At 71.3% G+C, this 55,671-nt stretch carries 51 protein-coding genes and 1 pseudogene (1 of these 52 only partly in view); 20 read left to right on the top strand and 32 right to left on the bottom strand.

Annotation, left to right across the window (positions count from 1 at the left end; all coding sequences use genetic code 11):
* From MB828_RS44065 to MB828_RS44050, 4 genes are all read right to left on the bottom strand, one after another.
* Nucleotides 1–1,730: the 5' portion of a caspase family protein gene (locus MB828_RS44065; protein ID WP_301653070.1), read on the bottom strand. It extends 577 nt beyond the left edge of the window; only the first 1,730 of its 2,307 coding nucleotides appear in the window; it begins with the start codon at nt 1,728–1,730; its stop codon lies beyond the left edge, outside the window.
* A gap of 15 nt (nt 1,731–1,745) precedes the next feature.
* On the bottom strand, nt 1,746–2,117 hold the full coding sequence (locus tag MB828_RS44060; RefSeq protein ID WP_301653069.1) for an effector-associated constant component EACC1: 372 nt from the start codon (nt 2,115–2,117) through the stop codon (nt 1,746–1,748).
* Nucleotides 2,118–2,288: 171 nt separating this feature from the next.
* The gene (locus MB828_RS44055) at nt 2,289–3,041 is read right to left on the bottom strand and encodes an MBL fold metallo-hydrolase (protein WP_301653068.1); all 753 of its coding nucleotides are present in this window, start codon (nt 3,039–3,041) and stop codon (nt 2,289–2,291) included.
* A gap of 51 nt (nt 3,042–3,092) precedes the next feature.
* The gene (locus MB828_RS44050) at nt 3,093–3,674 is read right to left on the bottom strand and encodes a TIGR03086 family metal-binding protein (protein WP_301653067.1); all 582 of its coding nucleotides are present in this window, start codon (nt 3,672–3,674) and stop codon (nt 3,093–3,095) included.
* A gap of 210 nt (nt 3,675–3,884) precedes the next feature.
* Between MB828_RS44050 and MB828_RS44045 the strand changes: the two genes are divergently transcribed.
* Nucleotides 3,885–5,117, top strand: a complete 1,233-nt coding sequence (locus MB828_RS44045; RefSeq protein ID WP_301653066.1) for an MFS transporter — start codon at nt 3,885–3,887, stop codon at nt 5,115–5,117.
* On the opposite strand, the gene MB828_RS44040 is transcribed toward MB828_RS44045, so the two are convergent.
* Both MB828_RS44040 and MB828_RS44035 read right to left on the bottom strand, forming a co-directional pair.
* Nucleotides 5,060–6,268, bottom strand: a complete 1,209-nt coding sequence (locus MB828_RS44040) for a hypothetical protein (protein ID WP_430381520.1) — start codon at nt 6,266–6,268, stop codon at nt 5,060–5,062. The genes MB828_RS44045 and MB828_RS44040 overlap by 58 nt on opposite strands.
* Nucleotides 6,265–7,206: a 5-dehydro-4-deoxyglucarate dehydratase gene (locus tag MB828_RS44035; protein WP_133026976.1), complete on the bottom strand. Its 942-nt coding sequence runs from the start codon at nt 7,204–7,206 to the stop codon at nt 6,265–6,267. Before MB828_RS44035 ends, MB828_RS44040 begins: the two co-directional genes overlap by 4 nt.
* A gap of 224 nt (nt 7,207–7,430) precedes the next feature.
* Here MB828_RS44035 and MB828_RS44030 point away from each other — a divergent pair, with 224 nt between their 5' ends.
* From MB828_RS44030 to MB828_RS44000, 7 genes are all read left to right on the top strand, one after another.
* On the top strand, nt 7,431–8,240 hold the full coding sequence (locus tag MB828_RS44030) for an NAD-dependent epimerase/dehydratase family protein (RefSeq protein ID WP_301653065.1): 810 nt from the start codon (nt 7,431–7,433) through the stop codon (nt 8,238–8,240).
* A gap of 369 nt (nt 8,241–8,609) precedes the next feature.
* A complete protein-coding gene (locus MB828_RS44025) occupies nt 8,610–9,380 on the top strand; it encodes a DeoR/GlpR family DNA-binding transcription regulator (RefSeq protein WP_301653064.1) in 771 nt (256 codons plus the stop codon).
* A gap of 78 nt (nt 9,381–9,458) precedes the next feature.
* Nucleotides 9,459–10,826, top strand: coding sequence for an ABC transporter substrate-binding protein (locus MB828_RS44020; protein ID WP_301653063.1), 1,368 nt, complete (start codon nt 9,459–9,461; stop codon nt 10,824–10,826).
* Nucleotides 10,823–11,758, top strand: coding sequence for a carbohydrate ABC transporter permease (locus MB828_RS44015; RefSeq protein WP_301653062.1), 936 nt, complete (start codon nt 10,823–10,825; stop codon nt 11,756–11,758). The genes MB828_RS44020 and MB828_RS44015 overlap by 4 nt, the downstream gene beginning before the upstream one ends.
* A complete protein-coding gene (locus tag MB828_RS44010) occupies nt 11,755–12,600 on the top strand; it encodes a carbohydrate ABC transporter permease (protein ID WP_133026981.1) in 846 nt (281 codons plus the stop codon). Before MB828_RS44015 ends, MB828_RS44010 begins: the two co-directional genes overlap by 4 nt.
* On the top strand, nt 12,597–13,586 hold the full coding sequence (locus MB828_RS44005; RefSeq protein WP_301653061.1) for a zinc-dependent alcohol dehydrogenase family protein: 990 nt from the start codon (nt 12,597–12,599) through the stop codon (nt 13,584–13,586). The genes MB828_RS44010 and MB828_RS44005 overlap by 4 nt, the downstream gene beginning before the upstream one ends.
* A 105-nt stretch (nt 13,587–13,691) precedes the next feature.
* Nucleotides 13,692–14,861, top strand: a complete 1,170-nt coding sequence (locus MB828_RS44000; RefSeq protein ID WP_301653060.1) for a TerD family protein — start codon at nt 13,692–13,694, stop codon at nt 14,859–14,861.
* A 153-nt stretch (nt 14,862–15,014) separates the two neighbouring features.
* Here MB828_RS44000 and MB828_RS43995 read toward each other — a convergent pair whose 3' ends face one another.
* The 5 genes from MB828_RS43995 to MB828_RS43975 all read right to left on the bottom strand — a co-directional run bounded on the left by MB828_RS43995 (nt 15,015) and on the right by MB828_RS43975 (nt 22,152).
* Entirely contained in the window at nt 15,015–16,031 is a 1,017-nt protein-coding gene (locus tag MB828_RS43995; RefSeq protein WP_301653059.1) for a 1-aminocyclopropane-1-carboxylate deaminase, read from the bottom strand.
* Between the two features lie 22 nt (nt 16,032–16,053).
* Entirely contained in the window at nt 16,054–16,710 is a 657-nt protein-coding gene (locus MB828_RS43990; RefSeq protein ID WP_301653058.1) for a GntR family transcriptional regulator, read from the bottom strand.
* Nucleotides 16,711–16,819: 109 nt separating this feature from the next.
* Entirely contained in the window at nt 16,820–18,412 is a 1,593-nt protein-coding gene (locus MB828_RS43985; protein ID WP_301653057.1) for a TROVE domain-containing protein, read from the bottom strand.
* A 490-nt stretch (nt 18,413–18,902) separates the two neighbouring features.
* Nucleotides 18,903–20,345, bottom strand: a complete 1,443-nt coding sequence (locus MB828_RS43980; protein WP_301653056.1) for an alkaline phosphatase PhoX — start codon at nt 20,343–20,345, stop codon at nt 18,903–18,905.
* 376 nt (nt 20,346–20,721) lie between these two features.
* The gene (locus MB828_RS43975) at nt 20,722–22,152 is read right to left on the bottom strand and encodes a hypothetical protein (protein WP_301653055.1); all 1,431 of its coding nucleotides are present in this window, start codon (nt 22,150–22,152) and stop codon (nt 20,722–20,724) included.
* A 338-nt stretch (nt 22,153–22,490) separates the two neighbouring features.
* Between MB828_RS43975 and MB828_RS43970 the strand changes: the two genes are divergently transcribed.
* The gene (locus tag MB828_RS43970; RefSeq protein WP_301653054.1) at nt 22,491–24,317 is read left to right on the top strand and encodes an endonuclease/exonuclease/phosphatase family protein; all 1,827 of its coding nucleotides are present in this window, start codon (nt 22,491–22,493) and stop codon (nt 24,315–24,317) included.
* A gap of 14 nt (nt 24,318–24,331) precedes the next feature.
* Here MB828_RS43970 and MB828_RS43965 read toward each other — a convergent pair whose 3' ends face one another.
* From MB828_RS43965 to MB828_RS43955, 3 genes are all read right to left on the bottom strand, one after another.
* On the bottom strand, nt 24,332–25,069 hold the full coding sequence (locus tag MB828_RS43965; RefSeq protein WP_301653053.1) for an SRPBCC family protein: 738 nt from the start codon (nt 25,067–25,069) through the stop codon (nt 24,332–24,334).
* A 17-nt stretch (nt 25,070–25,086) separates the two neighbouring features.
* Nucleotides 25,087–25,905 (bottom strand): helix-turn-helix domain-containing protein, encoded by an 819-nt coding sequence (locus MB828_RS43960; RefSeq protein WP_301653052.1) that lies wholly within the window; start codon nt 25,903–25,905, stop codon nt 25,087–25,089.
* Between the two features lie 89 nt (nt 25,906–25,994).
* Nucleotides 25,995–26,477 carry a hypothetical protein gene (locus MB828_RS43955; RefSeq protein ID WP_301653051.1) on the bottom strand — a complete coding sequence of 161 codons (483 nt, stop codon included), beginning with the start codon at nt 26,475–26,477 and terminating at the stop codon, nt 25,995–25,997.
* 186 nt (nt 26,478–26,663) lie between these two features.
* On the opposite strand from MB828_RS43955, the gene MB828_RS43950 reads away from it, so the two are divergent.
* A complete protein-coding gene (locus MB828_RS43950) occupies nt 26,664–27,638 on the top strand; it encodes a 4-hydroxy-tetrahydrodipicolinate synthase family protein (protein WP_301653050.1) in 975 nt (324 codons plus the stop codon).
* Here the strand turns inward: MB828_RS43950 and MB828_RS43945 are convergent, their stop codons facing one another.
* Both MB828_RS43945 and MB828_RS43940 read right to left on the bottom strand, forming a co-directional pair.
* On the bottom strand, nt 27,639–28,868 hold the full coding sequence (locus tag MB828_RS43945; protein WP_301653049.1) for a WD40 repeat domain-containing protein: 1,230 nt from the start codon (nt 28,866–28,868) through the stop codon (nt 27,639–27,641).
* A complete protein-coding gene (locus MB828_RS43940) occupies nt 28,865–29,425 on the bottom strand; it encodes a SigE family RNA polymerase sigma factor (RefSeq protein WP_301653107.1) in 561 nt (186 codons plus the stop codon). Before MB828_RS43940 ends, MB828_RS43945 begins: the two co-directional genes overlap by 4 nt.
* A gap of 139 nt (nt 29,426–29,564) precedes the next feature.
* Here MB828_RS43940 and MB828_RS43935 point away from each other — a divergent pair, with 139 nt between their 5' ends.
* A complete protein-coding gene (locus tag MB828_RS43935) occupies nt 29,565–30,074 on the top strand; it encodes a hypothetical protein (protein ID WP_301653048.1) in 510 nt (169 codons plus the stop codon).
* A gap of 365 nt (nt 30,075–30,439) precedes the next feature.
* Here the strand turns inward: MB828_RS43935 and MB828_RS43930 are convergent, their stop codons facing one another.
* Entirely contained in the window at nt 30,440–31,168 is a 729-nt protein-coding gene (locus MB828_RS43930; protein ID WP_301653047.1) for an SDR family oxidoreductase, read from the bottom strand.
* A 75-nt stretch (nt 31,169–31,243) separates the two neighbouring features.
* On the opposite strand from MB828_RS43930, the gene MB828_RS43925 reads away from it, so the two are divergent.
* Both MB828_RS43925 and MB828_RS43920 read left to right on the top strand, forming a co-directional pair.
* Nucleotides 31,244–31,621, top strand: a complete 378-nt coding sequence (locus tag MB828_RS43925; RefSeq protein WP_301653046.1) for a MerR family transcriptional regulator — start codon at nt 31,244–31,246, stop codon at nt 31,619–31,621.
* A gap of 234 nt (nt 31,622–31,855) precedes the next feature.
* Nucleotides 31,856–32,299, top strand: a complete 444-nt coding sequence (locus tag MB828_RS43920; RefSeq protein WP_301653045.1) for a hypothetical protein — start codon at nt 31,856–31,858, stop codon at nt 32,297–32,299.
* 93 nt (nt 32,300–32,392) lie between these two features.
* Here MB828_RS43920 and dapD read toward each other — a convergent pair whose 3' ends face one another.
* The 3 genes from dapD to MB828_RS43905 form a co-directional block, all read right to left on the bottom strand.
* Nucleotides 32,393–33,379, bottom strand: a complete 987-nt coding sequence (dapD, locus tag MB828_RS43915; protein WP_301653044.1) for a 2,3,4,5-tetrahydropyridine-2,6-dicarboxylate N-succinyltransferase — start codon at nt 33,377–33,379, stop codon at nt 32,393–32,395.
* A 356-nt stretch (nt 33,380–33,735) separates the two neighbouring features.
* Complete coding sequence (locus tag MB828_RS43910) at nt 33,736–34,278, bottom strand: TetR/AcrR family transcriptional regulator (RefSeq protein WP_301653043.1); 543 nt, start codon at nt 34,276–34,278, stop codon at nt 33,736–33,738.
* Nucleotides 34,278–34,598 (bottom strand): DMT family transporter, encoded by a 321-nt coding sequence (locus MB828_RS43905; protein WP_133027001.1) that lies wholly within the window; start codon nt 34,596–34,598, stop codon nt 34,278–34,280. Before MB828_RS43905 ends, MB828_RS43910 begins: the two co-directional genes overlap by 1 nt.
* 312 nt (nt 34,599–34,910) lie before the next feature.
* Here MB828_RS43905 and MB828_RS43900 point away from each other — a divergent pair, with 312 nt between their 5' ends.
* Nucleotides 34,911–35,807, top strand: coding sequence for an AbfB domain-containing protein (locus MB828_RS43900; protein WP_301653042.1), 897 nt, complete (start codon nt 34,911–34,913; stop codon nt 35,805–35,807).
* Nucleotides 35,808–35,867: 60 nt separating this feature from the next.
* On the opposite strand, the gene MB828_RS43895 is transcribed toward MB828_RS43900, so the two are convergent.
* Genes MB828_RS43895 through MB828_RS43860 form a run of 8 tightly spaced genes read right to left on the bottom strand, consistent with a single transcriptional unit; the run spans nt 35,868 to nt 42,434 of the window.
* Nucleotides 35,868–36,200 carry a metal-sulfur cluster assembly factor gene (locus MB828_RS43895; protein ID WP_046733484.1) on the bottom strand — a complete coding sequence of 111 codons (333 nt, stop codon included), beginning with the start codon at nt 36,198–36,200 and terminating at the stop codon, nt 35,868–35,870.
* Nucleotides 36,197–36,667, bottom strand: coding sequence for a Fe-S cluster assembly sulfur transfer protein SufU (gene sufU, locus MB828_RS43890; RefSeq protein WP_133027003.1), 471 nt, complete (start codon nt 36,665–36,667; stop codon nt 36,197–36,199). The genes MB828_RS43895 and sufU overlap by 4 nt, the downstream gene beginning before the upstream one ends.
* A gap of 18 nt (nt 36,668–36,685) precedes the next feature.
* On the bottom strand, nt 36,686–37,942 hold the full coding sequence (locus MB828_RS43885; protein ID WP_133027004.1) for a cysteine desulfurase: 1,257 nt from the start codon (nt 37,940–37,942) through the stop codon (nt 36,686–36,688).
* Entirely contained in the window at nt 37,939–38,703 is a 765-nt protein-coding gene (gene sufC / locus MB828_RS43880; RefSeq protein ID WP_301653041.1) for a Fe-S cluster assembly ATPase SufC, read from the bottom strand. Before sufC ends, MB828_RS43885 begins: the two co-directional genes overlap by 4 nt.
* Nucleotides 38,704–38,711: 8 nt before the next feature.
* Complete coding sequence (locus MB828_RS43875) at nt 38,712–39,041, bottom strand: non-heme iron oxygenase ferredoxin subunit (protein WP_133027006.1); 330 nt, start codon at nt 39,039–39,041, stop codon at nt 38,712–38,714.
* Nucleotides 39,038–40,222, bottom strand: a complete 1,185-nt coding sequence (gene sufD / locus MB828_RS43870; protein ID WP_301653040.1) for a Fe-S cluster assembly protein SufD — start codon at nt 40,220–40,222, stop codon at nt 39,038–39,040. Before sufD ends, MB828_RS43875 begins: the two co-directional genes overlap by 4 nt.
* Nucleotides 40,223–40,281: 59 nt before the next feature.
* Nucleotides 40,282–41,703 (bottom strand): Fe-S cluster assembly protein SufB, encoded by a 1,422-nt coding sequence (gene sufB, locus MB828_RS43865; protein ID WP_046733478.1) that lies wholly within the window; start codon nt 41,701–41,703, stop codon nt 40,282–40,284.
* Nucleotides 41,700–42,434, bottom strand: a complete 735-nt coding sequence (locus MB828_RS43860; protein ID WP_133027008.1) for a helix-turn-helix transcriptional regulator — start codon at nt 42,432–42,434, stop codon at nt 41,700–41,702. Before MB828_RS43860 ends, sufB begins: the two co-directional genes overlap by 4 nt.
* Before the next feature lie 477 nt (nt 42,435–42,911).
* Here MB828_RS43860 and MB828_RS43855 point away from each other — a divergent pair, with 477 nt between their 5' ends.
* From MB828_RS43855 to MB828_RS43845, 3 genes are all read left to right on the top strand, one after another.
* Nucleotides 42,912–43,835: an ABC transporter ATP-binding protein gene (locus MB828_RS43855; RefSeq protein WP_046733476.1), complete on the top strand. Its 924-nt coding sequence runs from the start codon at nt 42,912–42,914 to the stop codon at nt 43,833–43,835.
* Complete coding sequence (locus MB828_RS43850; RefSeq protein WP_133027009.1) at nt 43,832–44,602, top strand: ABC transporter permease; 771 nt, start codon at nt 43,832–43,834, stop codon at nt 44,600–44,602. The genes MB828_RS43855 and MB828_RS43850 overlap by 4 nt, the downstream gene beginning before the upstream one ends.
* A 132-nt stretch (nt 44,603–44,734) precedes the next feature.
* On the top strand, nt 44,735–46,837 hold the full coding sequence (locus MB828_RS43845) for a glycogen debranching N-terminal domain-containing protein (protein ID WP_301653039.1): 2,103 nt from the start codon (nt 44,735–44,737) through the stop codon (nt 46,835–46,837).
* A gap of 109 nt (nt 46,838–46,946) precedes the next feature.
* Here the strand turns inward: MB828_RS43845 and MB828_RS43840 are convergent, their stop codons facing one another.
* Nucleotides 46,947–48,092 carry a glycosyltransferase family 4 protein gene (locus tag MB828_RS43840; RefSeq protein WP_301653038.1) on the bottom strand — a complete coding sequence of 382 codons (1,146 nt, stop codon included), beginning with the start codon at nt 48,090–48,092 and terminating at the stop codon, nt 46,947–46,949.
* A 259-nt stretch (nt 48,093–48,351) separates the two neighbouring features.
* Between MB828_RS43840 and MB828_RS43835 the strand changes: the two genes are divergently transcribed.
* Nucleotides 48,352–51,105, top strand: coding sequence for an NB-ARC domain-containing protein (locus tag MB828_RS43835; protein ID WP_301653037.1), 2,754 nt, complete (start codon nt 48,352–48,354; stop codon nt 51,103–51,105).
* Nucleotides 51,106–51,159: 54 nt separating this feature from the next.
* On the top strand, nt 51,160–52,182 hold the full coding sequence (locus MB828_RS43830; protein WP_133027011.1) for a COX15/CtaA family protein: 1,023 nt from the start codon (nt 51,160–51,162) through the stop codon (nt 52,180–52,182).
* Between the two features lie 30 nt (nt 52,183–52,212).
* Here MB828_RS43830 and MB828_RS43825 read toward each other — a convergent pair whose 3' ends face one another.
* From MB828_RS43825 to MB828_RS43815, 3 genes are all read right to left on the bottom strand, one after another.
* Nucleotides 52,213–53,319, bottom strand: coding sequence for an amidohydrolase family protein (locus tag MB828_RS43825; RefSeq protein ID WP_301653036.1), 1,107 nt, complete (start codon nt 53,317–53,319; stop codon nt 52,213–52,215).
* Between the two features lie 165 nt (nt 53,320–53,484).
* Nucleotides 53,485–53,814, bottom strand: coding sequence for a hypothetical protein (locus MB828_RS43820; protein ID WP_301653035.1), 330 nt, complete (start codon nt 53,812–53,814; stop codon nt 53,485–53,487).
* A gap of 55 nt (nt 53,815–53,869) precedes the next feature.
* The gene (locus tag MB828_RS43815; RefSeq protein ID WP_343236252.1) at nt 53,870–54,823 is read right to left on the bottom strand and encodes a heme o synthase; all 954 of its coding nucleotides are present in this window, start codon (nt 54,821–54,823) and stop codon (nt 53,870–53,872) included.
* A 380-nt stretch (nt 54,824–55,203) separates the two neighbouring features.
* On the opposite strand from MB828_RS43815, the pseudogene MB828_RS43810 reads away from it, so the two are divergent.
* A pseudogene (locus MB828_RS43810) lies at nt 55,204–55,671 on the top strand (transketolase); the annotation flags it as partial.

The raw sequence follows: 55,671 nt of genomic DNA, 5'->3' as shown, positions 1-55,671 counted from the left end.
TCGCTGTGCAGCGGTTCGCCGTCGTTGAAGACCTTCGCCATCACCTTGGGCCACAGCCGCCCGCCCCAGGGGAGTCCCGCTCCGTGGGCGAAGGCCAGTCCGCTGAGGAGCGCCGACATGGTCCTGAACTCGGCGTCGTCACGGCACCGCGCTCGCAGTGCCGCGCGGAAGGCCGGCCCGATCGTCGGTGTGCCGGCGTCGCCCGCCGCGTGTTCTTCGGGCTGCTGGGCCAGCAGGCGGATCAGGAGGCGGTTCCCGCGGGCGCGGGCCACGACTTCGGCCGCCCGTGGGGAAACCCCGGCGGGTGAGCGGGTCGTGGCCGTTACCGGCCCGTCCGAGCCGAGCAGCATCCGGCAGGCGTAGGCGTGCAGTTCGGCTTCGCTGTCCCAGCGGGGGTCGTCCAGGTCGAGGCGCTCGGCCGGGCGCGGTACGCCGAGGAGTGTGGCGGGGACCGCCGTGATGACGCGCATGGCGGGTATCGCGGCCAGGTCCCGGAGGACCGCGGCGATTTCTCCAGGGCGTTCGGAACCCTCCCTCTCGGGCGCCTCCCCCACGGCATCGACCAGGAGCACGAAGGGGCGACGACGTTGGCGCAGGAACTTCCTGAGGACGCCGTAGGGCGTGTCGGGGGTGACGCCCTCGGCCACGGCGACCTCACGAACGAGGTCGTCCGCGGATCTGTCACGAGCGTCGACGAGGGCGACCGTCAGAGGTGGCAGCGCGCCAGGCGCACCGGTCTCCGCCGCCAGCAGCCTCCGGAATTCCGCCAGCAACGCGGATTTACCTGTTCCCGGCGCTCCGGACACGGCGAACGGGCGGCTCGTGTCCACGGTGTCGAACACCCAGGCCCCGAGCCGTGCGAGAGCCTCGGTGCGGCCGGTGAAACGACCCGCTGCCGCCGCCCGCTTCTCCTCCGGGGGCAGCGTGCTGCCGGCCCAGTTCCTCAGTTCCGCGACACTGGTTCCTTCGGGGGGAGCGTCCGGGTCGTAGCGAGGGTTGGGAAGGAACGGCGGATCATCACTGTCCGTCATCAAGGTGGCGAGAGTGGCGTCCTGCTGGTCGTGACCCAGTTCCCTGAGTTTCTCGCTCACGACTTCGACGACCGTCTCCAGGAGCAGCTTCCGTGAGCGTATGCCGCCGCACTCACCACTTCTGATCGCGGCTTCCAGCGCGGTACGGAAGGCGGAGTCCCCGGCAACCTGATATCGCCGGGCCGCCGAGATGACCGAGAAGGAGACCATCCGTGCGCTGAACGCGTCGTTCTGCCTGCCCATGCCGACGGCCACCTGGTGGGCGACCTGGCGTATGGCATCGGCTGCGCCGCCGGCCGCTTGGCATGTGTCGACGATGAGCAGCAGCCGCCGTGCGTTGCGCTCGGTGAAGATCCGCACCAGGTCCTCGGTGGGCAGGGCCGTCGAGGTGGGCTTCGCGCGATCGCTGTCCGGACACATGAGGTAATGGCGGTCACGGATGTGTTCTCCGTGGCCGGTGTAGTAGACCACGAGGGTGTCGTCCACCGTGAACGGTTCGTCCTCCTGGGCCACCAGGTCGGTGCGCACCTCCCTTGCGGTTCTGTCGAGGAACGGGGTCGCGGGACGGCGGACGTAGCCGAGTTCACCCGTGAACAGTTCGGTCATGCGGGCGAGATCGTCCTCCACTCCCCCGAGTGGCCCGAGCCTCCCGTCGGCGTGATAATTCCCCGCACCCAGCGCATAGAAGAGCCGACGCACAGATCAGCCTTTCGTTCAGGAGCCGGCGGCGATACGTTCCAGTACCGCTTGGACGATCCTTTCCTGCTGTTCAGGGGTCGACCTGGTGAGTTTCATCTCGACGCCGTTCACGGAGATCTCCACGGCCCGGTCCGTACGCGCCAGCCAGCTGAAAAGAGATCTCAGCAGACCCACTGGCCCTTCGCTTTCCCCGAGCCGCACCAGCAGCGCGCCCGCCATCGCCATCGGCCCTTTCCCAGGGGCCGTACCGGGCTGCGCCTCTTCGAAGAGCAGATCGATCTCACCCTCGCAGGAATGACCGAGTTCCGCTTTGAGGTCGTCGGCAAGCTCGATCACGTCGCGGGAATCTTCACCGGACTCCTTCTCGATGAAGAGCTTCACGTCCACGGAAACCATCCCCAGCGCGGGCGGGTGCGACAGAAGAAGAAATCATGGGGATCGTAGCGTGGAATCGGAGCCTTCGACGGAGAGTCGGCGGAAATGACGGACAGCTTGGCGCGGCAAAGCGTTATTACAGGGAAAGCCGAGAACGAAGTTCCGCAGTGGGCACCGGTCGCCTCAGAAACCCCTGGCCTCGCCCTCCCGGGCCACGCTTGTCGGGCTGCCGAATGTCACTCCCGCTCGGGTCGCCGCCATCTCGCGGGTCAGGGCCGGGCCCACGTGGGTGATCAGCAGTTCTCGTGCGCCCGCGTCCCGGGCGGCTCGCCCGGCGTCCTCCGGGGTCAGATGGACCTGTTCGCCTTCGCGATGTTCGTCGAGGTCGGCCTCGCACAGGAACACGTCCGCGCGGGCCGCGAGTTCGGGCAGGGCGTCGCACGGTCCGCTGTCCCCGGAGTACGCGAGGACACTGCCCTGGCACTCGGCGCGCAGACCGTACGCCTCGGTGCCGTGCGCGACCGCGCGGGCGGCCAGCCGGAGGTTCCAGTGCCGGACGGCGTGGCCGTCGTAGAGGGGCCGGAAGTCGAACACCCCGCTCAGGAAGCCCGGGTCCGGCCGGCCGAGGAAGTTCGCCAGGCGCCGTGCGCAGTCCTGCGGGGCGTACACCGGGATCGGCGCCGCCGGCGTCAGGCCGCCGAAGGCGAACGCGTAGGCGGCGGCGAGCAGATCCGCGCTGTGGTCCGCGTGCAGGTGCGAGACCCAGATCGCCGTGAGCCGGGCCGGATCCGTGTGCCGCTGCAACTCCGCGAAGGTCCCGGTGCCCGCGTCGACCCAGACCTCGGCGCCGCCGCCGCGCAGCAGGTACCCGGAGCACGGGCGGCCGGGCCGGGGGTGCGGGGAGGAGGTACCGAGGACGGTCAGGCTCAGTGGCATGGCGAGGAGAGTACGGATCCGGGTCCCCGCCCGCTCACCGTTTCGGCGCCTTCACGGCCTCCAGCCCGGGTCCCGGCCGGACAGCCCCACCGTCCGGTCCAGCAACGGCGCCTCCTCCGGCACCGGCACGAGCGGGCCGAAGGGGCCGCGGTCGCCCTGGGCCGCCATCGCCAGGAATCCGTGCGCCGCCGCCAGCGCCGCGGGATCGGGGGTGTACTCCAGGCCGGCGGCACGGGCCAGGTCCCAGCCGTGCACGACGAGTTCGTCGGCGACGACCGCCGCCGCCACCTCCCCCGGCAGGTCGACCCCGCCCGCCCGGGTCATACCGCTCCAGGCGGCCGGGTCCCGCCAGGCCTCGGCCAGTGCGTCGAGCGCCTTGGGCAGTTCCTGCCGCCAGTACGGGCCGAGTTCCGGCAGCGTGGCGCCGGGGCGGTGGTCGGTCGTGACGCCCAGGTTCTTGCGGGCCGCGTCCCGGAAGGCCACGGAGAGGCCCGCCACGTGGGCGAGCAGGTGGTGGACCGCGTAGTCCGGGCACGGGGTCGGTGCCGCGAGCTGCCCGTCCGTCACCCCTTCCGCGAGTTCCGCGACGATCCTCGTCTGCGGGCCGAGGTCGATCATGGTCGTGCCGGTCATTGCGCTGCCTCCCGGTTGTCCACCGACGCGGTCGTTCGGCTTCAGGAGGTAGACCGCACCGGCCGCGGAATCTCATCGCCCCGGGCACCGGTTTCGCCCCGGGCACCGGTTTCTTCGCCCCCTGTCACCGGGGCCCGCCCGCGGTCCACCCGCCTTCTAAGGCACCTTCCCGATCCCCGTACCCCCTCCTTAGACGCACGATGACCAGGCATGACGACCCCCAGCTCATGGGCCGTGACGCGGCTGCTCCGCGACCGCGACGCGGTCCTCTGCCTCACCGGCGTCGTGGTGTCCGGCTTCGGCACCTCCGCGCTCTGGCTGGTCGCCGGTGTCTGGGTCAAGGACCTCACCGGCTCCGACGGCCTCGCCGCCCTGTGCACCGCCGCCCTGTGGGCCCCCACCCTCCTCGGCCCCGCCCTTGGCGCCCTCGCCGACCGCGTCCGCCGCAAACCCCTGGTGATCTGTACGAACCTCGCCCTGGCCGCCCTCCTGCTGTCCCTCTGCACGGTCCACTCATCAGGCTCCGTCCCGCTGCTCTTCGCCGTCCTCCTCCTCTACGGCACGGCGGGCGTCGTCGAGGACGCGGCCGACTCCGCCCTGGTCGTCGCCGCCGTCGACCCCGCCCTGCTCGGCGACTTCAACGGGCTGCGGACGACCGCCCGCGAGGGCATGAAGCTGGTCGCCCCGCTGACCGGCGCCGCCCTGTACACGGCGTACGGCGGGCCGGGCGTCGCCCTGCTGGACGCCCTGACCTTCGTACTGGCGGCGGGGCTGTGCGCCCTGCTGCGGGTCACGGAGGAACGCCCTCGGCGGCCGGCCGCGAGCCTGCGCCGGCGGACCACCGAGGGGGTCCGGCTGCTGTGGGCGCACCCGGCGCTGCGGCCGCTGGTCCGCGCGGGCGGTGTCACGATGGGCCTGGTCTCGCTCGGCAGCAGCCTGAACTACGCGGTGGTGGACGCCCTCGGCCACACCCCCGCCTATGTGGGAGTGCTGTACGCCGCCCAGGGGGCCGGCTCGGTGGTGGTGGGGCTGGTCTCCGGGCCCGCGCTGCGACGGCTCGGCGAGCGGTGGTTCGCGGTGGCCGGGACCGCGCTGGCCGGGCTGGCGCTGGCCGGCCGGGCGGTGCCGTCCGACCCGGTGCTGCTGGTCTGCGGCCTCGCGGGCGGACTCGGCCTGCCCTGTGTCCTGATCGCCGCCCACACCGCCGTACAGCGCGAGATCCCGGCCGCCGCGCTGGGGCGGGCGACCGCGACCGCCGGCACGTTGATGTTCACACCGAACGTGCTGGGGCTGGCGGCCGGCTCCGCTCTCGTCGAACTCGTCAGCCACCGGCTGCTGTTGGTGGTCCTCGGCGGTGCGCTGCTCGGCACCGCCTGCGCGCTGGCTCAGCGCAGCGCCGACCGTACCGCCGCCAGGTCGTCGTCGGATGCCAATCCCGCGTGATACAGGCGCAGTTCGGTCGCGCCCAGGTCGCGGGCGCGGGCCGCGTCCGTGGCCAGGGTGCCGGGGCTGCCGCCCATCCCGGACACCACCGTGAAGTTGGCGGCGAGGACCGTGCCGGGCCGCGCGTGCTCGGCGAAGGGCGCCAGCAGGGCCGTACCGCCGGCGCAGGGGACCACGACACCGTCGGCGACCGACAGCACATGGGCCGGATCCACGCCTGGGTTGGCTCCGCAGTGGTACGCCACCGGGTCGGCGTGCAGCAGCACCTGGAAGCCCTCGGGGGCCGCCGCGCGCACCGCGGCGACGGCCGCCTCCTGGAGGGTGCGGGCCCTGCCGTCCCGCCAGGCGCGGGTGGCCGCGGCCACCGGTTCGCCGAGCAGCTTCTCGACCGTCGGCCAGCCAGCGTCGTCCCCGGCGCCCCGCCACAGCGGTTCCAGCGCGTCCCGTACGGCCGCCGCCAACTCGTCTGCGTCCAGGCCGTGTTCGCCGTATCCGGCCCGGCAGGTGGGGCAGAAGCACAGCGCCATCAGGTACTGGCCGGCGTCCCCGAGGCCGACCCCGGCGGTCTTGTCGTGGGCGTGCAGGTGCTGGAGACCGTACCAGCCTAGGGACTCCAGTTCGGTGCCGGCCGCACCGGGCCGTACGGCGGCCTCGGCGGCGAGGTCGGTGAGGTACGCGCGGGTGGCGGGCTGGGCGATGCACGGGGCCCAGGGGTAGCGATCGCCGTAGGCGTTGACGACCGAGGTGTCCGGATGCTCGGCGCCCAGCCGGGAGTTGTGGGCGAGGATCACCCAGGTGTGCACGTCGAGACCGGCGCCGCGCAGCGCCTCGGCCGCCTCCCCGAAGGCGTCGCCGGGGGCCCAGTCGCCCGCCGGGTAGGGCCGGAGCGCGCGGTCCGCCCAGTGGCCGCCGGCCGGGTAGTAGACGGCCGCGTGCTCGGCGGTGACGATACGGCGGCGCGGATGGCGCGGGGTCAGCGCGCGGGTGGAGTGGTAGGCGGAGGCGAGGGTGACCTGGTCCACGCCGAGCTCGGCGATGCGCCGCGGGGCCTCGGGGTCGCCGTTGACGTCCCAGGGGTAGACGAACGTGGACGTCCGCGACCGTGCCGCTCCGTGCGGCGACTTCACCCGTTCCGCTGTGGACGTCGTCACGCGTCCCCCTCCAGCAGTGCGTAGCCGCGCTCGACCAGCTGGGCGAGCTGCTTCACATGGTCCTCGCCCGGCTCGTGCAGCGGGGGCCGGACCTCGCCGACGTCCAGACCGCGCAGCCGTACCCCGGCCTTGACGAGCGAGACGGCGTATCCCCGGCCCTGCGCGCGGAGTTCGACGAAGGGACGGTAGAAGCCGTCCAGCAGGCGGTCCACCGTGGCCCGGTCGCCCTCGCGCAGCGCGGTGTGGAAGGCGAGGGCGATCTCGGGGACGAAGCAGAAGACGGCCGAGGAGTAGAGGTCGATGCCGATGGCCCGGTAGGAGAGCTGGGTCTGTTCGGCGGTGGGCAGGCCGTTGAAGTAGAGGAAGTCGCCGGGGACCTCGGTGCGGACGGCGCTCACGATCCGCTGCATCAGGTCCAGGTCGCCGAGACCGTCCTTGAAGCCGATGACGCCCTCGGTGCGGGCGAGTTCGACGGCGGTGGCCGGGGTGAACACCGCGTTGTCGCGCTGGTAGACGATCACCGGGAGGCCGGTCGCCGCGGCCACCTCACGGTAGTGCCGCAGCAGGCCCTCCTGGCCGGCGACCACCAGGTAGGGCGGCATGGCGAGCAGGCCGTCGGCGCCCGCGGCCTCGGCGAGACGCGCGTAGCGCACGGCGAGCGCGGTGCCGTAGCCGGCGCCCGCGACGACCGGCACCCGGCCGTCGGCCGCCGCCACGGCAGCGCCCACGCAGGCCTCGAACTCCTCCGGCAGCAGCGCGTGGAACTCCCCCGTGCCGCAGCAGGCGAACACCGCGGCGGCGCCGGCCTCGACGCCCCGCCGTACGTGCTCACGGTAGACGTCGAGGTCGAGGGAGCCGTCGGGGCCGTAGGCCGTGACGGGGAAGAAGAGCGGCCCGCGCGGGTCACGGAGCCGGGCGGCGAGAGGGGCTGGCGTCACGGGCGCTCCCTGGCGATGCATGTCTCTGATCGGCGTCTACATTCATGAACGTGACCACGTTACGAGCCTCCATCAGAGCCGGTCAAGCAGACAAACGACCAACATGCGAGCGGACTTCCGCACTCCACGGCACACTTGACGCAGCACACCCCGGCTCCCTAGCGTGTCCATGAATGTGAATAGGATGCACATACGCGACCGGTGCCGAGTCAAGGAGACCGTGGATGCCCACTCCCCGCACGCTACTGCTCACCGGCGCCGCAGGCGGGCTCGGCACCCTGATGCGCTCGCTGCTGCCGGAGTACGGCTACGAGCTGCGCCTGTTCGACGTGCGGCCGATCGAGGGCGAACCCGACGCGATCACGGCCGACCTCTCCGACCAGGACGCGCTGCGCGAGGCGGTACGGGGCGTGGACGCGGTGCTGCACCTCGCGGGGATCTCCCTGGAGGCGCCCTTCGAGAAGATCCTCCGGTCGAACATCGAGGGCACGTACCACCTCTACGAGGCCGCCCGCGAGGCGGGCGTACCGCGGATCGTCTTCGCCTCCTCCAACCACGCCGTCGGCTTCACCCCGGCCCCGCTCGCGGGCGAGCCGCCGATCCCGGTCGGCACCCCGCGCCGCCCGGACACCTTCTACGGCCTGTCCAAGTCGTTCGGCGAGGACCTCGCCCAGCTGTACTGGGACCGGCACGGCCTGGAGACCGTCTCGGTCCGTATCGGCTCCTGCTTCGCGGAACCCACCGACGTGCGGATGCTCTCGGTGTGGATGAGCCCGGCCGACGGCGCCCGCCTCTTCCACGCGGCCCTGACCGCCGAGGAGGTCGGCCACACCGTCGTCTACGGCTCCTCCGCCAACACCCGCCTGTGGTGGGACCTGACCTCCGCGCGGGCGCTCGGCTACGAGCCGCGGGACGACTCCGAGCCGTACGCCGAAAAGCTGATCGCCGAACTCGGCGAGCTGGATCCCGAGAACCCGGCCCACACCCACCTGGGCGGCCGGTTCGTCGTCGACCCGCCGATCTGGCCGCACTGAGGCACGCACGGCACGCGGCACGCGGCACGCGGCACGCACGGCAGGGAACGCACGCACGGCACGGCACGGCACGGCACGGCACGGCAGCAAACGATCGCACGCGACGGCGGGCGGGCACCGAACGGGCCCGCCCGCCGTCGCGTTCGGGCATCCGGGCCGCCCGCTTCCACCCCCTTCCGGACAGCGACCCAGGTCCGAGGCGGGCACTCCGTGCCGCAAACGGGCACACACGGGCAGTATCGGGCCCGCAACAGACCTGGTCAGCCCTCCGCACCCGCTGTAGAACTTGCTGCAAGGCCCGAACGGGCAGTTCCACAAGGCGGACGCACAGACAGTTCCAGGCGTTTCCACAAGGAAGTGGGTGACGGGATGAGCACGAGGACGGCGGAAGAACGCCAGCGCGAGATCGTGCGGGCCGCCCGCGCCACCGGCTCGGTCGACGTCACCGCACTCGCCGACGCGCTGGGCGTGGCCAGGGAGACCATCCGGCGCGATCTGCGCGCCCTGGAGGACCACGGCCTGGTGCGCCGCACCCACGGGGGCGCGTACCCCGTGGAGAGCGCCGGTTTCGAGACCACCCTCGCCTTCCGCTCCACCAGCCACGTCCCGGAGAAGCGGCGGATCGCGTCGGCCGCCGCCGAACTGCTGGGTGACGCCGAGACCGTCTTCGTCGACGAGGGCTTCACCCCCCAGCTCATCGCCGAGGCGCTGCCGACGGACCGGCCGCTGACCGTGGTCACCGCGTCGCTGCCGGTCGCGGGCGCGCTCGCCGAGGCCGAGAACACGTCGGTGCTGCTGCTCGGCGGCCGGGTCCGGGCGGGCACCCTCGCCACCGTCGACCACTGGACGACGAAGATGCTCGCCGGTTTCGTGCTGGACCTCGCCTACATCGGGGCCAACGGCATCTCCCGGGAGCACGGGCTGACCACGCCGGACCCGGCCGTCGGCGAGGTCAAGGCGCAGGCGATACGAGCCGCGCGCCGGACGGTCTTCGCGGGCGTGCACACCAAGTTCGGGGCCGTCAGCTTCTGCCGCTTCGCCGGCGTCGGCGCGTTGGAGGCGATCGTGACGAGCACCCTGCTGCCCTCCGCCGAGGCCCACCGCTACTCCCTGCTGGGCCCGCAGGTCATCCGGGTCTGACACCACCCCCCGCACTCCCCGAAGACCCTGCCACACCCTTCAATGCCCCATATATCACGATTCCTCCAGGAGCGATCCATGCGAACCCCGAGCCGACGGAGGCCGCGCGTCACACTCGCCATGGCCGCCGCAGGGACGCTGCTCGCCCCGCTGCTCTCCGGCTGCTGGGTCGGTGCGGGCGGGTCCGGTTCCGGCGGCGACTCGATCAACGTGCTGATGGTCAACAACCCCCAGATGACGGAACTCCAGAAGCTCGCCCCGCGCTTCACCAAGGAGACCGGCATCAAGGTCAACTTCACCGTGTTGCCCGAGAACGACGTCCGCGACAAGATCAGCCAGAACTTCGCCAACCAGGCCGGCCAGTACGACGTGGCCACCCTGTCCAACTACGAGATACCGATCTACGCCCGCAACGGCTGGCTGCACGAGATGGACTCGTACGTCGCGAAGGACCCCGGCTACGACGAGGAGGACGTCCTCAAGCCGATGCGGCAGGCGCTGACCGCCTCCGACGGCAAGCTCTACGGCCAGCCCTTCTACGGCGAGTCGTCCTTCCTGATGTACCGCAAGGACGTCTTCGCGGCGAAGGGCCTGACGATGCCCGCGCACCCCACCTGGCAGCAGGTCGCCGACCTCGCCGCGAAGGTGGACGGCGCGCGGTCCGGGATGCGCGGCATCTGCCTGCGCGGCCTGCCCGGCTGGGGCGAGCTGATGGCACCGCTGACCACGGTCGTGAACACCTTCGGCGGCACCTGGTTCGACAAGGACTGGAAGGCGCAGCTGGACGCGCCCGGCTTCGAGAAGGCGACGAAGTTCTATGTCGACCTGGTCCGCGCGCACGGCGAGTCCGGCGCCCCGCAGTCCGGCTTCGCCGAGTGCCTCAACAACATGACCCAGGGCAAGACCGCCATGTGGTACGACGCCACCTCCGCGGCCGGCCTCCTGGAGGCGAACGGCTCCCCGGTCAAGGGCAAGCTCGGCTACGTCCCGGCGCCCGTGGAGCGGACGAAGTCCGCCGGCTGGCTCTACACCTGGGCCTGGGGCATCCAGAAGGCCTCCCGCAACCCCGACAAGGCCTGGAAGTTCGTGTCCTGGGCGTCCAGCAAGGAGTACGAGCAACTGGTCGGCGAGACCAGCGGCTGGTCCAACGTCCCGGCGGGCAAGCGGGCGTCGACGTACACCAACCCCGACTACGTGAAGTCGGCCGCCGCGTTCCAGGAGATGACCAAGGAGGCCATCGAGAGCGCCCGGCCCAACGACCCCGGCGTGCAGCCGCGCCCCGCGCCCGGCATCCAGTTCGTCGACATCCCCGAGTTCACCGATCTCGGCACCAAGGTCTCCCAGGAGATCAGCTCGGCCATCGCCGGACGGCAGTCCGTCGACTCGGCCCTGAAGAAGTCCCAGCAGCTCGCCGAGAAGATCTCCAAGGAGTACGAGGGACGATGACCGCGACGACAGCCCCCTACACAGCGACACCCGCACGCGCCACGCGGCCGCCCTCCGCCCGCCTGCGCGCCTGGGCCACCCGGGCCCCGCTCCTGCCCGCCCTGGTCTTCATGATCGTCGTGACCCAGCTGCCCTTCGTGGCCACGGTGGTCATCTCCTTCTTCGACTGGAACGCGCTCTACCCGAAGGCCCGGCACTTCGCCGGCGTCGACAACTACCGCCAGGTCCTCACCGACGCCGACCTGCGCCACTCGGTGTGGACGACCGTGCTCCTCACGGTGACCGTGGTGCTGGTCAGCCTGGTGCTCGGCCTCGCGCTCGCGCTGCTGCTGAACAACCGGTTCCGCGGCCGGGGCGTGGTCCGCACCCTGCTGATCGCCCCGTTCCTCGTCGTCCCGGTGGCCGCCGCCCTGCTCTGGAAGCACGTCCTCTACAACCCCGAGTACGGCCTCCTCAACGGGCTGCTGCACTACGTCGGCGGACCGCAGCCCGACTGGATCTCCAACACCCCGCTGCTGGCGGTCGAGGCCGCCCTGGTGTGGCAGTGGACGCCGTTCATGATGCTGATCCTGCTCGCCGGGCTGCAGAGCCGGGACCCGGAGCAGATCGAGGCCGCCCGGGTGGACGGCGCCGGCGAATGGCAGATCTTCCGCCACCTGACCCTCCCGCACCTGCGCCGCTACCTCGAACTCGGCGCCCTGCTGGGCAGCATCTACATCGTCCAGAACTTCGACGCGGTCTTCACGATCACGTCCGGCGGCCTGGGCACCGCCAACCTTCCGTACACCGTCTACCAGAGCTTCTACCAGGCCCACGAGAACGGCCTCGCCTCGGCCGCAGGCGTCCTGGTGGTCATCGGCTCGATCGTCATCGCGACCTTCGCCCTGCGCGTGGTGTCGTCCCTGTTCCGAGAGGAGGCGTCCCGCGCATGAGCAGCATCGCCCCGCACATCAGGAAGCACCGGGGCCGCGGCATCGGCCTGGTGGCCTGGCTGGTCGGCATCGTCTTCTTCTTCCCGGTCGCCTGGATGGCGCTGACGTCCTTCCACTCCGAGGCGGACGCGGCGACCAACCCGCCCTCCTTCGGCGCCGCCCTCACCCTGGACGGCTACCGCGAGTTCTTCGGCGCGGGCGGCGGCGCGAGCCCCTGGCCGGCGCTGGTCAACTCGGCGGTGGCGTCGGTCGTCTCGACCCTGTTCGTCCTCGTCCTGGCGTTCCCGGCGGCGTACGCGCTGTCGATCCGGCGGGTGAGGAAGTGGACGGACGTCCTGTTCTTCTTCCTGTCCACGAAGATGCTGCCGGTGGTGGCCGGGCTGCTGCCCATCTACCTGTTCGCGAAGAACACCGGGATGCTGGACAACATCTGGTTCCTGGTCATCCTGTACACCTCCATGAACCTGCCGATCGCGGTGTGGATGATGCAGTCGTTCCTCGCCGAGGTCCCGGTCGCCGTCATCGAGGCCGCGCAGATCGACGGCGCCCGCCTGCCGACGATCCTGGCGCGCGTGGTGGCCCCGATCGCCCTGCCCGGCATCGCCGCGACCTCCCTGATCTGCTTCATCTTCAGCTGGAACGAACTTCTCTTCGCCCGGGTGCTGACGGGCGTGGTCGCCGAGACCGCCCCCGTCTTCCTGACCGGCTTCATCACCAGCCAGGGCCTGTTCCTGGCCAAGGTGTGCGCCGCGTCGCTCGTCGTCTCCCTGCCGGTGCTCGCCGCGGGGTTCGCCGCCCAGGACAAACTGGTCCAGGGCCTGTCGCTTGGAGCCGTGAAATGAAGGCCGCCGTCATCGAGTCCGTGGGCCGTGCCGTCGTCACCGAGGTCCCCGACCCCACGCCGGGGCCCCGCGAGGTGGTCGTCGAGGTCGCCGCCTGCGGTCTGTGCGGCACCGACCTGCACATCCTCCAGGGCGAGTTCGCGCCCAAGCTGCCGATCGTGCCGGGACACGAGTTCGCCGGCGAGGTGGTGGGCGTCGGCTCCCAGGTGACCGAGGTGGCGGTCGGCGACCGGGTGGCGGTCGACCCGTCCCTGTACTGCCACGAGTGCCGCTACTGCCGGGACGGCCACAACAACCTCTGCGAGCGGTGGGCCGCGATCGGCGTGACCGTGCCCGGCGGCGCCGCGCAGTACGCCGTCGCCCCGGTCGCCAACTGCGTGAGACTCCCCGAGCACGTCCGCACCCAGGACGCGGCCCTCATCGAGCCGCTGTCCTGCGCGGTACGCGGCTACGACGTGCTCAACTCCCGCCTCGGCGCGCACGTCCTGATCTACGGCTCGGGCACGATGGGCCTGATGATGCTGGAGCTGGCCAAGCGGACCGGCGCGGCGAGCGTCGACGTCGTCGACCTGAACCCGGCCCGGCTGGAGACCGCCCGCCGGCTGGGCGTCTCGGCGGCCGCCGCCGACGCGGACGAGCTGGACCGGCCGCGGGGCTGGGACGTGGTGATCGACGCGACCGGCAACGCGGCGGCGATCCAGGACGGCCTGGAACGGGTGTCGAAGGCCGGCACGTTCCTCCAGTTCGGCGTCGCCGACTACGCGACCCGGGTGACGATCGACCCGTACCGCATCTACAACCAGGAGATCACCATCACCGGCTCCATGGCCGTGCTGCACAGCTACGAGCGGGCGGCGGAGCTGTTCGCGAACGGGGTCCTGGACCCGGAGGTCTTCATCAGCGACCGGCTGCCGCTGGACAGCTATCCGCAGGCGCTGGAGCAGTTCGCGGCGGGCGTGGGACGGAAGATCGTCGTCGTTCCGTGAGCCGGCCGGGGGGTTCGGAGGGCCGATCGGGCGAGGGGCGGAGGGGCCGCCGCTCGGTAAGGGAACGGTAAAGCGGTGTCGTTCGTTCAGTGGGGCATGACAGCTATGACCCCTGGCTCGAACATCCCTCTCCCCGTCTCCCGGGTGGCGGTGGACGTCGCCGCCCCCGTGCGGCTCGACGTGTCGGGCCTGCTGCTCACGGGCGACGGCAAGGTGCGCTCCGACGACGACTTCATCTTCTACAACCAGCCCGTCGGCCCGGGTGTGACGTACCGCTCCGGCGGCGGTACGTCCCCGGACGCGATCACCGTCGACACGGCCGCCGTGCCGCCGGGCATCGAGAAGATCGTGGTCACCGCGAGCCCCGACGCCGCGGGCCAGACCTTCCAGGGCATCGAGCCGACGGCGACGATCCGCGACGCGGACGACGGCTCGGTGCTGGCCACCTTCACACCCCCGCAGCTGGGCGCGGAGACGGCCCTGGTGGTCGTGGAGATCTACCTCCGGGGCGGCGCGTGGAAGGCCCGCGCGGTCGGCCAGGGGTACGCGGACGGGCTGGCCGGCATCGCGACGGACTTCGGGGTGACGGTGGAGGAACCGGCCGCGGCGGCGCCCCCGGCCCCGGCGGTCCAGCCGGTGCCGGCCGCCGCTCCCCCGATGCCGTCCGCGCCGCCCGCCGCCCCCGCCCCCGGCGCCGGGAAGATCAACCTCGACAAGGGCCGGGTCAGCCTCCAGAAGAACCAGACCGTGTCCCTGGTCAAGGGCGGCAGCCCGCTGCTCTCGCAGGTCAAGATGGGTCTGGGCTGGGAGCCCGCGTTCCGCGGCAAGGACATCGACCTGGACGCGTCGGTCATCGCGTACGGCCCGCAGCGTGACCACGTCGACAGCTGCTACTTCGGCAAGCTGTCCATCCTGAACGGCGCGATCAAGCACTCCGGCGACAACCTGACCGGCGAGGGAGGCGGCGACGACGAGGTGATCGTGGTCGACCTCGGCCGGATCCCCCCGGAGGTCACCGGCCTGGTCTTCACCGTGAACTCCTTCTCCGGCCAGAAGTTCACGGAGGTCGCCAAGGCCTACTGCCGTCTCCTGGACGCCGCGACCGGCGAGGAACTGGTCCGCTTCGACCTCACCAACGCCGAGGCGCAGACGGGCGTGATGATGGCGAAGCTGGTCCGGCAGTTCTCCGGCGAGTGGGACATGACCGCGATCGGTGACTTCGTGAAGGCACGGACGGTCCGCAACATGGTGAAGCCGGGGGCGCAGGCGCTGTAGCGCCCGCGCGCCGCGCCGTCACGTCCTCGTCGCTCCCGCCGCCAGGTCCCGCAGGAAGTGCGGGACCCCGATCAGGAACACCACGATCAGCGGGAGCACGCCCCTCAGCGCCCCCGGCGGGGCGCCTGGGGACCGCCGCTCGGCGAGTACCGCCTAGAACAGGGCGCTGTACGCGTTCAGGGCCGGCTGGCCGCCGAGGTGGGCGTAGAGGACCGTGGAGCCGGCGGCGATCTCGCCCCGTTCGACCAGGTCGATCATGCCCGCCATCGACTTCCCCTCGTACACCGGGTCCGTGACCATGCCCTCCGTGCGGGCCGCGAGGCGCATCGCGGCCAGGGTGGTGTCGTCCGGGATGCCGTAGACGCCCGCGTGGTAGCGCTCGTCGAGTTCGACGTCGTCGACGGTCAGTTCGCGCCCGAGGCCGATGAGCCGGCCGGTGCGGTCGGCGATCCGGGCGACCTGCTCCCGGGTCTCGACGGGCTTGGCCGAGGCGTCGATGCCGATGACCCGGCGCCGGCGCCCGTCCGCCTCCTCCAGCGCCGCGAACCCGGCGACCATGCCGGCCTGCGTCGACCCGGTCACCGAGCACACGACCACCGTGTCGAAGAAGACGCCCAGCTGCCGTTCCTGCTCGGCCACCTCGTAGGCCCAGCCCGCGAAGCCGAGCCCGCCGAGCGGGTGGTCGGAGGCGCCGGCCGGGATGGCGTACGGCTTGCCGCCGGACTCCTCCACCTCGCGCAGCGCCAGCTCCCAGCTCTCCTTGAAGCCGATCCCGAACCCGGCCCGGACGAGACGTACGTCGGCTCCGGCCAGCCTGCTGATCAGGATGTTGCCGACTTTGTCGTAGACCGCGTCGGGCCACTCCACCCAGCTCTCCTGCACCAGCACGCACTTGAGACCGGCGCGGGCGGCGACGGCCGCCACCTGGCGGGTGTGGTTGGACTGCACCCCGCCGATGGAGACGAGGGTGTCGCAGCCCTTGGCGAGGGCGTCCGCGACCAGGTACTCCAGTTTGCGCGTCTTGTTCCCGCCGTAGGCGATCCCGGAGTTGCAGTCCTCCCGCTTGGCCCACAGCGCGGCACCGCCGAGGTGGGCGGTGAGGCGCTCCAGCGGATGGACGGGCGAGGGGCCGAAGAGCAGCGGGTAACGGTCGTACGAGGAAAGGGACATGGAGCGCCTCCTGGAGGAGCGGTCAGTCGGTGGTGGCGTCGTCCGCCAGGTCACCGAGGGTGTGCCAGATGTCCGCCGTGACCCGCGCCGCCGCCTCCGCGTCACCCGCCGCGCAGGCCTCGATCAGACGCTCGTGGAGTCCGGCCGAGCGGCACGAGCCGCCCTCACCGAAGCGGCGGCGCTCCAGGCGGCGGATGAGCGGGGTGTAGCGGGCGACGGTGGCGGCGGCCGCCCGGTTGCCGGCCACCCGGACCAGCACGTCGTGCAGTTCGTCGTCGGCACGCAGCGCCTCGTCCACGTCGCCGGCCTGTACGGCGGCGGCGAAGCGGACGTTGGACACGCGCATCTCGTCCAGGTCGGCGTCCCGCAGCCGGGGTACGGCGGCCCGGGTGACCAGTTCGTGCATGGCACCGACCACGGCGGCCGCGTCCCGCACCTCGGCGGCCACGACCGGGGTGACCCGGGTGTAGCTCTGCGGCTTGCTTTCCAGAAGCCTCTCGTCGACGAGCCGGGAGAAGGCCTCCCGCACCGGAGCCCGGGACAGCCCCAGCCGCTCCGCCAGCTCGCTGTCGCGCACCACCGCGCCGGGTTCGATGTCACCGGCCACGATGGCGTCCCGGATCGCGAGGTAGGCGCGGTCCCTGAGCAGGGTGCGGGGCAGTGGTCGTAGAGCCTCCATAACTGAAATGTTAGATATCAATGCAGGGCAGGGCAAGGGTGCGAGGGGTACGGGTGTGGCCCGCACCCCCCGTGAAGGTGCGGGCCACGTTCGTGGGCCGGGGCCGCGGTCAGGCCGCCGCCGTCTCCCACGGCCAGTCGGCGTCCCGGGCGGCCTCCAGCAGCGGGACCATCCGGAAAGCCGCGTCCGAAAGGCCGCCGAAGGTGTGCCGGTTGCCCTTTCCCGAGGGGCCGTGGCCCGCCCGGTAGCCGGCCAGGTTCCAGGTGTAGACCGGGACGTGCGCCGGGACCTGCCGGGTCGGGTCGCCGTGCCGGTGGTACGCGTACTGCTCGTCGGTGACGATCAGCACCCGGTCCTGCCCCCGGTAGTGCGAGCGGATCGCCGAGGTGGTGTCGGTGCCGCCCAGGTCGCCGAAGCGGTCCAGGATCCGCAGCACCGACTCGCCCGCACCGAACGTCAGCCGCCGGCTCGTGGTGCCGAACTCGACGAGGTCCGCGTCCGCCGCCCGCAGCGCGAGCGCCGTACCGAAGATCGCCGCCGCGTCGGCCCGGGTGAGGTCCGAGCGGTCGGACAGCCGGGAGTAGAACATCGAGCCCGAACGGTCGACGAGCACCAGCGTCCGGCCCGGCAGCGCGGGCACGGCGGCCAGCGAGTGGCCGAGCGCCCGCTCCAGCGGGTAGGCCCAGCGCAGGGACGGCGCGTGCCGGTACGCGGCGAGGTACCGGAACGGGAACTGCCGCGACCGCGCCACCTCCGCCGGATCGCTGATCCGGGCCGCCACCTCGGCGGCGACCTCGTCCGAGACGCCCGCCTCGTCGAAGTTCCGCAGGTTGCGCACGAGCGCCATGGTCCCCATCGAGGGGATCACGGCCTCCCAGGCCGCCTTGTCCATCGGTCCCTGGAGCCAGCCCGCCAGCGTCTCCCAGGTCAGGCCCGCCGCCGCGATCCGCTCGGCACCGCCCGGTCCGGTGACGGCCGCGCGCCGCCGCTCGACGGGCAGGGCCATCAGCTCGCGGTGCGCGACGAGCACCGGGCTCGACCCGGGCGGTACGGCGGTGTCCGGGTGGTGCCGCCGGTCCAGGGCGTACCGGAACAGGTCGCCCTGCCCCGGCTGGTCCGGGTCCGGCGCCGCGTGCACCAGGTTGAGGATGTCGCCGAAGCGGTAGCCCTTGGCCGCGGTGTCGTACTTGAGCAGCGACCTGCCGTGGTAGAGCCGCCGTACGGCGTCGGCGATCCCGCGCTTGACGGGCTTGGGGACGGCACGGCCGTAGGTGGCGGTCCAGTAGGCGAGCAGTTCGCCGGGCTCGTCCGGGCGCCGCAGCACGGAGGCGACGACCTGGCGGTTGGACGGGCCGTCGGTGGCGCCCACGGCCAGCCGGGCGTGCACGTACTCGGCGGCGCCCACCAGCGAGGCGGTGCGCAGGTTGCCCTCGCCGCGCAGCCAGCCGAGCAGACCGGCGGTCCAGGCGGCGTCGGTGACGGCGAGTTCGCGCACGAGCTTCGCGAACCGGTCGTCGCGCTCGGCGCCGGTCTCGTAGAAGGTCTGCTGCGAGACGAAGTTGGACACGGCGAGCAGGAAGAGCTCGGAGCGCCTGTCCCGCTCCTGGCCGCGGCCGCCCTGGTAGGTACGGAGCACGCGGCCCGTGGAGGTGACCCGTGAAGTGGGCTGCGCCCGGGCGCCCTTGGTGTTGAATCGCGCCATGATGAATTCCCCCCGAATTCAACGGAGTCTGGGAGGAGGCACAGAAATGGCGGTGTCCGAGAAAGAAAGGGGTCGGCGACGGTCGCTCACCACTGGCGCGTCTTCCATTCCGCCACACCGGCCCTGGGCCGATGACGGGATTCGAACCCGCACGGTTTCCCACCAGCTCCCGAAGTATCCGTCGCCTTCGCACCGGACACCCACCATGAACTGAGCCTCCCGAGATCGGATCGGCGGCGGCGCTGGATTCTCTGAGAAAGAAGGAGCCGCAGCCTGCGCACCGGGAGGTGCATGAAGTTTTGGTGTCCAGAGTTCGAGGCCGGCGGGACCGACGTAGGTGCTCTGGCCCCTGAGCTACACCGGCGCGTCGTACCGGTGGCGGGATTCGAACCCGCGACCGCCCCATTATCAGTGGAAGTAGGTCCTGCCTTCGCACCTGGACGTGTACAACCTTAGGAGGGCGGCCGCGAATCGAGCGAGCGAATTAAAATCAGCAGCGCTTCTGGCGCTTCCAGGGCCCCGTGATCGCGAGCATGATGCCCGGGGTCTGGATGTTGGCGTACAGGGTCCGGCCGTCGGGCGAGAAGGTGACGCCGGTGAACTCGCTGTACTCCGGCTCCTCTTCGGTGCCGGCGTTGAGTTCGTTGCGGGCGATGGGATAGGTGCGGCCGCTGTCGGTGGCGCCGAACAGGTGCTGGAGGCCCTCGCCGTCCTCGGCGATGACGAGACCGCCGTACGGGGAGACGGTGATGTTGTCGGGTCCGTCGAAGTCGCCTTCCGCGGACGGGTCCGGGTTGACGCCGATGAGCACCTTCAGGGTGAGGGTGCGGCGCCCCGGGTCGTAGAACCAGACGGCGCCGTCGTGCTGGACCGGGCTCTCCGCACGGGCGTAGGAGGAGACGAGGTAGGCACCGCCGTCGCCCCACCACATGCCCTCCAGCTTGCGGGCGCGGGTGACCTGGCCGGTGGTGAACTGCTTGCGGACCGAGGTGGTGCGCGCGTCGCGGTCGGGGACGTCCACCCAGTCGACGCCGTAGACCGTGCCGATCCGCGTGGCGCGGGAGAGGTCGTCGACGAACTTGCCGCCGGAGTCGAAGCACTTGAAGGCCTGGAGGGTGCCCGCGTCGTCGGCGAGGGTGCGCAGCCTGCCGCGGCCGTGGTGGAAGCCCTGCGGCGGGGTCCAGCGGTAGAGCAGGCCGTTGGGGCCGGAGGCGTCCTCGGTGAGGTAGAGGTGGCCGCGCCTGGGGTCCACGACGACGGCCTCGTGCGCGTACCGGCCCAGCGCCTTGACGGGCTTGGGGTCGCGGTTGGCCCGGCGGTCCTCGGGGTCCACCTCGAAGACGTAGCCGTGGTCCTTGGTCATGCCGTTCGCGCCGGCCTTGTCCTCGGTCTCCTCACAGGTGAGCCAGGTGCCCCAAGGGGTGCTGCCGCCCGCGCAGTTGGTGGAGGTGCCGGCGATGCCGACCCACTCGGCGACATGGCCGCCGGGGCGGACCTCGACGACCGTGCAGCCACCGGCGGCGGCGGGGTCGTACACCAGGCCCTCGGTCAGCGGGACGGGGTGCTCCCAGTCGGCCCGCGGGCCCTTCAGTTCGTGGTTGTTGACGAGCAGGGTGGCGCCGCGGGGGCCGTCGAAGGTGGCGGTGCCGTCGTGGTTGGAGGGGGTGAACTCGCCGGATTCCAGCCTGGTCCGGCCGCTGTACGTGATGATCTCGTACCGGAAGCCGGCGGGGAGCGCGAGGATGCCGTCGGGGTCGGCGACCAGCGGCCCGTAGCCGACCTCGCCGTGCCCGTGCGCCGACTGGCCCTCGGCGGTGTCGGTGGCGGCGAGGGCGTTCGGGGCGGTGGCGAGTGCGCCGACGCTGCCGGCCAGCGCGACACCGGCACCGGTGAGCGCGGATTTCGCGGCGAAGTCCCTGCGGGTGAGCGACATGGTGTCTCCTGTGACGGTCGGAGTGCCGTGGAGGGTGGCGGACCTCAAGACGGCGCACACGCTCCCGGCCGCTCCTGAACGCCGGTTGAACACCGGGCGACATCGGCTTCCGCCGTTCCACGAACCCGTAAGCCCCGCCCCACGAAAGCCCCAAGCACCCCGCCGGCGCCCTGCGTTCGAGTCGCGCGGGAAACCGCGCGCCAAGCCCCCACCCACCCGCGCCCCGCCGACGCCCTGCGCCTTGAGGCGCGCGGGAAACCGCGCGCCAAGCCCCCACCCACCCGCGCCCGACACCCCGCAGAAACCCGAAGCACCCGGCCCACGGAGGCCCGAAGGCCCCCCGGGGTCCCGGTCGGGCGCCGTCGGCCCCGCCGCCCTATCCCCCGTGCTGGGAGCGGGCCTTGAAGGCCGCCTTCCTGGCTTCCTTCGCCACCTTCTTGTCCGGGTGCAGGCGTCCCATCGCCTCCAGGACGTCGGCCGTGTCCGGGTGCTCGACCCGCCACGCCTCGGCGAAGAACCCGGCGTGCTGCCGGGCCAACCCCTCGACCAGCGCCTGGAGTTCCTCCGAGTTGCCCTCGGCCGCGAGCTGGGCGGCCACCGTGTCGATGGTCAGCCAGAAGATCATGTCCTGGGAGGGCTGCGGCACGCCCGCCGCGCCGCGTTCGGCCAGCCAGACCCGGGCCAGGCCGCCCAGTTCGGGGTCGTCCAGGACCTCACGGAGAGCCGGCTCGGCCTCGCCGCCGAGCAGCGACAGCGCCTGCTGGCAGCGGAGCCGGCGCAGCGGCGCCCCGGCGTCCCCGCCCCGCGCGGCGGCCAGCAGCTCCCGCGCGGCGGCGAGGGACTCCCGGCGTGCCAGCCACTGCTCGGTCTCGGCCTGCGCGGCCCCCTGCGGGAACGCGGCCGTTCCGTCGAGCAGCGCGTCCGCGCCCTTGTCCGTGAGGTCGCCGACCGCCGGGGCCTGGAAGCCCGCCTCCAGCAGCCGCGCCCGCAGCCCGTACGCGCCGAGCGGGGTGAGCCGCACCATGCCGTACCGGGAGACGTCGGTCTCGTCGACCGGTCCCGCCGCCGGTTCCTCCTCCGCGTCGGCCATCAGCGCCTCGTCGACCGGCTGGTACTCCACCAGCCCGACCGGCTCCAGCAGCCGGAACTGGTCGTCGAGCCGCATCATCGCGTCGGAGACCTGTTCGAGGACGTCGTTGGTGGGCTCGCCCATGTCACTGGGCACGATCATCGACGCGGCGAGCGCGGGCAGCGGCACCGGCGACTCGCCGGGACCGCCCTCGCTCACCGTCAGCAGATAGAGGTTGCCGAGGACGCCGTCGAGGAAGTCGGCCTCCGCCTCGGGGTCCCACCCGAGTGACGAGAAATCGACCTCGCCGCCCTCGTCGAGCGCGTCGACAATTCCGTCCAGGTCGGGCACGCTCGCGTCGGCGATCACGGTCTCCAGCGCCGCCTGCCACACCGCGAGGACGTCGTGCGGCGAGCCGCCGGTGAGCTGCCCGAGCTCCGCCCCGGCCGTCACGGTGCCGGCCTCCTCGTCGGCGATCTCGACGAGCCCCGCGTCCACGGCGACCCGCCAGGCCTCGGCGGCGTACGCGACGGCGTCGTCCCCGGTGAGACCGAGCAGCTCGACGGCGGCCGGCAGCTGCTCCTCGGCCAGTTCGCCACCTGCGTCGACGCGGGTGTCCGGGCCGGCCCAGCGGGCGAGCCGGGCGGCCCGCGAGAGCAGCGGCGCGGCCAGCGCGGCACGCGCCAGCTCCGCTTCGGGACGCAACCGCACCGGCGGCAGGGGCGAGCTGTCTGACATCGGCTGGTTCTCCTCGGATGCCTGGGCGGTCGTACGGCTGCCACGCCGTAGCGACATCCGTACGAGCACCTGGACGCCGTACGGCTCAGCCGCTCAGCCTAGACGGATTTCCACCCATGCCGCCCGGTTCATCTCCCCGTCCGGTCCCGTACATGGCTGAAACCTTGACAACTCCCCTCACCACACAGGAGATTGACGCGCGTAGAAAAGGGAGGACAAGTGTTCACTCTGTGTCTACGCGCGTCACACCCACGTCGCGTGTTCTGCACGCACGTGTCATGAACGTTCCATGGTTCACCCTCGTCCCGGCACGTCCGTATGTCCCCGGAGGGATTCCCTTGCCGAGCAGGTCTTCCGCGCGTCTCGCCGCGCTCACCGTCGCAGCCGTCTGCGGCGCCGCGTCCACCGTCGCCCTCACCTCGCCCGCCCAGGCCGACGGCCTGCGCATCCACGACGTCCAGGGCACCACGCGCATATCCCCGTACGCCGGCCAGAAGGTGACGGACGTCCCGGGCATCGTCACGGCCACGCGCACCTACGGCTCCTCCAAGGGCTTCTGGATCCAGGACCCGACCCCGGACGACGACCCGGCCACCAGCGAGGGCGTCTTCGTCTTCACGAGTTCCACCCCGAAGGCCGCCGTCGGCGACTCGGTCACGGTGACCGGCACGGTCTCCGAGTACGTCCCGGGCGGCGCCTCGACCGGCAACCAGTCGGTCACCGAGATCACCAAGCCGACGGTCACCACCGTCTCCACGGGCAACGCGGTGCCGGCACCGGTCGTGATCGACAAGAAGTCGGTGCCGAGCGCGTACGCCCCGGCGGGTGACGCGGCCGCGGGCAACTCGGTCAACGGCCTGACCCTGAAGCCGGAGAAGTACGCCCTGGACTACTACGAGTCCCTGGAGGGCATGAACGTCCGGGTCGCGGACGCCCGCGTGGTCACCGCCACCGACCCGTACGCCGAGCTGTGGGTCACGGTGAAGCCGCACGAGAACCGCACCGTCCGCGGCGGCTCGCTGTACCGCTCCTACCGTGACCAGAACACCGGCCGCCTCCAGATCCAGTCCCTCGGCTCGACCGCCGACTTCCCGGTGGCGAACGTCGGCGACACGCTGGCCGGCGCCACGACCGGCCCGCTGGACTACAACCAGTACGGCGGCTACACGCTCGTCGCGAGTTCGCTGGGCACCCTGAAGAGCGGCGGCCTGGAGCGCGAGACGACGAAGAAGCAGTCGCACGGCGAGCTGGCGGTGGCGACCTACAACGTCGAGAACCTCGACCCCTCCGACGGCACCTTCGCCGCGCACGCGTCCGCGATCGTGCACAACCTCCAGTCGCCCGACATCGTGTCCCTGGAGGAGATCCAGGACAACAACGGCGCGACGGACGACGGCACGGTCGCCGCCGACGTCACGGTGAACAAGCTGATCGACGCGATCGTCGCGGCCGGCGGCCCGAAGTACGACTGGCGGTCCGTCAACCCCGTCAACGACCAGGACGGCGGCGAGCCCGGCGGCAACATCCGCCAGGTCTTCCTCTTCAACCCGGAGCGGGTGTCCTTCGTCGACCGCGCGGGCGGCGACGCCACCACCGCGGTGGGTGTCACCAAGGTGCACGGCAAGGCGCAGCTGACGGCCTCCCCCGGCCGTATCGCCCCGGCGGACTCCGCCTGGACAACCAGCCGCAAGCCGCTGGCCGGCGAGTTCGTCTTCCACGGCAAGACGGTCTTCGTGATCGCCAACCACCTCAACTCCAAGGGCGGCGACCAGGGTCTGACCTCGCAGTACCAGCCGGTGGTGCGCAGCTCGGAGACCCAGCGCCACGCTCAGGCGACGCTGGTCAACGCGTTCGTCAAGAACATCCTGGACGTCCAGAAGGACGCCGAGGTCATCGCGCTCGGCGACATGAACGACTTCGACTTCTCCGGCACCACCAAGATCCTGGAGCAGGGCGGCGCGCTCTGGTCGGCGATCCAGTCGCTGCCCACGAAGGAGCGCTACACCTACGACTACCAGGGCAACGAACAGGTCCTGGACCAGATCCTGATCAGCAAGAAGATCCGCGGCGACGGCGACTTCGTGTACGACAGCGTGCACATCAACTCGGAGTTCCACGACCAGATCAGCGACCACGACCCGCAGGTCCTGCGCTTCCGCCCGTAAGCGGACACCGTGGCTCAGGACTGGCCGAACACCCCGTTCAGCCAGTCCTGCCAGGCGGCTTCGTTCGCCCGGGCGTCTGCGTCCGGCGCGAAGTCGTGCACGCTGATGCCGACGGGGGCACCCCAGTGGTTGCGTCCGAAGAACCGGACGAGGGCGTCGTCGGTGCGCAGCCCGACGAAGTACGGGTCGCGGTAGTCGACCACCGCCTCCAGGGTCCGCCCTCCGGGCCCGCGGACGCCCGCCTTGGTGCCCTCGGCCGTGTCGTCAGGCAGGCCGAGGGCCCGGGTCACGGCGTCGAAGGCGTCCGGCGCCCGGGACGCCTCCGGCCCGTTCAGCTGGGCGAAGGTGACCGGGCGGGGCGCGAAGTGGGTGAGGTACTCGCGCAGGGTGTGCAGGTAGAAGTCGGTGTGCCGGTTCGCGCCGTCGTACTGGTTGTCCCAGTCGTCGGTGAAGATCCCGCTGTGCACGTAGCGCACCCAGGCGCGGCGGCCGCCGTCCCGGGGCTCGACCAGATGCTCCAGCTGGTTGGCGCTCTGGGTCGGGAACCCCACGTCTTCGCTGCGGGTGATCAGGTGGTGCGGCGGGTCGTAGGCGGCGACGGTGGACCCGAAGGCCGCCGCGCCGCCCACCCGGGGCTCGGGCGGCTCCATCGGCCACAGGTACGCACCGGTGCCGTTGGTGATCGCCTCCCACACCTCCGCGGGCGTGGCGTCGACCTCGAACTCACGGACGATCTCGAATTCCTTCGACATGACGGGGCTCCTGCTGCCTACTGGTCCAGTTCGGGGGTGTGCCGGCCACCGGCCGCGGGCGCCGACGATTCCGCGGCCGGGGGCAACGGCGATTCCGCGGCCGGGAGCGATTCCGCAGCCGGGGACAGCGGCGGTTCCGCGGCCGCGACGGCGGACGGCTCGGCGGCGTCCACGGCGGACGGCTCGGCGGCCGGGACGGCGGACGGCTCGGCGGCGTCCACGGCGGACGGTTCCTCGGCCGTGGACGCCGCCGGTTCCTTGACCGTGGGATGGACGGCGACGACGATCCGGTGGTCGCGGCCGCCGTCCGCGTCGGGCGCGTCGTACTTGCGGATGAGCGCGCTCACGCCCGCCGTCAGCTCCTGCACGAAGGCCGCCCGGTCGGCGGCGGAGGCGAAGCGGACCTCGCCGTCCAGCGCGTAGGTCGCCAGCCGCTTGCGGGCCTTGGCGGCCCCGGTGATCAGCGTGCCGACGTCGCGTACCAGCCGGGCGCCGAGCGCGAGCAGCCAGCGCGCGGAGAGCTGGTCGCGGAAGCGGTCCGGGTCCGGCTGGACGGCGGGCAGCGCGGCCGGCGAGATGACGTACGACGCGGCGGTCGCCCGCATCAGCCGCTCGGTGACGTTGCCCTTGCGCCGTTCCCCGGCCAGTTCGACCAGGCCGTGCCGTTCCAGCGCCCTGAGGTGGTAGTTCACCTTCTGCCGGGGCAGCCCGACCTTCCCGGCCAGCATCGTGGCGGACGCGGGCGCCGCGGCCAGCTCGGCGAGCAGCCGGGCCCGTACAGGGTCCAGCGACACGGCCGCCGCCTCGGGGTCCTCGATCACGGTGACATCCAGCATGGCCCCACCGTCTCACCGAAAACTTTTCTTGTCCAGACGGTTCTGGTTTTCGGCGAGGCGGTGGGGCCGGGGGACCCCATGGGCGGATCTCAGCGGCGCCGGTACCGGCGCAGCACGCCCGCGGCCGCCACACCCGCGGCGGCGAAGGCGGCACCGGCGATCAGGATCTGGCGCGGGCGGCGCAGGGCGGCCCTGACCGCCATCCGCGCGGGCTGCGCGAGAGGCCCACGGGCGGCGCGCCCGGCGCCGGCGGCCTTCTCGGACGCGAGGTGCCCCGTCCGGCCCGCCTGCTCCTGGACGGCGTGCCCGGTCCTGAGCGCCCGTTCCTGGAGCGTGTGACGGGCCTTCAGCACCTGCTCCTGCGCCGCGTGACCGCCCTTCGCGGCCCGACTCTGCGCCTGGTGACCGGCCTTGGTCGCACCCTCGCGCAACTGCACGGTCAGGGCACCGGCCTTGTCCTTCAGATCGGCGGCACGGGCCTGGGTACGCCCCTTGAGGTCGGCCTTCGCCGCCAACTCACCCGCGCTCCGCGTCAGTCGAGCCCCCGTTTCACGTGCGCTCCGCTTCGTCATCGTGCCCCTCCTGAGTGTCGTCGGCATCCACTCTGCTTGACACTCCGGATACCCGGGTCGGCGGCGATCAGCCCTGCCCGTCCCACCGTCGACGCCTGCACGACGTATCACGTCGTAGCATCTCTAAGACATGAACCATAGAAGAATTAAGTAGAGCTAAGTTGTCGCGGTGCCGAGACTACTCTCATGACGAACTCACCCAGCGCACCCCCCTTCGGCCGCACCCTCTGTGCGATGGTCACACCGTTCACCGCGACGGGGGCGCTCGACCTCGACGGGGCCCGGCGGCTGGCCGCCCGTCTCGTGGCCGACGGCTGTGACGGCCTGGTGGTGAACGGCACCACCGGCGAGTCGCCGACCACCACGGACACGGAGAAGGCGCAGCTGATCACGGCCGTCCGGGAGTCGGTGGGAGAGCGGGTGCCGGTCGTGGCGGGCGTGGGCACCGCCGACACCCGGCACACCGTCGAGCTGGCGCTGGCGGCGGAGAAGGCGGGCGCGGACGGCGTCCTGGTGGTGTCGCCGTACTACAGCCGGCCGCCGCAGGACGCCCTGGAGGCACACTTCCTCGACGTGGCCGACGCGAGCGGGCTGCCGGTGATGCTGTACGACATCCCGGGCCGCACCGGCACCCGGATCGAACCGGAGACGATGGTCCGGCTCGCCGCGCATCCCCGGATCGTCGCCGTGAAGGACTGCTCGTACGACTTCCTCGGCACCCAGAAGGTACTGGCGCGCACCGGACCGGCGAGCACCGGGCCGGCAGGCACCAAGTCGGCAGGCACCGGGCCGGCGAGCACCGAGCCGGCGAGCACCGGGCTGGCGTACTACGCGGGCTGCGACGAGCACATCCTCGCCCTGTACGCGGTGGGCGCGGCGGGCTGCGTGAGCACGGTGGCGAACGTCGTGCCCGGCCGGGTCGCCGCGATCCTCGACGCGTTCGATGCGGGCGACACCGCGGGCGCGGCCCGACTCCAACTGCGGGCCACGCCGTTGATCGAGGCGATGACGGCGGCGGGCCTGCCCGGCACCGTGACGGCGAAGGCTTTGCTCACCGCGCTGGGCCTGCCGGCCGGGCCGGTACGGGCACCGCTGCGGCCCGCCGGCCGGGAGGCGGCCGACGGGCTGCGGGCGGTGTACGAGGAGTTCACGGCCGCCTGATCAGCGGCGGACGAAGACGGGCTGCCACCCCTTGGTCTCCTCGAACATCTCCTTCTGGACCCCGCTCAGCGGCACGATCCGGTCGCTGCCGATCGTCACCAGCACGAGCCGGGGCCGGTACGGCTCGTCCAGGCCGGTCACCCGTTCCCAGGCGACGAGCCGCCGGTCGTCGGCCCAGGCGAGCAGTTCGGCGCCGCGGACCTTGGTGATCTCCTTCCCGGTGCGGGGATCGCGGATCGAGGAGTACGACTTCCCCGGGGCGATCTCCTTCGTCAGGCCGAGCGCGGCGAGCCGGCCGTCCGGGGAGAGCCGGGCGTCGACGTCCGCGCGCAGGTACCGCTCGTTCGCCGGCCCGGCGGCCTTCTCGCCGTCGAGGTCGTAGAACTGCTGGGTGCCGTCGTGTTTGCCCAGGACCTGCGCGTACACCTGGTCGCCGGTGCGGCTGAACGAGAAGTCCGCGCGGGCGAGGGTGTCACGGTCGGAGGCGACCCCGGTCCAGGAGCCCTTTCCGGAGACCACGTCCACGTCGTAGAAACCGGTCCGGGTGGACGTCCCGGAGGTGGGCCCCCAGACCCAGCCGCCCTTGTCGCTCTGGTACTTGAGCCGTGCGTCGGGGTCGCCGTCGTAGGTCGTCGCCAGCAGTCGGGCCCCGTCGTACGAGAACGCGAGCCCGGCGACGGGGTGTTCGACGGGGATCCAGCGCTCGACCTTCCGGGTGGCGAGGTCGAGCAGGCCGATCCGGCTCACGGGCAGGTGCCGCTCCAGCACGGCCGCCGTCCGCAGGCCCGGTGCGACGGCGACGACGGACCACCGGGAGTCCTTCACGTAGGTGCCGGTCCCCGGGTCGAGCAGCCAGTAGGTGCGTTCGCTGCTGCCCTTCTTCTCCGTCTGCTTCTCCGTCTGCGGCACCGTGCGCCAGGTGTAGTAGGCGGCGAGCGCGGTCTGCCCGGCCGCGATCAGCTCGCGCGGCGGCGACTGGTCCGGGTGGCCGGCGATGCCGTTCCGCCCCACGACCCCGGACGGACGGACGTCGTTCCGCCCCGAGTCCAGCACCGGCACCGCCACGGCGACGGCGACCACGGCGGCCGTCGCGGCGGCCACGGTGGCGAGCCTGCGGGTACGGCGGCGCCGGCGCAGGGCCAGCACCCGGTCGGCGAAGCCCGGTACCGCGGGCGGCTGTTCAGCGGCCAGCTCCCGCAGGGAGTCACGCACGAGATCCTCGACGTTCACGGCCGCACCTCCACGGGCGAGTAGTCACGGGACGGCGGCTGTTCGCGGCCGGGGTCCGGGTCGAGGGCGGCCAGTTCGGGCGCGAGGGCGCGCAGCCGGGCCAGCGAGCGGTGGGCGGTGGACCGCACGGTGCCGACGGAGCAGCCGAGCAGCCGGGCCACGTCGGCCTCCGGGAGATCCTCGAAGTAGCGCAGGACCAGGACGGTGCGCTGCCGGGCCGTGAGCCGGGACAGGGCGGCACGCAGCACGAGCCGCAGTTCGGCGGCGGACGTGGCGTCGGGGGCCGGTGGGCTCTCCGGCGGTTCGGCGACGCTGAGTTCGCGCCGGCGCCACTTCAGCCGCCACCGGCTGATCTGCTGCCGGTAGAGGACCTGCCGTACGTAGGCCTCGGGCTCCTCGATGCGCTGCCAGCGGCCGGCCGCCTTGATCAGGGCGTTCTGCAGCAGGTCCTCGGCGGCGTGCTGGTCACCGCCGGTCAGCAGCACAGCCGTCCTCAGCAGGGCCGTGGACCGGTTGTCCACGAACTCCCGGAAGCTCTTCTGCAGTTCCGCATCCATCGTCACCTTCTCTTCCCCCGGGCCCACCTCGTGTCCGGGCCCTGTGTCCCTGGTGACGCGTGCGGAGCGGCGCCACTATGCCTGCCCGGCGCGGGAATATCCACCGGTGTCCCGCCGCCCGCTGCCGTACGTTGTCCCCATGAGCCGCCCGCTGCTGTTCCTGGACGTCGACGGCCCCCTCAACCCGTACGCGGCCACGCCGGAACGGCGCCCGCCCGGCTATACGACGATCCGGGCGGCCGTGCGCCCCGGCCACCCCCTGCGGGTCTGGCTGAACCCGGACCACGGGCCGGCACTGCTCGCCCTCGGCTACGAGCTGTGCTGGGCGACCACCTGGATGGCCGAGGCCAACCACTGGATCGCCCCGGTCGTCGGCCTGCCCGAACTCCCGTACGTCGACTTCGGCCGGGGACTGCTGGCGGAGCGGCCGGACGGGGTGCACTGGAAGACGGAGGCGATCGTGGGGTACGCCCGGGGCCGGCCCTTCGCCTGGGTGGACGACGAGCAGAGTCCCGCGGACACGCTGTACGTCCGCGCCCACCATCCCGGGGCGGCCCTGCTGCACCACGTGAACCCCCGAATCGGCCTGCGCGAACCCGACTTCACCGCACTCGCGGAGTTCAGGGCGTCCCTGCCGCACGACGCCTGAACACGTGAGGCGGCCGGCATGATCTCGTCGCAGGAAGCGTCTTCGTCGTCCCGGCGGTGTTCAACACCGTCGCGGCTGTCGCCGAGGCTCACCGCGCTGACGCGGGACCACGGCAGACGTTGAGTGCCCCAGGGATTCACCATGACGATCAATCCTGCGTGAGACCCACGGCCGACCGGCGGTAGTCCGGAGTGAAGCGCTTCGCGCGCGCTGATCCCTACGGCGTCGCCGACACCGGCCCCGCGCCCGCGACTGCACCACCGCCGACGCGAGGCCACAACATGAAGATCCACAACTGCGTACGGAGTATCGATGGACCTTCCATAGGAAGCAACACACCGAAGTCAGCGCGGCCCACGCGCCCCTCAGGCCGCCATCAGCGCCGCCAGGGCGCGGTCCATCGCGGCGTTGAACTCCTCCGGCGTCAGCGGCAGCCGGGACTTGACGTCCCGACTCCATTGGTCGGCGAGGACCTCGGCGGAGCCCGCCTCGACACCGTCGAGCGCCGCGTCGGCCAGGTCCGACGGAGCGATCTTGTCCACGGGCCAGCCCGCCGCCATGTCGGTGTCGGCCAGGCCGAGGTGTACCGCTGTGACGAGCGTGCCCTGCTCGGCGAGCTCCAGACGGACACCGTTGGTCATGGCCCAGGCGGCGGCCTTGGTCAGGTGGTAGGCGTTGGCGCCCTTGCCCCCGAACCACGACATGGCGGAGAGGACGTTGACGATCGCGCCCCCGCCGTTCCTGGCGAGCGTCGGCGCGAACTCCCGGATCATTTGCAGGTGGCCGAACATGTTGGTCTCCAGCTCGTGCCGCACCGCGTCCAGCGAACCGGTCACCAGGTCGGTCCCCGTACTGATTCCCGCGTTGTTGATGAGGAGCGAGACGTCCGGGGCGGCCTCGGCGGCGGCCCTCACGGACGCGGGATCGGCGATGTCGAGGGGCAGCACCTCGACCCCGGGCAGGTCCACGGTCTCCGGTCGGCGGGCCGTCGCGTAGACCTTGTGGGCGCCCCGCTCAAGCAGACGCTGGGCGAAGGCGCGGCCCAGGCCGCGGTTGGCTCCGGTGACAAGGGCGACGGAGTTGTTGATGTCCATGCCCGGTACGCTAAAACCTGACGCTGGCGTCAGAGGCAAGTGCCGGCCGTCAGGACCGGGGCGAGAGGAATCACCATGACCGTCACGGAGGCTGCGGCCGAGCGGCTGGTCCGCATCGGCGAGGTGGCACGGGACGCCGGCGTCTCGGTACGCGCCGTGCGCTACTACGAGCAGCAGGGGCTGCTCATCCCGGCGCGCAGCCCGTCCGGCCAGCGCCTCTACCGGCAGGACACCGTCACCCTGGTGCGCTTCTTCCAGCAGATGTTCGCCGCCGGCCTGACCAGCCGAAGGATCGCGGAACTCCTTCCGTGCTGGGACACCGGGCACACCGACGCCGCGCAGCGAGCCATGCTGCGCGCCGAGCGCGACCGCATCCAGGCCAAGGTCGACGACCTGAACGCCGCCCTGGACCGCCTCGACGAGGTCATCGCGATCACGGACACACACCCGTAGGCGCGGCCGGTCGAGACGTCGCACCAGCGGCCGACGGCCGGAGTACTTAGATGCCCTCGATTTCCCGCGCCCGGAGCGCCCGCCTCGTGGCCTACCACCGCGTCCACGTCGTACCCGTGGTCCTGGCTCTGGCCAATCCGCCTTGGCAGCGGGATGTCTGGCTCGATCCTGCGAGGAAGGAACTCGGCGCCCTGCTCGATGCCTGGGCGGGTGCCCTAGCCCTAGCCTCACGCCATGAGTGACGCAGTCGAGGCAGAGAATGCCGTCAAGAACCGCTTCCTGAGAGCAGCCCGCCTTCTTGCCCCGTGCGTGAGCTACTTCGTCGAACGGGTCTCGTTCGGGGCCGTGGACGACGGTGATTGTGTGGACGTCTTCCTCAGAGAGGGTCCGCACAAGCCGGACGTCGTGATCTCGCTTGCCTGTCTGCACCACGTCGAGACAGGTGATCCGATCGCGGTTCAGGGCTCCTTCATCGACGAGATCCTGGTGGAGTACCTGCCGCGGCTGCCACACCCATGGCCCGACGATGCCATCGGTCTCATCGACCGCTCCGCCGATCTCCCCGAGTTGGTGCGGCTCCGGATCACAGGACCTTCGGAGGTCGATGTCGTCGCATCCCGCCTCACCGTCTACACCGCTACGAGCGACGACGAAGCGGGCTTGCCGCTACATGGATGAGCACAGCGAGCGCCCTCCCCCAGGCCGTCCTCGGACCGTGGAAGGGCGCTCAGCGGTCGGCGACCGCAGGTCGCTGCCGTCGTGCGTCGGGCGTCAGTTGTGGCTGTGCAGGATTTCGTTCAGGCCGCCCCAGACCGCGTTGTTCGGGCGGGCCTCGACCGCGCCGGAGACCGAATTGCGGCGGAAGAGGATGTTGGAGGCGCCGTTGAGCTCGCGGGCCTTGACGATCTGGCCGTCGGGCATGGTGACGCGGGTGCCCGCGGTGACGTACAGGCCCGCCTCGACCACGCACTCGTCGCCGAGCGCGATGCCGACACCCGCCTCGGCGCCGATCAGGCAGCGCTCGCCGATGGCGATGATGACGTTGCCGCCGCCGGACAGCGTGCCCATGGTGGAGGCGCCGCCGCCGATGTCCGAGCCGTTTCCGACCACGACACCGGCCGAGATACGGCCCTCGACCATCGAGGTGCCGAGCGTGCCGGCGTTGAAGTTGACGAAGCCCTCGTGCATGACGGTCGTGCCCTCGGAGAGGTGCGCGCCGAGGCGGACCCGGTCGGCGTCGGCGATGCGCACGCCCTTCGGGACAACGTAGTCGGTCATCCGCGGGAACTTGTCGACCGAGGTCACCTGGAGGTGCAGGCCCTCGGCGCGGGCGTTCAGCCGGACCTGCTCGATCTCGTCGACGGCGACCGGGCCGAGGGAGGTCCAGGCGACGTTGGCGAGGAAGCCGAACTGGCCCTCCAGGCTCAGGCCGTGCGGCTTGACCAGGCGGTGCGAGAGCAGGTGCAGGCGCAGGTAGACGTCGTGCGCGTCGATCGGCTTCTCGTCGATCGAGGCGATGACCGTGCGGACCGCGACGACCTCGACGTTGCGGCGGACGTCCGGGCCGATCGCCTTGGCCGCGCCCGCGCCGAGGAGTTCCACGGCCCGCTCGGCGGACAGCGTCTCGGTACCGGCCGGACCGGGCTCGGCGACCAGCTCGGGGGCCGGGAACCAGGTGTCGAGAACGGTGCCGTCGGCGGCGATGGTGGCGAGGCCGGCGGCCACGGCGCCGGTGGTGCGAACGTTCGTGTCGGTCATGCACAGAAACCTAACGTGAGCAGGGCGTCCAGGGCGAACCGCGTCTCACGAGCCGGTATCGGACACCGCCCTCCCGAGCCTCCCCGACCGACCTCCCCAGCCACCCTCCCGAGTCTCCCCGACCGCCCCCCCCAGCTTCCTCCACCGACCTCCCCGGCCGCCCTCCCGAGCCTTCCCGACCGCCCCCCAGCTTCCTCCACCGACCTCTCCGACCGACCTCCCCAGCCTCCCCGACCGCCCTCCCGAGCCTCCCCGACCGACCGCCCTCCCGAGCCTCCCCGGCCGACCTCCCCAGCCTCCCCGGCCGACCTCCCCACAGCGGCGTCCGTCGGCCTCGGCCTCCCGGATCTGCTTCGTCACCCTCCCCCGGCGACCCGCCTCAGCATCTCCCGTGCGTAGGCCTCGTCGTACTCCGCCCCCGTCAGCAGCACCTGCAGGCAGATGCCGTCCATCAGGGCGACCAGCGCGCGTGCCGTGACCGGGTCGGTGCGGTGGGCGAGCCGGCGGGCCACGTCGTCGGCCCATTCGGCGGCGACCGGGCGCAGGGCGGGGCGGCGGAGCGCGGCCAGGTACAGCTCGTACTCCAGCTCCACGCCCGTGCGGTCGCCGGCCAGCCATTCGCCCATCCAGGCGGCCAGTTCCGTCGCCAGGTCGGTCCGGGGATCCTCCAGTCCGCCGCGCGAGGCGATCACCTTGGCGAACCCCTCGCTGGCCTGGCGCAGCGCGGCGACCATCAGCTCGTCGAGGGTCTTGAAGTGGTACGTCGTGGAGCCGAGCGGTACGTCCGCCGCGGCGGCGACGGAACGGTGGCTCAACCCGGCAAGCCCTTTCTCCCCGACCACTCGGATCGCCGCCTCGATGATCCGCTGCCGGCGTTCGGGGTCGTAACGGCGGGGCATCAGTGCGCGCCTCCCAGGTTCAGGACCACCACTCCCCCGACGATCAGCACGATCCCCGCGACCTTGAGCAGGGACAGGCCCTCGCCGAACAGCATCAGGCCGAGCACGGCGATGGTCGCGGTCCCGACCCCGGCCCAGATCGCGTAGGCCGTGCCGATCGACACGGTCTTCAGCGTCTGGGCCAGCAGCAGGAAGGAGACGACGTACCCCAGCGCCGTCAGCAGCGTCGGCCAGAGCCTGCTGAAGCCGTCGCTGTACTTCATCGCCGTCGTGGCGGCGACCTCGGCGGCGATGGCGCCGGCGAGCGTCAGGTATCCCATGTGTACGAGTGTACGCAACGTTGCGTACGGTCGTACATAACGGCTGGCGCGGGGCGGTCGGCAGGCCCATTCAGCACCCAAGTAGGTTCAGGTGACATGTAGTTGGGGCCGAAGACGAGCGCGCCACGCACTCCCCTCACGCCACCCGAAGATGTTTAATGCTCACAGAAACCGCTAGCTGAAACGACTCCCCGCAGTCCCGTCGCTCCACTAGTGTGTGCACCTCTGTGATCCACCACTGCTTCACACTTCACTCACCTCACTCTCACACCCCCGGCTGCCGCTGCAATGGCGCCGCTGGAGGAAACGCGCATGCCAGAAACCACCCCCCAGCCCCCGCCGCACCCCCAGTGGGAGAACGGCTGGGTCCCCGACACCTCCCGGGCTCCCGGGACCCGAAGACTCTGGCTGGCCGGCACGCTGGCGATCGCCACGATCGTCGCCTGTGCCACCGCGATAGCCGTCAGCCACAGCACTCCTGACCGGGCGTCGGCTCCCGCGGCCACCGACGCGGCCACCGACAACGGCCCCGGTCTGCTCTCCTTCGCCTCGCCGAGGGCCTCTGCCGGCCAGCCCAAGGGCACCTCGGGCATGTCGTCGGCCGCCGCGGCCGCGGACCCGTCCGCCACCGCCACCGGCGCGCAGCACGCCACCGGCGGCCCCAAGTCCTCGCCGTCCGCCGCGAAGCCCTCCAAGTCCTCGGCGGCCGGGGGTGGTTCCGGCGGCTCGGGCGGCTCGGGCGGCTCCGGAGGTTCGAGCGGTTCCGGCGGTTCGGCACCGCAGTCCGGTACCGACCGCATGTCGGTCCGCTCGGTCAACTACCCGGACCGCTACTGGCACGTCAGCGACGGCTTCGTGAAGCTGGACGCGCCGCGCGGCTCCGAGTCCCGCGCGGACTCCTCGTTCTCCGTGGTCAAGGGCCTGGCGAACGGCTACTGCTACTCGTTCAGGACGGCCGACGGCAGGTACCTGCGGCACCGCAACTTCGTCCTGCGCGCCATGAGCGACGACGGCTCGTCCCTCTTCGAGCAGGACGCCACCTTCTGCGCCCGCACCTCGGCCTACTCCGGCGCGGTCATGCTGGAGTCGGTGAACTACCCGGGCCGCTATCTGCGCCACCAGAACTTCCAGCTGGAACTGGACCCGTACCAGAACAGCGACCTCTACCGCGCGGACTCCGCATTCCGCCTGACGGATCCGCTGGCCTGAATGCCCGCACGCGGAAGCGGCGGCACCCTGAAGGGTGCCGCCGCTTCCGCGTGTCCGGTCTCAGACGTTGAACCCGAGCGCCCGCAGCTGCTCGCGGCCGTCGTCGGTGATCTTGTCGGGGCCCCACGGGGGCATCCAGACCCAGTTGATGCGCAGTTCGTTGACGATGCCGTCCGTGGCGGACTTGGCCTGGTCCTCGATGACATCGGTCAGCGGACAGGCCGCCGAGGTCAGGGTCATGTCGATCGTCGCGATGTTCGCGTCGTCGATGTGGATGCCGTAGATCAGCCCGAGGTTGACGACGTCGATGCCCAGCTCGGGGTCGACGACGTCGTACAGCGCCTCTCGGAGTTCTTCCTCCGAGGCCGGCTTCATCTCAGCGGTCTCGCTCATGCCGTCTTCCTTTCGGCGTCGGCCGCGCCACCCAGCGCCTGGGCCGTCGCGTCCTTCCACGCCATCCAGCTCAGGAGGGCGCACTTGACCCGGGCGGGGTACTTGGAGACACCGGCGAACGCGACCGCGTCCTCCAGGACGTCCTCCATCGCGTCGTCGGGCTCCAGCCTGCCCTTGGACTGCATCAGCTCCAGGAAGGTCTCCTGGATCTTCCGCGCGTCGGCGAGGTCCTTGCCGACGAGGAGCTCGTTGAGGACGGAGGCGGACGCCTGGCTGATCGAGCAGCCCTGGCCCTCGTAGGAGACGTCCTCGATCGTCGTGCCGTCGTACTTCACTCGGAGGGTGATCTCGTCGCCGCACGTCGGGTTCACGTGGTGCACCTCGGCGTCGCCATCCCTCAGACCACGCCCGTGCGGGTGCTTGTAGTGGTCCAGGATGACTTCCTGGTACATCGAATCCAGCTTCACGGTCTCAGCTCACGCCCTTCAGCCGAAGAAGTTCCGTACATGCTCCAGGCCCTCGACCAGAGCGTCGATCTCGGCCGGAGTGGAGTACAGATAGAACGACGCTCGCGTGGTCGCAGGAATTCCGTAGCGCAGGCAGACGGGGCGGGCGCAGTGGTGGCCGACCCGGACCGCGATGCCCTGCTCGTCGAGGACCTGGCCCACGTCGTGCGGGTGGATGTCCCCGAGCGTGAAGGAGATCGCCGCGCCGCGGTCCTCGGCCGTGGTGGGGCCGATGATCCTCAGGTCGGGTACCTCGCCGAGCCGCTTGACCGCGTACTCCGTCAGCGCGTGCTCATGGGCGAGGATCTTGTCCATGCCGATGGCGTTGAGGTAGTCGATCGCCGCGCCGAGGCCGACCGCCTGCGCGATCGGCGGGGTGCCCGCCTCGAACTTGTGGGGCGCCGGGGCGTACGTCGACGAGTGCATCGACACGGTCTCGATCATCTCGCCGCCACCGAGGAACGGGGGCAGGTCCTCCAGGAGCTCCTGGCGGCCCCACAGGACGCCGATGCCGGTCGGACCGCACATCTTGTGGCCGGTGAAGGCCACGAAGTCGGCCTGGAGGGCCTGTACGTCCAGCGGCATGTGGGGGGCGGCCTGGGAGGCGTCGATGCAGACGAGCGCGCCGACCTCCTGCGCGCGCCGGATTATCGTCTCGACCGGGTTGACCGTGCCCAGGATGTTCGAGACCAGCACGAAGGAGACGATCTTCGTCTTCTCCGTGATGACCTCGTTGATGTTGGACAGGTCGAGCCGGCCGTCGTCGGTGAGGCCGAACCACTTCAGCTTCGCGCCCGTGCGCTGCGCGAGCAGCTGCCACGGCACGATGTTGGAGTGGTGCTCCATCTCCGTGATGACGATCTCGGTCTCGTGGTCCACCCGGTAGGGCTCGTCGGCCCAGCCCAGCATGTTCGCCACGAGGTTCAGCGACTCGGAGGCGTTCTTGGTGAAGATCACCTCGTCGCGGCTGGGCGCGTTGATGAACTCGGCGACCTTGTCGCGCGCGCCCTCGTACAGCGCCGTGGCCTCCTCGGCGAGCACATGCACACCGCGGTGGACGTTGGCGTTGTAGCGCTCGTAGTACTCGCTCAGGGCGTCCAGCACCTGGCGCGGCTTCTGCGAGGTCGCCGCGTTGTCCAGGTACACGAGCTTCCGCCCGTCGTGGACCTGTCGGTCCAGGATGGGGAAGTCCTTGCGGATCGCCTCGGTGTCGAGGAGGCCCGGCAGCTGTGTCACTCGGATGCGCCACCCTTCGTGTAAGCCTCGTAACCCTCGTTCTCCAGCTTGTCCGCCAGCTCGGGACCGCTGGACTCGACGATCCGGCCGCCGGCGAACACGTGCACGTGGTCGGGCTTGATGTAGCGCAGGATGCGCGTGTAGTGCGTGATCAGCAGGGTGCCGACCTCGCCGGTCTCGCGGACGCGGTTGACGCCCTCGGAGACGATGCGAAGGGCGTCGACGTCGAGGCCGGAGTCGGTCTCGTCGAGGATCGCGATCTTCGGCTTGAGCAGTTCGAGCTGGAGGATCTCGTGGCGCTTCTTCTCACCGCCGGAGAAGCCCTCGTTCACGTTGCGCTCGGCGAAGGCCGGGTCGATGCTGAGGCGCTGCATGGCCTCCTTGACCTCCTTCACCCAGGTGCGCAGCTTGGGGGCCTCGCCGCGGATGGCGGTGGCGGAGGTGCGCAGGAAGTTGGAGACCGAGACGCCGGGGACCTCGACCGGGTACTGCATCGCCAGGAACAGGCCCGCGCGGGCGCGCTCGTCGACGGACATCTCCAGGACGTCCTCGCCGTCGAGCAGCACGGTGCCGCCGGTGATCGTGTACTTCGGGTGACCCGCGAGCGAGTAGGCGAGGGTCGACTTGCCGGAGCCGTTGGGGCCCATGATGGCGTGCGTCTCGCCCTGCTTCACGGTGAGGTCGACGCCCTTGAGGATCTCCTTCGTGGCGTTGTCGGCCTCGACGGTGACGTGCAGGTCTCGGATTTCAAGCGTTGCCATGGATAGCCTCAGGACTCCTGGGTGAGGGAGACGAGCACGTCGTCCCCTTCGATCTTTACGGGGTAAACGGGTACGGGGCGCGTGGCCGGGAGGCCGGACGGCTTGCCGGTGCGCAGGTCGAAGCTGGAGCCGTGCAGCCAGCACTCGATCTGGCAGTCCTCCACCTCGCCCTCGGAGAGCGAGACGTTGGCGTGGGAGCAGATGTCGTAGATCGCGAACACCTCTCCCTCGGTCCTGACGACCGAGACCGGCGTGCCGTCGAGTTCCACCCGCTTCGGGGTGTCCTCCTCCAGCTCGCTCAGCCCGCAGGCGCGTACGAACGCGGTCGAGGCTGTCATGCGACCGAGGCCTCCAGCTCCTCCTCGATCTTGGCGAGCAGGCGCTCCTCGATGTCGGTGACACCGATCTGCTGGACCAGTTCGGCGAAGAAGCCGCGGACCACGAGGCGGCGGGCCTCGTGCTCCGGGATGCCGCGGGCCATCAGGTAGAAGAGCTGCTCGTCGTCGAAGCGGCCGGTGGCGGAGGCGTGGCCGGCGCCGACGATCTCGCCGGTCTCGATCTCCAGGTTCGGCACCGAGTCGACGCGCGCGCCGTCCGTGAGGACCAGGTTGCGGTTCATCTCGTAGGTGTCGGTGCCCTCGGCCTTGGCCTCGATGAGGACGTCGCCGATCCAGACCGCGTGCGCCTGCTCGCCCTGGAGCGCGCCCTTGTAGGCGACGTTGGACTTGCAGTGCGGGGTGTTGTGGTCGACGAGCAGCCGGTGCTCCTGGTGCTGGCCGGCGTCGGTGAAGTACAGGCCGTAGAGCTCGGCCTCGCCGCCGGGGCCCGCGTAGGACACGCGCGGGTGCAGTCGTACGACGTCGCCGCCGAAGGTGACGACCACGGACTTGAACGTGGCGTCCCGGCCGACCAGGGCGTTGTGCTGGGCGACGTGCACGGCCTTGTCGTCCCAGTCCTGGACGGAGACGACGGTCAGCCTGGCGCCGTCGCCGAGCAGGTAGTCGACGTTGGCGGCGAGCACCGCGTCACCGGTGTGGTCGATGACGACGACGGCCTCGGCGAAGGCACCCAGCTCGATCACCTGGTGGCCGAAGGCGGTGCCGCCCTCGCCGTGCACGGCGATCCGGATCGGCTCGGTGAGCACCGTCTCCTTGGGGACGGTGACCACGCCGGCCTTCTCGAACGCCGAGTACGCCTGGGCGGCGACCCGGTCCACCGGGGTGCCGGCCCTGCCGAGCCGCGGGTCGTCACGGTCGACGGTCTCGACGGTGACGCCCTCGGGGGCCTCGACGACGACCTTCACGCCCTGGCCGGTGGCGACCGCGGTGCCGTCGTGCAGCCCGCGCAGGCGCTCCAGCGGGGTGAACCGCCACTCCTCCTCGCGGCCGTGCGGGACCGGGAAGTCCGCGACGTCGAAGGACGGGGGCGCGCTCATGCGCGTGGCGACGGTCGACTCGGCGGCCACCGCGATGGCGCCGGCGGTGGTGGAGCCCACCGGGGAGTTCTGAGCCTCAGCCATGGCTGTCGTAGTGCTCGCTTTCGGAAATCGTGTGTGGCTTGGCGGTCGGGCGGTGGTCCTTAACCGACCGCGCCTTCCATCTGGAGCTCGATCAGCCGGTTGAGTTCGAGGGCGTACTCCATGGGCAGCTCCTTGGCGATCGGCTCGACGAAGCCGCGCACGATCATCGCCATCGCCTCGTCCTCGCTCAGGCCGCGGCTCATCAGGTAGAAGAGCTGGTCCTCGGAGACCTTGGAGACGGTCGCCTCGTGGCCCATGGACACGTCGTCCTCGCGGACGTCGACGTAGGGGTAGGTGTCCGAGCGGGAGATGGTGTCGACGAGCAGCGCGTCGCAGAGCACGTTCGACTTCGAGCCCGGGGCGCCCTCGCCGATCTCGATGAGACCGCGGTAGGAGGTACGGCCGCCGCCGCGCGCCACCGACTTGGAGACGATGTTGGACGAGGTGTTCGGGGCCATGTGGACCATCTTGGCGCCGGCGTCCTGGTGCTGGCCCTCGCCCGCGAAGGCGATGGACAGGGTCTCGCCCTTGGCGTGCTCGCCCATCAGGTAGACGGCCGGGTACTTCATCGTCACCTTGGAGCCGATGTTGCCGTCGACCCACTCCATGGTCGCGCCCTCGTAGGCGACGGCGCGCTTGGTGACCAGGTTGTAGACGTTGTTCGACCAGTTCTGGATGGTCGTGTAGCGGCAGCGGGCGTTCTTCTTGACGATGATCTCGACGACCGCGGAGTGCAGCGAGTCGGACTTGTAGATCGGGGCGGTACAGCCCTCGACGTAGTGCACGTAGGCGCCCTCGTCGACGATGATCAGGGTCCGCTCGAACTGGCCCATGTTCTCCGTGTTGATACGGAAGTAGGCCTGGAGCGGGATCTCGACGTGCACGCCCTTCGGCACGTAGATGAAGGAGCCGCCGGACCACACGGCCGTGTTCAGCGCGGCGAACTTGTTGTCACCGGCGGGGATGACGGTGCCGAAGTACTCCTTGAAGAGCTCCGGGTGCTCCTTCAGGGCGGTGTCGGTGTCGAGGAAGATGACGCCCTGCTCCTCCAGGTCCTCGCGGATCTGGTGGTAGACGACCTCCGACTCGTACTGGGCGGCGACACCGGCGACCAGGCGCTGCTTCTCCGCCTCCGGGATGCCCAGCTTGTCGTAGGTGTTCTTGATGTCCTCGGGCAGGTCCTCCCAGGACTCCGCCTGCTTCTCCGTGGAGCGCACGAAGTACTTGATGTTGTCGAAGTCGATGCCGGAGAGGTCGGAGCCCCAGTTCGGCATGGGCTTCTTCTCGAAGAGCTTCAGGCCCTTGAGACGCAGCTTGGCCATCCACTCCGGCTCGGACTTCTTGCCGGAGATGTCGAGGACGACCTCCTCGCTGAGGCCACGCCTGGCAGAGGCACCGGCCACGTCGGAGTCGGCCCAGCCGTATTCGTACTTGCCCAGGCCTTCGAGCTCAGGGTGGGCAGTCTCCGTGGGGAGAGTCATGCGGGGTTCCTCCCGGCCGTGCTTGCAGATGCGTCAGTGGATGTCTTGGGGATGAACGTCGTGCAGACGCCGTCGCCGTGCGCGATGGTCGCCAGTCGCTGGACGTGGGTTCCGAGCAGCTCGGCGAAGATCTCCGTCTCCGCCTCGCACAGCTGGGGGAACTGCTCCGCGACGTGGGCGACCGGGCAGTGGTGCTGGCACAGCTGTTCGCCGACCGGTGCGGTGCGCGCCGTTGCAGCGTACCCGTCCTGGCTCAGGGCCTTGGCCAGCGCTTCGGCGCGCTTGTCGGGGCTCACGCCCTCGATCGCCTTGCGGTAGACGCTCGCCTGGGCGGTGATCCGGGCCCGCGCGAAGGCGGCAACCGCCTCCTGACCGCCCCCCTGCTCGGCGATCCAGCGCAGCGCGTCGGCGGCGAGTTTGTCGTACGACTGGTCGAAGGCGTCGCGGCCGCAGTCGGTGAGGGCGAAGACCTTGGCGGGCCGGCCGCGCGTCCGCGCGCCGTACACCCGCTGCTCGCGCGCCTCCACGACGTCGTCGGCGACCAGCGCGTCCAGGTGGCGGCGTACAGCCGCCGGGGTCAGCCCCAGGCGTCCGGCCAGCTCGGTGACGGTCGACGGCCCGTGGTCCAGGATCGACCGCGCGACCCGGTTGCGCGTCGAACGCTCTCCGGTCGCGAGCTCCTCCTGCGGGGTCCCCATGGGGGTCTCCCGAGCTTCGCCGACGTTTTTCACAACGCCATTGTTGCGTAATTCCTCAGAGCCAGGCAAGCGGCGTCCGGGCGACGGGACGGTGCCCTGCGTCACTTAGGCATACCTAATCTGACCTGCGGAAACGATCACTGATCGATCATCCCTGAGTCGAACGGATGACGCGCGGCGGCCCCCGCCAGAACACTCCCGCACCGCGCCCACACCCCCTCCGACCGGCCCTCTTGCCATCCGGGACGCCCGCACGAAGCACCGGAGCGCGCCCGACGTCAAGCCCGTCGAGCCCCACCTCCGACCACGCCTCACCGACCCCACTCGGCCGACCCGACGAGGGGCTCCTGCCGGCCACGAATTCCGCACGACCACGCCCGCCACACGCCCCCGGAGCGCGCCCGTCCTCCAGGTCGCGGACACGGTGGCCGGACGGGCGCCGACCCGTGAGGAGGAGATCCGGCCACCCGGCCGTCCGGGTGACGGACGACGTCCTTAGACTCTGTCACCATGCGAAGTGAGCCCGTGGTCCAGGTGCGGGACCTGGTGAAGCGGTACGGCACGAAAACCGCCGTGGACGGCCTCGACCTGGTGGCCCGGCCGGGCGTGACCGCCGTACTCGGCCCCAACGGAGCGGGCAAGACCACCACGATCGAGACCTGCGAGGGGTACCGCAGACCGGACTCCGGCTCGGTGCGCGTCCTGGGCCTCGATCCCGTACGGCAGTCCGCCGAGCTGCGCCCCAGGGTCGGCGTGATGCTCCAGTCCGGTGGCGTCTACTCCGGCGCGCGCGCCGACGAGATGCTGCGGCACGTGGCGAAGCTGCACGCGCACCCGCTGGACGTGGACGCGCTGATCGAACGGCTGGGCCTGGGCGGCTGCGGCCGCACGTCGTACCGCCGGCTCTCCGGCGGCCAGCAGCAGCGGCTGGCGCTCGCGATGGCCGTGGTCGGCCGCCCGGAGCTGGTCTTCCTGGACGAGCCGACCGCCGGCCTCGATCCCCAGGCCCGCCGCGCCACCTGGGACCTGGTGCGGGACCTGCGCGCCGACGGGGTGTCGGCCATCCTCACCACGCACTACATGGAGGAGGCCGAGCAGCTCGCCGACGACGTCGCCATCGTGGACGCCGGCCGGGTCATCGCCCAGGGCTCCCCCGAGGAGCTGTGCAAGGGCGGCGCCGAGAACACGCTGCGGTTCACCGGGCGTCCCGGGCTGGACGTCGGCTCCCTGCTCAAGGCGCTCCCGGCGGACTCGACGGCGGCCGAGCTGACCCCGGGTTCCTACCGGGTCATGGGCAAGGTCAATCCGCAGCTGCTGGCCACGGTGACGTCGTGGTGCGCCCAGCACGGGGTGATGCCGGACCGCATCTCGGTCGAACGCCACACCCTGGAGGACGTCTTCCTCGAACTGACCGGCAAGGAGCTGCGCTCATGACCACCGCGACGGGCACCTACGCCCCCCGGCCGGGTGCCGCCCCGCTCCCCCGCATGATCGCGGCGCAGGCGGCCCTGGAGACGAGGATGCTGCTGCGCAACGGCGAGCAGCTGCTGCTGACGGTCGTCATCCCGACCCTCCTGCTGGTCCTCTTCAGCTCGGTGGACATCGTCGACACGGGCTCGGGCAGGTCGGTCGACTTCCTGGCCCCCGGCGTCCTCGCGCTGGCGGTGATGTCCACGGCCTTCACCGGCCAGGCCATCGCGACGGGCTTCGAACGCCGCTACGGCGTGCTGAAGCGGCTCGCGTCCTCCCCGCTCCCCCGCTGGGGCCTGATGGCGGCGAAGACGGCGTCGGTCCTGGTCACCGAGGTCCTCCAGGTGATCCTGCTGACGGCGATCGCCTTCGCCCTCGGCTGGTCCCCGCACGGCAACCCCTTCGCGGTCCTGCTCCTCCTCGTCGTCGGCACCGCTGCGTTCTCGGGGCTCGGTCTGCTGATGGCGGGCACCCTGAAGGCGGAGGCGACCCTGGCGGCCGCGAACCTGGTGTTCCTGCTGCTGCTCGTGGGCGGCGGGGTGATCGTCCCGCTGGACAGGTTCGGCGGCGCCGAGCACGCCCTCGCCCTGCTCCCCGTCTCCGCCCTCTCCGACGGCCTGCGGGACGTACTCCAGCACGGCTCCGGCATGCCCTGGGGCGACCTCGGGATCCTGGCGGTGTGGGCGGCGGTGGCCCTGGGGGCGGCCGGGAGGTTCTTCCGCTGGGAGTAGCCGTCCGCTGGTGGTAGGCCGGGAACTCACCAGCGAATGGACTTTCGTCACCGAATACCCCCGCGGCGCGCCCACTGGTGACACCCTTGGTGTCTCATTTCGGTAAGGGCTACAGAAGGGGAAGAACCCCCCGTGCAAGAACCCCTGGACCCGTCCGCGAGGGCACATCTGCAGCCGTTGCTGCACGATGTGGTCCTCTGCGTGACCGCACCGGCCTTCACCGCCTCCCCGCGAGACGGGCAGCTGACGGGCGCTCGTGTCGACGGCTTCTACGACCACGACCGGCGGTTGCTGCACACGCTGCGCCTCCTCGTCGACGGCCGGGAGCCCGAGCCCATCGGTGTGCAGCCGCTGGGTCCCGACCGGGTGAAGTTCACCGCGGTGCACCGGTACACGCAGGACGGCACCGACGATCCCTCGGTGCTCGTCGAGCGGACCCGGGCCGCCCGTGGGACGGAGTCCCTGACGGTCCGCAACACCGGCACCCGGACACGGCGTCTGAACGTGGCACTGACAGCCGCCACGGACCTGGTGACCGTGGCCGACGTCAAACGCGGGCACCGTGGCCCCGCGGTGCCGTGCACGGCAGGCCCGCGGTCGCTGTCCTGGACCTCCGACGGGGAACACGCCCGCCTCGAGGCGGTGTCGGGATCCGCGCCCGAGGTGTCCGCGGGGCCGGCGCAGGGCACGCTCGTCTGGCGCTCGGTGGTCCTGCCCGCGAACTCCTGCTGGACGGTCCGGCTCACCGTCAGCGGGGGCACGGACACGGCGCCGGCGGGTCACCCCGTGGCCCCCCGTACGCCCGCGCCCTGGGCGGAGCCCACCGTGCACGGTGACGCCCGGCTGGTCGCCCTCGTCCGCCGCGGCCTCGAGGACCTCGACGCCCTGCGGCTCGCCGACCCGCTGCGTACCGGCGCCGACGACGGCGAGGACCAGTTCGTCGCCGCCGGTTGCCCCTGGTTTCTCACGCTGTTCGGCCGCGACTCCATCTGGGCGGCCCGGATGATGCTCCCGCTGGGCACCGGTCTCGCCCGCGGCACCCTGTGGGCCCTCGCACGGCGCCAGGGCACCGAGCACCACGACTTCCGCGAGGAGGCTCCGGGCCGCATCCTGCACGAACTGCGTCCCGCCGATGCCCAGCACGGTCACGGACTGAGTCTTCCCTCGCGCTACTACGGCTCCGTCGATGCCACACCGCTGTTCGTCACCCTCCTGGTCGACGCCTGGCACTGGGGCATGCCGGACGCCGATGTCGACGCCCTGCTGCCCGCCGCGGAGCGCGCGATGGAGTGGGTCAGGCAGAGCTGCGCCCAGGACGAGGACCAGCTGCTGCGCTACCACTCCCGGTCGGGAGGTCTGCGCCACCAGTCCTGGAAGGACAGCGCCGACGCGGTACGGGACGCCGAAGGGCGGCACGTGGGACCGCCCTTGGCCGTCTGCGAGGTCCAGGGATACGCATACGAGGCCGCGGTCGGTCTGGCCGGGCTGCTGCACCACCGGGGTCGCGACGACCGGGCCGCGGAGCTGCGGGACTGGGCGGCTTCCCTGCGCAAACGCTTCGACGAGCTGTTCTGGGTCCCGGCCGCTTCGGGGCCGGCTGCCCGCTATCCAGCCGTGGCGGTGGGCGAGGACGGACAGGCGGTGACCGGTCCGGCGTCGAACATGGGGCACCTCCTGTCCACCGGCATCATCGACGCCACCGGCAGCAAGGACGTCGCGGCCTGGCTCGCTGCTCCCGGGCTGAGCTCGGGCTGGGGGCTGCGCAGCCGTTCGGCGGACGTGCCCGGCTTCAATCCGTTCAGCTATCACGGCGGTGCGGTGTGGACGCACGACACGGCGATCGCCGTCAGCGGCCTGTGCTCGGCCGGGCACCGCCGGGAGGCACTGGTGCTGGCGGAAGGGCTGCTCGACGCCTCGACGCACTTCGACCACCGGATGCCCGAACTCTACGGTGGTGAGGCCCGGGAGCCGTCCTCCCCGCCGCCGCTGCCCTACCCGGCCACCTGCCGACCGCAGGGCTGGTCGGCGGCCTCGGGAATGGCGCTGCTCACGGCGCTGCTCGGGCTGCGGCCCGATGCCGCGCGGCGGGTGCTCACCGTCGCCCCCGCCCACCCGGCGCCGCTTCTGGTGGAGGGGCTGGCTCTCGCCGGGAACACCCTGCACGTGGAGGTCACCGCGGCGGGCGAGGGCAAGTGCTCAGGACTCCCCGCCGGCTGGCGCGTGGAGAACGGCTGACCTGGCCCCGGGCGGTGCGCGGAACCGGCCCGCGCACTGCCGCACCGCCCGCGCACTGCCGCACCGCCCGCGCACTGCCGCACCGCCCGCGCACTGCCGCACCCGGCCGTCACGCCCGCATGGCGAGCAGCCGTTCGTACTCGTCGAGCATCGGATCCACGTGGACGGGCCCGAGATCGAAGTGCGCGCGCACATGGGCGCGGCCCGCGGCGCCGATCCGCCGTGCCAGCGACGGCTCGACGAGCAGCTGCCACACCTCGTCCGCGAACCTCGCGGCGAGCGCCTCCTCGCTCTCGCCGGCCCCGGGTGCGACCAGGATGCCACCGCTCTCCCGCAGGCCACCGACGCGCATGGCGACCACCGGACGAGCGGCGCACATGGCCTCCAGCGGCGCCAGCCCCATGGGCTCCGCGAACCGCGAGGGGTACACCACGACGGCGGCCTCCTCGTACAGCTTGCGCATGTCGTCGACACCGGCCTCCCGGAACTCCACGTCCCGGCCCGGTCCTTCCGCCAGCCCGCACTCGTGGATCAGCCGGCGCAGCCGTGCCCGGAAGCCCTCCGCCTCGTGGCGGAAGTCCACGGTGGTGGAGGGATCGGTCAGCACCAGCCGGGGCCGGACCGCGGGGCCCGGTGACCGGAGGTCGCGGCCACGGGCGATGATGTCGCGCACCATGCGGATGGCGAGCTCGGCACCCTTGTTGGGCACCAGCCTGGCCGGCAACAGCACGATGGGCCGCCCGCCGGTCTCGTCCAGTTCGGGGATGTCCAGGAAGGCGCTGGTGTCGACACCCAGGTAGGTACGGCTGACGGGCTGTGCCAGCACGTCGGCGCACTCCCGGGCCAGGAAGTCCGACACCGCGTGGTGGGTGTCCCACACCGCACATCGCCTGGCCATCCGTTCGTCCGCCGGATGGCGCCTGAGATTGTGGTACGTGTGCGGCAGCGCGAGCCTCAGTTCGTCCTTGAGCAGCCGCAGTGCGCGAGCCGGAACGGCGGAGAACTGATGCAGGTTGTGCCCGTGCACCAGACGGATGCCGCCGCCCGGCGCGGCGAGTTCGGCACGGAACCAGTCACGCATCTCGTGGACGGCTCCCGCGCTCTGCCGGTACGGCCGGGACAGATCCAGCAGACGATGTTGCCGGATGCGGATCCCGTCACTGGGCGACCGCGCCCCCACCGTCCCGGTGAAGACGGTGACCCGAAGCCCCCTGACGGTCAGAGCCCTCGCGTACGACCACAGATGTGTCTCCACTCCTCCCACGCACGGCGGGAACGCCCAGTGCACGAGCCCGACGTGCAGTCCCTCGCTCGCTTCGCTTGTCTGACCTGGGAATATCTGCTGCCGAACCACCACACCTCCGGGTGTTGGGGCCACTGTGCGGAAACCGGCGAACACAGGCCGCGCCGCGAGGAGCCGGGCAGGCCGCGGCCCGCCTCGTGCCACTCTCTGTTCGCGGTGACGGCCAACGGGAACAATGGACGTTACTGCGGGCGGTTTCGGGGGAGGCGCCATGGCACTCGGCTACAGCGGCCGGTCACTTGTCGCGCGGCGGCGGATCAAGGTCGCCCTGAGCTATGTCACCGGCGCCGGGGCGGCCTTTCTGTCCGTGATCGCACAGGACACGCATGGCACTGCCCTCCTGTCTCTCGCTACGTCCGCCGGCGTACTCGCCGGGGTGTCCGCGCTGTCGGGCTACTCCGGCGTCCATCGTCCCAGAACCGAGCGGCGTACATCCCACCTCAAAATCCCGAGCCGCTCCGAGCCCTTCGTCGGCCGGAACGAGGAACTGCGGAGCGTGGCCGCCAAGTTGAGGCTTCAGGAGGAGAACTCCGGCGCGTTACGAGTCTGCGTGATCCACGGCATGGGCGGTGTCGGAAAGACCGAACTGGCGGCACACTTCGCCAAGTCACGGTGGGACGAGACCGCGGCCCTGGTCTGGTGGCTCAAGGCGTCGACCTACGAACTCCTCACCAGCCAGCTCCTGGAACTGGCGGCCTTCCTCGACGTCCCCGGGCACGAGTCGAAGAGCGTGGTCCTCAACCGGCTGTGGAGCCGGCTGCGGGAGGAACCGGACTGGCTGCTCGTCTACGACGACGTCCAGGACCGAAGCCTGGGACCGTTGCGCAGCGAGCGGGAGGACCTGCGGCCGTTCCTCCTGCCCACGGACGTCTCGGGCTCGGTGGTCATCACGACCCAGGTGATCAACGTCCTGGAGAAGTACGACATCGCGGCGGAGCGGGTGGGGCTGCGCCAACTCGGGCCCGAGGACGGGCTGGCGCTCCTGCAGGCGCGGATCCGCGCGCGGGACGACGGTACCGACGACGCCGAGGACACCCGGGTCCTGGACGAGCTGGGCAGCGCCCTCGGCTGGCTGCCCCTCTCCCTGGTCCAGGCCGGCAGCTACATCGACGCCGAGGGCGTGCCGGCGAGGGACTACCTGCGCAAGCTGCGGGAGCGCCCGAGCATCGGCGCCGACGCCGACGCCACCATCGGGCTCGCCATCGCGCGGGTGGTCGACCAGGAACCGAGGGCTGAGGACCTGCTGCGGCTGTGCGCTTTCCTGGCTCCCGAAGGCATACCCCGGCAGCTTCTGCGCGATCCCCGGTTCCGGCCGTTGGTGCCGCCCTCGCTGCGGATGCTCCTCGCGGAGGAACACGGTTTCTCGAAGGTGACACGGCTGCTGAGCGACCGCTGGCTGCTCAGTGTCAGCAGGAGCCGCCAGGGTGACGCGGGGCACTACAGCATGCACCTGCAGATCCAGCGTTCCGTGAAGGAGGGCATGGACGACCGGGCACGCGCGATGTGGTCGCAGACCATCGTCCGGATCGTGGAGGCGGCCTTCGCCGAGGGGGCCGGCGCATCGTCCGGGCAGGCCGCCGACGAGATCGGCAGAGAGCGTCTGATGCCGCACGTCCAGGCGATCCGCAGGGACATCGAGGAGGACGGAGCCTGGGCCGTCGATCCGCAGGGCGACACCGCGGCCCGTGAGGCTCTGGCCCGTCTGATGCACCAGGCGGGGGACTACCAGGAACACCGCGGCGTGTACCAGAGAGACGTCCTGTCGTACTACGCGCACGAAGCCTGGATCCGGGCGAACGGGATCGGCGGCGACCGGGAACGCATCGAGTCCCTGCTGGACGTGGCACGCCAGAAGTACCGGCTGGCCGATCTCGAGGCGGCGGAGAAGGAGTGCGGCTCGCTGAAGGCGGAGTGCGAGGCCGTGCTGTCGTCCTGCCCGCTCGGGGAGGAGCGCTCGGGGCTGTTACGGCTGTACGCCGAGTGCCTGCTGTTGCGGGCGGACGTCCTGCGTGAGCGGGTCAAGTTCGCCGAGGCCGAGCAGTCCGTCGTGGAGGCGATGGCACTGTTCCAGGAGGGGGGTCTGGAGTGGCGGGGCCTCGACCGGGCGCGCACCGAGATGCGGCTTGGCCAGATCCACCGCAACGCGGGCCACCTGTCCCGGGCGCTCGGGCACTACGACACGGCCGGGGCCCTGATCCCGCTCCAGGACGGCGAGGAACCGGCGGAGCACTCGCTCTTCCGGGCCGAACTGGTCTTCTGCAAGGGAATCCTGGAGCAGGACCGGGGGAACCTGGAGGCCGCCGAGGAACACCTCCGGTCGGCGCTCTCGCGCTTTCCGCCCAACCCGGACAGCGACAACTTCGAGACCGCCCAGGTGGAGAAGTTCCTGGCCGACGTGGTGCGGCGGCGCGGTGAGACCACCCGCGCCCTCGCCCGGAACACCCGCTCGCCTCTGGCGCGGCTGCGGCTGAGCCGGAGTGCCGCCCGGCAGCTGCACGAGGCGGACCGGCTGCTGTCGCAGGCCGTGGACCAGCACAGGAAGCGCCGGGAAGCGGAGAACCACAAGTACGCGGCCTGTCTCAACAAGCGTGGATCGCTCCGCCTGGCGCAGGGCCGGCCGAAGGAGGCGGAGCAGGACCTCCTCGAGGCAGAGGCCATATACGTGACCGCCTACAAGGCGGACCATCCCTACCGGGCCAAGACTCTCGCGCGCCTGGGTGAGGTCCTGCTGGTGGCGGGCCCGGCGGGCCGGAAGGTCACACTGGCCACCGGGGACGAGTGCGACGCCAAGGAGGTCCTGGACATGGCGGAGCGCATTTTCGTGTCCCGTCTCGGCCCGTGTCATCCCGTCCTCGTCGCCGTGTACGAGCGGCTGGCCCGGTGCACCACCGACGAGGCGGCCGCGGGCGCTCTGCGCCGGCGTGCCGCGCAGATCAGAGAGGTGACGCGGAGCGCCGAGGGCTGACCCGGGACGCCGTTCCCCGACCCTAGTGAACGCGTGCACAAACTGCCCCCTACCATGGTGTGCGTGCCAAAGCTGACCCCCACCGACGTCGTAGCGGCCCTGCGCAACCCGCTCGCCTTCATCGCCGACCGCTGGACCCCGGATCCCCGGACCGTCCGGCGGGCGGCCCTCGCCGCGCTCGTCATGTCGGTGGTCATCGTGGTCACCGGTGGCGCGGTACGCCTCACCGGCTCCGGCCTCGGCTGCCCGACCTGGCCCGAGTGCACCGACGGATCGCTGACCCCGACGACCGCGCTGAGCTACCACAGCGCCATCGAGTTCACGAACCGCATGCTGACGTACGTGCTGTGCGCGGCGGTCGGCTGGGCGATCATCGCCGCCCGGTCCGAGAAGCCGTACCGGCGCAGCCTGACCCGGCTGGGCTGGGCGCAGTTCTGGATCGTGATGGGCAACGCGGTCCTCGGCGGCATCGTGGTGCTCGTCGGCCTGAACCCGTACACCGTCGCCGCCCACTTCCTGCTGGCGACGGCCCTCATCACGGTCGCCGCCGTGATGTGGCAGCGCACCCGCGAGGGCGACGGGGAGCCGCGGTTGCTGGTCGGCAAGGCCGTGCAGCAGCTGGTGTGGGCACTGGTGGCCGTGTCGCTGGTGCTCATCGCGGCGGGCACGGTGGTGACCGGCGCCGGACCGCACCCCGGTGACTCCGGGGAGGTCGAGCGCATCGACGTCAGCTGGTCGGGCGTCGCCGAGCTGCACGCGGTGTTCGCCTGGATCGTGGTGTCGCTGACCTTCGCGCTGTGGTTCTTCCTGAAGGGCGTCGACGCGCCGCAGGGGCCGCGCGACCGCGTCCGTGACCTGTTCCTGATCCTGCTCGGGCAGGGCGTGATCGGTTACGTCCAGTACTTCACCCATCTGCCCACGGTCCTGGTGGGCCTGCACATGTTCGGCTCCTGCCTGGTGTGGATCGGTGTGCTGCGTGTGCTGCTGTCGCTGCGGGAACGCGCCGAGGTGACGGCGGCCGGCCTGCCCGCCCAGTCGTACGACACGGTCAGCGCGTCGGCCGCCGGGCCCAGGTAGCTCCGGGCTCTGCGCCGCCCCGGCCCCGGCTCACTCCAGCCCGTACACCCGCCGCGCGTTGCCCGCCGCGATCAGCCCGGCCACGCGTTGCGCGTCGGTCAGGGACCAGGCGCCCTCGGCGACCCAGGTGCCCAGCACCCGGGCGAGGGCCTCGCGGAAGAGGTGGGCGCCGACGACATGGAGTTCGGGCAGGCCGTGTGCGCCACTGGAGAAGAGGATCTTGCCGAACGGGGCGAGTTCGAGGATCTCGGCGAGGATCGTGGCCGCGCGGGCCCCGGTGCGGACCAGCGCCGCGCCCGAGTCGGCGAAGACGTGCGGGAAGACCCCGGCCAGGTGCGCGGCGTGGCGGTGGTAGGGATAGCCGTGCAGCAGGACCAGGTCGGTGCCCAGGCCCGCGGTGGCCCGGACGAAGTCGGTGAGCAGGACCGGGTCGGTGCGGTCGATCCGGGCGCCGGGTTCGCCGAGGCCCGCGTGCAGTTGGAGGGGCAGGCCGGAGGCCACGGCGATCCAGAGCAGATGGCGCAGGAGGACCGGGTCCGACAGTTCGCCGCCGACCCGGCGGGCCGCCAGCCAGCGGCCGGCGGCGCCGCGCACCTCGCCGGGGCCGGGTGGCTCCGGAGCCAGGGCGAGGCCGTGCCGCAGGCCCGCGACCGAGGTGAAGGCGACCGCATTCGCCGCCGCGCCGTGCACCGACTCGGCGAGGTTGGCGAGGAAGGACTCGACGGTTCCCGAGGTGTCCGCGACCTGTTCGGCGAGGAGTTCCAGGCGGACGATCTCACGGGCGTCGGCGTCGCCGGTGGAGGCCATCTCGGTGGGGCCGGTGAGGTCGCCGGGGAGGCCGGTGTCGACGAGGTAGGTGGTGATGCCGCTGCCGCGCAGCAGCCGGCGGCCCGCCTCCAGGACGCCGAGTTCCCGGCGCCGGGCCAGGTAGTGGGCGGGCTGGCAGTGGGGTTCCAGGCCGAGGAGCGGGGGGCACCAGCGTCGTACCGCGAAACCGGTCTGGGTGTCGAAGAGGGTGGTGCCGGGGGCCGGGGGGCCTTCGGTGCGGGCAAGCTGGGCCTCGAAGGTGCCGAGGCCGAGCTCCGTACGGAGGACGCCGTGGCAGTACTGGTCCACCAGGGACGGCGTTTCGATCATCCGGGCTCCCGTGTGGACGGCTACTTGACCGTCTTAACGGGTGAACCGGGATGGAGGTCGCGGTGTGCGGTCGTTCTTCGGCCGCGGGCCGGTGGGGGCTGGTCGCGCCCACGCGGCGGAGCCGCATGTCAGATACAGCCCCGCGCCCCTGAAGGGGCGCGTTACTCAGCCGCCCACTTGAATGCCGGCCATGCGCTTCCACTCGTACGGGCCCGTCGTCACCTTCGCCGCGAACTCGCCGTCGAAGGACTCGTGGGTCGTGATGCCGGACTTCGCCACCGCCTGCTCCGCGATCTCGTACGTCGGGGCCACCAGGTCGCCCCAGCCGCCGTCCTCGCCGACGAGGACGATGCGGGCGCCGCGTTCGCCGATGTAGGCCACCTGGCCCTCGGCGCCGCCGTGGGCCTTGGCGAAGGTGTCGATCTGCCGGGCGAGGCGCGCGATCTTGCGCTCGGCCTTCTGGTCCACCTGGTCCACCTGCTGCGTGTCTGCCATGGACAGGATGCTACCGACGGGTAGCTCGATTGGCGACGGAGGGTCCGAGTGACCCTTACCTCAGGAAGGGGTCCACCGCGACGGCCACGAAGAGCAGCGAGACATAGGTGATGGACCAGTGGAACAGGCGCATCTCCTTGAGCTTGCCGCCCGTCACCTCGGCCTTGGCCCGGTTCTGCAGGGCGTGCGCCTCCCACAGCCACCAGCCGCCCGCCGCCAGGGCGACCAGCGTGTAGAACCAGCCGGTGTAGCCGAGGGGAGTGAGGAGGAGGGAGACGACGACCATCACCCAGCTGTAGACGACGATCTGCTTGGCGACCACCTTGTTGGAGGCGACGACCGGCAGCATCGGCACGCCCACGCGCGCGTAGTCGTCCTTCACCTTCATGGACAGCGGCCAGTAGTGCGGCGGCGTCCAGAAGAAGATCACCAGGAAGAGGATGAGCGGCGCCCAGGAGAGCGAGTCGGTGACGGCGGACCAGCCGATCAGCACCGGCATGCAGCCCGCGATGCCGCCCCACACGATGTTCTGCGCGGTACGGCGCTTGAGGATCATCGTGTAGACGACGACGTAGAAGAGGAGCGCTCCGAGTGACAGCCAGGCGCTCAGCCAGTTGACGGTGAACCCGAACAGCAGCGTGGAGACGACCGCGAGGCTGATGCCGAAGGCGAGGCACTCGCGCGGGCTGACCATGCCGGTCACCAGCGGCCGCTGGGAGGTCCGGTCCATCAGCGCGTCGATGTCGCGGTCGATGTACATGTTCAGCGCGTTCGCGCCACCCGCGGACAGGTAGCCGCCGACGCACGTGAGCAGCACCAGCGTCAGGTCGGGCACGCCTCGCTGCGCCAGGAACATCACCGGAACGGTGGTGATGAGCAGCAGCTCGATGATCCGCGGCTTGGTCAGCGCCACGAAAGCTTTGACACGGGCCCCGAACGGCCGGTGACTCGGGCTCTCGCTCGCACCGAGTACCCCCGCTGGACGGGATTCGACGGCCGTCACGCACACCCCTGACAGAGACATTTCAGCGAGCCCGCCCGTGTGAACTCACGGTAAAGGCTCGCGCGTACCACGCCACTTTAGACGTTGCCGATACCCCGATCTTCGCGGGGGTGGGGTCGTGTTGGCGGGCGTCTCGGGAGAGGGGTGGGGCGGCTCGATTGAGCAGTCAGATGAGCGGCTCCGTATTCATGTGCCGAACGCCTTCCCGGCCAGTCGGGAGGCGGATCCCCGAGAGTCCCGGCAGTCTGGAAACACTCGAAAAAATGCACGTCCTTACGGGGGTAGGCTCGACAACGGCCGGTGGGCACCCGGTACACCGGCAGGCCGGTGTGGGCGTGTGCCCATGGACCGGTAACCGAACATGTGGAGAGGAGCCCTGACCCAGGGTGAGCACCAAGCCGACCACCACAGACCTCGACTGGACCGAGTTGGACCAGCGGGCCGTCGACACCGCCCGCGTCCTGGCCGCCGATGCCGTACAGAAGGTCGGCAACGGCCATCCGGGTACGGCGATGAGCCTGGCGCCGGCCGCGTACACCCTCTTCCAGAAGGTGATGCGGCACGACCCGTCCGATCCCGACTGGGTGGGCCGCGACCGCTTCGTGCTGTCCGCCGGTCACTCGTCGCTGACCCTCTACACGCAGCTGTACCTGGCCGGCTTCGGCCTGGAGCTGTCGGACCTCGAAGGCTTCCGCACCTGGGGCTCGAAGACCCCCGGTCACCCGGAGTACGGCCACACCAGGGGCGTGGAGACCACCACCGGTCCGCTGGGCCAGGGTGTCGCCAACGCCGTGGGCATGGCCATGGCCTCCCGCTACGAGCGCGGTCTGTTCGACCCGGAGGCGCCGCAGGGC

The organism is Streptomyces arenae (genome assembly GCF_022343545.1).
Taxonomy (GTDB): Bacteria; Actinomycetota; Actinomycetes; order Streptomycetales; family Streptomycetaceae; genus Streptomyces; species Streptomyces humi.
This window is presented reverse-complemented; position numbering and strand designations above follow the sequence as displayed.

What these genes read in the sequence shown, in the direction of transcription:
- MB828_RS44025 (WP_301653064.1), top strand. Translation starts at nt 8,610, where the DNA reads ATGAGCACGAGGACGGCGGAAGAACGCCAGCGCGAGATCGTGCGGGCC.
- dapD (WP_301653044.1), bottom strand. Translation starts at nt 33,379, where the DNA reads ATGACCGACACGAACGTTCGCACCACCGGCGCCGTGGCCGCCGGCCTC.
- sufD (WP_301653040.1), bottom strand. Translation starts at nt 40,222, where the DNA reads ATGGCTGAGGCTCAGAACTCCCCGGTGGGCTCCACCACCGCCGGCGCC.
- MB828_RS44045 (WP_301653066.1), top strand. Translation starts at nt 3,885, where the DNA reads ATGACGACCCCCAGCTCATGGGCCGTGACGCGGCTGCTCCGCGACCGC.
- MB828_RS44010 (WP_133026981.1), top strand. Translation starts at nt 11,755, where the DNA reads ATGAGCAGCATCGCCCCGCACATCAGGAAGCACCGGGGCCGCGGCATC.
- MB828_RS44050 (WP_301653067.1), bottom strand. Translation starts at nt 3,674, where the DNA reads ATGACCGGCACGACCATGATCGACCTCGGCCCGCAGACGAGGATCGTC.
- MB828_RS44020 (WP_301653063.1), top strand. Translation starts at nt 9,459, where the DNA reads ATGCGAACCCCGAGCCGACGGAGGCCGCGCGTCACACTCGCCATGGCC.
- MB828_RS43935 (WP_301653048.1), top strand. Translation starts at nt 29,565, where the DNA reads ATGAGCCGCCCGCTGCTGTTCCTGGACGTCGACGGCCCCCTCAACCCG.
- MB828_RS43855 (WP_046733476.1), top strand. Translation starts at nt 42,912, where the DNA reads ATGCGAAGTGAGCCCGTGGTCCAGGTGCGGGACCTGGTGAAGCGGTAC.
- MB828_RS43925 (WP_301653046.1), top strand. Translation starts at nt 31,244, where the DNA reads ATGACCGTCACGGAGGCTGCGGCCGAGCGGCTGGTCCGCATCGGCGAG.
- MB828_RS44015 (WP_301653062.1), top strand. Translation starts at nt 10,823, where the DNA reads ATGACCGCGACGACAGCCCCCTACACAGCGACACCCGCACGCGCCACG.
- sufB (WP_046733478.1), bottom strand. Translation starts at nt 41,703, where the DNA reads ATGACTCTCCCCACGGAGACTGCCCACCCTGAGCTCGAAGGCCTGGGC.
- MB828_RS43825 (WP_301653036.1), bottom strand. Translation starts at nt 53,319, where the DNA reads ATGATCGAAACGCCGTCCCTGGTGGACCAGTACTGCCACGGCGTCCTC.
- MB828_RS43980 (WP_301653056.1), bottom strand. Translation starts at nt 20,345, where the DNA reads ATGTCGCTCACCCGCAGGGACTTCGCCGCGAAATCCGCGCTCACCGGT.
- MB828_RS43835 (WP_301653037.1), top strand. Translation starts at nt 48,352, where the DNA reads ATGGCACTCGGCTACAGCGGCCGGTCACTTGTCGCGCGGCGGCGGATC.
- MB828_RS43995 (WP_301653059.1), bottom strand. Translation starts at nt 16,031, where the DNA reads ATGTCCCTTTCCTCGTACGACCGTTACCCGCTGCTCTTCGGCCCCTCG.
- MB828_RS43960 (WP_301653052.1), bottom strand. Translation starts at nt 25,905, where the DNA reads ATGCTGGATGTCACCGTGATCGAGGACCCCGAGGCGGCGGCCGTGTCG.
- MB828_RS43990 (WP_301653058.1), bottom strand. Translation starts at nt 16,710, where the DNA reads ATGGAGGCTCTACGACCACTGCCCCGCACCCTGCTCAGGGACCGCGCC.
- MB828_RS43950 (WP_301653050.1), top strand. Translation starts at nt 26,664, where the DNA reads ATGACGAACTCACCCAGCGCACCCCCCTTCGGCCGCACCCTCTGTGCG.
- MB828_RS43910 (WP_301653043.1), bottom strand. Translation starts at nt 34,278, where the DNA reads ATGCCCCGCCGTTACGACCCCGAACGCCGGCAGCGGATCATCGAGGCG.
- MB828_RS43905 (WP_133027001.1), bottom strand. Translation starts at nt 34,598, where the DNA reads ATGGGATACCTGACGCTCGCCGGCGCCATCGCCGCCGAGGTCGCCGCC.
- MB828_RS43875 (WP_133027006.1), bottom strand. Translation starts at nt 39,041, where the DNA reads ATGACAGCCTCGACCGCGTTCGTACGCGCCTGCGGGCTGAGCGAGCTG.
- sufC (WP_301653041.1), bottom strand. Translation starts at nt 38,703, where the DNA reads ATGGCAACGCTTGAAATCCGAGACCTGCACGTCACCGTCGAGGCCGAC.
- MB828_RS43940 (WP_301653107.1), bottom strand. Translation starts at nt 29,425, where the DNA reads ATGGATGCGGAACTGCAGAAGAGCTTCCGGGAGTTCGTGGACAACCGG.
- MB828_RS44000 (WP_301653060.1), top strand. Translation starts at nt 13,692, where the DNA reads ATGACCCCTGGCTCGAACATCCCTCTCCCCGTCTCCCGGGTGGCGGTG.
- MB828_RS43930 (WP_301653047.1), bottom strand. Translation starts at nt 31,168, where the DNA reads ATGGACATCAACAACTCCGTCGCCCTTGTCACCGGAGCCAACCGCGGC.
- MB828_RS44030 (WP_301653065.1), top strand. Translation starts at nt 7,431, where the DNA reads ATGCCCACTCCCCGCACGCTACTGCTCACCGGCGCCGCAGGCGGGCTC.
- MB828_RS44055 (WP_301653068.1), bottom strand. Translation starts at nt 3,041, where the DNA reads ATGCCACTGAGCCTGACCGTCCTCGGTACCTCCTCCCCGCACCCCCGG.
- MB828_RS43895 (WP_046733484.1), bottom strand. Translation starts at nt 36,200, where the DNA reads ATGAGCGAGACCGCTGAGATGAAGCCGGCCTCGGAGGAAGAACTCCGA.
- MB828_RS43900 (WP_301653042.1), top strand. Translation starts at nt 34,911, where the DNA reads ATGCCAGAAACCACCCCCCAGCCCCCGCCGCACCCCCAGTGGGAGAAC.
- MB828_RS43985 (WP_301653057.1), bottom strand. Translation starts at nt 18,412, where the DNA reads ATGGCGCGATTCAACACCAAGGGCGCCCGGGCGCAGCCCACTTCACGG.
- MB828_RS43830 (WP_133027011.1), top strand. Translation starts at nt 51,160, where the DNA reads ATGGTGTGCGTGCCAAAGCTGACCCCCACCGACGTCGTAGCGGCCCTG.
- MB828_RS43975 (WP_301653055.1), bottom strand. Translation starts at nt 22,152, where the DNA reads ATGTCAGACAGCTCGCCCCTGCCGCCGGTGCGGTTGCGTCCCGAAGCG.
- MB828_RS43820 (WP_301653035.1), bottom strand. Translation starts at nt 53,814, where the DNA reads ATGGCAGACACGCAGCAGGTGGACCAGGTGGACCAGAAGGCCGAGCGC.
- MB828_RS44005 (WP_301653061.1), top strand. Translation starts at nt 12,597, where the DNA reads ATGAAGGCCGCCGTCATCGAGTCCGTGGGCCGTGCCGTCGTCACCGAG.
- MB828_RS43850 (WP_133027009.1), top strand. Translation starts at nt 43,832, where the DNA reads ATGACCACCGCGACGGGCACCTACGCCCCCCGGCCGGGTGCCGCCCCG.
- MB828_RS43955 (WP_301653051.1), bottom strand. Translation starts at nt 26,477, where the DNA reads ATGACGAAGCGGAGCGCACGTGAAACGGGGGCTCGACTGACGCGGAGC.
- MB828_RS43965 (WP_301653053.1), bottom strand. Translation starts at nt 25,069, where the DNA reads ATGTCGAAGGAATTCGAGATCGTCCGTGAGTTCGAGGTCGACGCCACG.
- MB828_RS43920 (WP_301653045.1), top strand. Translation starts at nt 31,856, where the DNA reads ATGAGTGACGCAGTCGAGGCAGAGAATGCCGTCAAGAACCGCTTCCTG.